The sequence below is a fragment of the Nocardioides aequoreus genome (genome assembly GCF_000720335.1).
In the GTDB taxonomy this organism is placed as follows: Bacteria; Actinomycetota; Actinomycetes; order Propionibacteriales; family Nocardioidaceae; genus Marmoricola; species Marmoricola aequoreus.
Genome location: NZ_JOJN01000006.1, coordinates 1 through 55,197 on the forward strand (window position 1 = coordinate 1; position 55,197 = coordinate 55,197).

Sequence of the window (55,197 nt, forward strand, 5' to 3'; positions counted from 1 at the left end):
CCGATCGCAGCCGAGGAACTTCACTACGCTGCAAGAAACGGGCTCCAGCCGACCGGCTGAGCCATCAAACCCAGCCTCCGGACTCGCCGGGGCGGTTCAAGCTCTCTCGTGCCTCGCCGACCCCGCCGTGCTGGACGCCGTCAGCCCTGAACCCGGCGAGGCGTTCGACCCGCGCGACTTCCTCACCCAGAACGGCACGCTCTACCTGCTCGCCACGGGAGCCGGCGCAGGTGCGTCGTGGCCCCTCGTCGCCGCCTTCATGGAAGACCTCACAGAAGTTGCCCGCCATCTCGCCGCCGCATCACCCGGATCACGCCTGGACCCTCCCGTCCTCATGGCGCTCGACGAGATCGGCAACCTCGCACCCCTCCCCTCGCTACCCGTCCTGATGGCGGAGGGAGGTGGAACCGGGATCACGACGATGCCAGTTCTGCAGTCGCTGGCCCAGGCGCGCAACAAGTGGGGAGACCATGCGGCCAGCACGATCTGGGACGCATCGATCGTAAAGGTCATCCTCGGCGGTGCGTCGGCCTCGAAGGACCTCCAGGAGTTATCGGTCCTCATCGGCGAACGCGACGAGCGCACCGACACAGTGAGCATCGGCGACTACGGACAGCGCTCGCTCCAGCGGTCGAACCGGCGGGTTGCGGTCATGCCGCCAGAGCGAATCCGAACCCTGCCTTTCGGCACAGGGCTTGTACTACTGCGAAGCGCCCCGCCGATCGTCACCAGCCTTCGCTCATGGGGCCATCGATAATCGGCTCCCCCATCGGTCGGCTCAGAAGATGCGGGCGCCCACCGGACACGGCACCCGCCTCACGTGTTGCCGCTTTCGCCGACGCTGGTGGCGGATCAGTGCCTTCGGTGGAACCCGGGCTGCGTCTCGAGGACGCCGTTCTTTAGCCACGGCAGAGACATTGGTGTCTCTCGTCCGCAGAACCGCCCCAGGTAGCTCTTGAGAAGGCCGGAATCGCGCATCACATCGACCTCGGTCGGCATGTGCATCGCAACCTCCTGCGTCGCCAAGACGATGACCTTCGCGCGGGCGCGCGACGCCATTACATTGAACCGGCGCAGGCCGTAGAGGAACTCGTCCTCGTCGGCAATCGAGTCGGGGTCGCCAAGCGCCATCGTCGCAATCATGACGTCACGTTGTTGACCCTGATACCGCTCAACGGTGTCGACCGCAGACCTGATTAGCTCGTCGGTGACGCCAGCAACGCCCTGGAACGCATCAATGAGCCGCGCGATGACCAGGCTCTGCTGGGCCCTATGAGGGGTGACCACGCCAACACCCTTGGTGAAGAACGTGTCGATTGGGTAGAGCGTTGTGCTCGGTGGAAGCGGCTGGGTCTTCCCGGGCGGGATGTCGTCGTCGAGCTGGTCAGCAAGGCGCCCGAACAGAAGTCGGACCAGGGCGGCGGTCGTCTGCGCCTCGAACTCGTTCCACTGGCTGGCGAGGCCTTCCGCGTAGACGAATGCGGTCGTGGGTTGGTCGACGTCGAGGAGCGCGGCGTACCCGGGGTCGTAGGGCAACGTCGTCGGCCAGCCGGGCGGAGCGGCCGCAGGGACGGGAGCGAGAAGGTTGAGGCGAAGATCGGGTGAGTGCGCGGTGAGATTGGCGTACCCGGAGCTCCGGACGAATTCGACAATCTCGCTGTTCGACCGGTAGTTCGTCTCAAGCGGTGACGGTGCAACCCTGCCAACCTCTGCGAGGTAGCCGTACACAGAGCCGACCATTGTCTCGAGGCCGAGCGGTGGCTCAGCAGCATGGATTGGTGGCATCTGAAGGTCGTCGCCGCACACAACAATTGCGGCGTGCATAGCGGCTGCGATCAGCGGCAGAGTCGCGTTGGCGACGTCAACCTGGCTGGCCTCGTCGATGATGACCAGGTCGAACAACTCCGCCCCGGGTTCGTCGCGACCGCCCGTGTGGATGTTCGCTGCTTCAGTCAGGCTGTACGCCTGCTGAGTCGTCGCCGACACGACCGTGATCCCGGTCGGCGCGGTCAACTCGTCGAGCAGGTCCTGGGCGGTCTGACTGAGGTTGCGCTTCGAGAGCGGCACGTCGGCGACGCCGAGCTCGGGTTGGTCGCTGCGGAATGAGGACCGGACGCGATGTATTCCAACGTTGACGCTCGGCATGACGTTGGCGATAGCGCCAGCGAGGCCGGTGCCGACGACTGTGTCGATCGCTGTGTACGTGCCTCCGGTGACGAGCACCCGCAGCGACTCACCCGCCGCATGTGCGGCGGCGCATGCGGCCGTGACGATCGTACGAAGCGTGTGACTCTTGCCCGTACCGGGCGGTCCCCAGATGAGGGTGAGGCGTCGCGTGAGGGCGTCCTGCCAGGCCTGCTGCTGACTCGGGTTCAGGCCGTTGCACGCCGCCAAGGCGGCTTGCGCGGCAGCCATGTCGCGCACGACCGGAAGTCCCGAGAGGCGTCCCGGTGACCAGAGCACTTCGGCGGCACTCGTCACTGGCGTGGGCCGCGCGCCCCTGGTGCGGCGGTTTTGCCCTGTCGCGCGAGCAGCCAGTGGCGATGCGGACGCCTGGGCCAGCGGAGGGTTGCCGATGAAATGCAGCGCTCCGGCGATCTTGCGAGTGACGAAGTCGGTCGGGACGCGGTCGAGGACAACGTCGGTGCTGAGGTTGTGCCCATTGTTCTCGAGGGCGGTTACGATCGCTGGGTTGCGCACGTCGACGACGATGAACCCGTTCGCGCGGTCGAACCTGACAACGCTGCATTCGGTGGCCTGGTCGAGGCGCCAGCGCAGTTGGTACTGCTGAAGATTCGGCATGCCCGGCAGATTCTGCATCGTGAACAAGCTGGTATCCAGGAACAGCGGATCTGCCGCTGGGGAAAGGCAGCGAGCCATGTCGCCGTCCTTCACCTTTGCCTCGCGACTCAGTGGCCCGAGTTCGTAGACGCGCCGTTCGCCGCTGATGAGCCGCTGGTCGGGGCCTCCCAAGTATGTGGCTGCCTGCTGCGGCGTGAGTCGCCGTGTGAGCCGGGCTGCCTCGAAGCGGGCCTCACGCTCCTCGACGCCCATCGCTCGGTTTGTGTACGCCTCAACCTTGTTCAGCTCGGCGTCGAGCTTCGCGTGCGCGAGCCATAGGTGCGAGTCTGCAGCGAGACCTGTCTGGTTCGCGAACGGGCCGACACCGATCCGGGGGGCCTGGCTTTTCAACTGGCCGCGAAGGTCCTCACCTAGCCGATCGATGACCAGTCGCAGGGCGCTGTGACGCAGTTGGACGTTGTTTCGCAGGTCGGCGATCACCTGCTGGTAGTCGCGCGATGTGCCGCCGCCCGGACGACTACGGGCACGCAGCCGACTCCAGATCTCGTGGGCCCGTTCGGACGGAACCTGGTCGGACAACGGATCGTGAAACAACGGGTGCGGGTTGATTGCGAAGGCCGGGTTCTGCCAGCTCGGTTGGTATTGGCCGGCGAGTTCGAGCAGCGAGTAGTAGTGCGGTATGGGGGCGCCGACGAGCGACTTCACGGCCTCTCGGACGATCGTGACGGGGCTCTGGCGGGTCGCGAGGCTTGGGTTTGGAGCGATCTCATCTGGCGGGAAAAGCCACGCAAGGTCCCGCACGCCACTGTTCGGATCGAGGATTCGGTCCAGATGCCGGCCGATGACACGGGTGAGGTGCTCGTACTGGGCCTGGTCCCAGACGTACACCTGGTAGGTCGCTTGCGCGGAGCTCGCCTGAACGGTGGTGAGGATCTGCTCAAGCGCGGTGAGGAATGCAAGCAACCTGTCGCATTCGTCGTTGAGGTCCTTGCGGTCGACGACGAAGATCTGGGTTCGCCAGGTGTTCGCCTGCGTGCCCAATCGGGGGTTTGCGGACTGGTAGGCGTCGATGCCGAACGCGATCGTGATCCCGGAACCGACGTCGAAGTACGTCGAGACGCGGATCTTCAAGTCGGCCCAGCCTGGCATCACAGCGCTAGTCCCGGCACCGGGCGCCGCCTGCGGAGGCGTGTTCGTTTGCAGCGTAGTGGCGCGCGCGCCGACGATTGTACGTCCGGCACGCAGGCCCTGGTGAGTGTTGAACGCGCCGTGCCCGGGCTGCAGGGTCGCTAGGGCATTGACGTCGTGAACATTCTGCGCGCGAAGGGCCTGGGCGGCGCCCTTGGTGAGGAAAGCGATCCGGGACAGATGGTTCGTTGCTGCAGCCTCCGGCATGCACTGGTCGTTGTGCCAACCTGGCTGTCCGTTGGGGAGCAACCACTGCTGGCCAACCCAGTCACAATTCTTACAGCTGTTGTCGACGTGCCACGTGAGGGTCTGCCACTGCGGCATCGCCGCGACGACGCGCGGGAGTGTCTCTGCGAAGAAGTCCCTGAGCCACAAGCTGAACACGACGAACGGCGCGGCTTCGAGGTCCGCCTCGAGCGCGACAAGGAGATCAGGCATCGTCACGACACTGCCGTTCGCGGCAGCGGTTTGCTGCGCAACGGTGACGGCGGCAGCGTCGTGTGACCCTGGCCAGACGGCCGCCTCGGTCATCACGAGGTAGTCCGAGTCGAGGTTGTTGTCCTTGAGCCACCCGGCGAGCGCGATGGAGTAGTAGACGACCTCTGCGAAGTATCCGGGCGACGGCTCCGCGGTTAGCTTGATGTCGATGATCCGGAGCCGGAGGCGGTGATCGGTCGCGTCGTACGCGGACGTCGTCCCGTCGGGCAGGACTTCATCGCCCTCGGGCCAGATGGCCGCGTCGCTGACCTGGATGATGTCAGGGCGAAGGTCGGAGAAGTCGAGCGTAGCCAACGCGCCGGCGTTGGCGCCGAACTCACGGCGGAACGTCCGCTCGATCGTGAATTGGCACTCAACGAGGAACTGTCCAGCGGCCGCGGTTGGCAGCGCGGTTGCAAGCTGCTGGACGGTGTAATGCGACAACACCTGCGTTCCGGCCTGGTTGGTCGTCATCACGGGATTGCCGATAACGGTTCCGGTCGGGAATGTCGCTTCGAGATCCTCGACCTTCTTCTGCTCCCAGTCGCGGCCGGCCTTCGTAATCAGTTGGATGCCCGGACGAACCCCCTGCTTAGGTGGCATGCCGAGCTGGTCAGGTTCGGTGACGCCTCCGGCGAGCGGGGCGGCGTCCGCGGCGAGGGACAGCGCGAGCTGCCGATCGCACCCAGAGGCTAGGTAGGCCCCAAGAGTGTGCTTGCTCAGCCTCGGCATCTCAGGCTCCTTGCACGTTCTGGATGGACGGTCCGACTGCTGCGGATGGGCCTATGTCGTCAAGGGCGTCGTGCAGCGACCGCCCGCCTTCGCTGACGCACCCGCTGACTGCAGTTTTCCTCGCTTGGCGCTCGGCGAGGGCGCCCGCGACGAGGTGCGCGCGCAGCAGGTTGATCCTGTCTGGCTCGCGGAATAGCCCCGGTAGCTTCTTCGCCAGCTCGCTGGCCCACCTCTCGGCTGCGGCGCGCGCCAAGGCCTCACCCTGCCGAGAGAGCGTGAGTGTCGGAAGTGCGACGTCATCGTCGAACGCAGCGGCCGGGCGTGCCTTGTCACAGGGTCGGAGGATGAGGATCGCGTCGAAGATGCTGCTCCCCTTGTGTGCGTGCAGTCCGAACCCGCCGTCACCCCGGAGGGGGATGACGTTGACCGGTACGAGCTCGGCGGTCGCCAGGGCCTGACCAAGCGAGTGCCAGCCGGTCGCCGACGCGTGCTGGTATGTGAAAACGACCCGGCCGTCGGCAGCGAGGACGCGTTCGGCCTGCCGGAAACACTTACCAAGACGGCGTGCGAACACGGCCGCGGCATCGGCACTCCGGTCTCCGGCCGCGAGGCTCGTCTCGCGGGCTTGACCTGCGGGAATGCCCCTCGTGATCTTCAGCATCCTCAGCCACGGAGCGAAGAAGTCCGACAACTCGCTATATGCGATGTTGTTCAGGTACGGCGGGTCGCTCAGCAGCAACGACACGGATCCGGCCTCTATCGCGGAGAGGTCCTCCGAGCTCTGACAGTAGATCCGCGCCTGCTTCTCCGGCGCGACGGCAGGGACCTGGGTGAATCCATCGACCGTCAGCTCCCGGGGGTCCTTCGCATAGGCGATCGCAGCGGCGACCTGCCGCAGCGCATTCGGAAACGTCCCCCGTCCGGTTCCGTCGAGCCACGGGTTCACCTCGACGGGCCGCGGGACGTGGCGATACGCGCGGATCGAGAACAGCGGGACGAGGCGGCGCCACCCAGCCGCGTACGACGTGAGCATGCAGGTCGTCGTGAGGTGGTTGGAGTACGCGAGCGCAGCGACCTCTCGCTGACCGTCGGGCAGCTCAAGGATCGCTTCGGCGAGTAGGGAAAGGTGCAGGAGTTGCCGAGGGTTGAACAGGTCACGGTAGCGCCGGTATCCGTACCGGATGAGTCGGTCGTCGACGCGGTCGGTCGGAATCCTCGTTGCTGGGATAAATCCCCTTTTGTGCGCCTCTCGCTCTGCGAGCGCGGCCGCGGCCCCGTCGACGAGGGCGCGGTCGGCGGAGGTCGCGGCGCGGAAGTGGCGCTGCCGCATGCTGCGGCGCCGTGGGCCGTCCGCGCTGATGACCTCAAGCGCAAACAGGTGCCACTGCGGCGGACGCTGGGTTCGGGCGGCGACATCGATGAGCCGCTCGGTGGTGGCGCAATGCGGACAGGTGATCGTGCCGCTCTTGACGTTCCCGTCAGCGATTACGGTCGTGCGAGCGCAGCGGCCGCACCGGACCTTGGACCTGTCCGCGGGTCGAGTAAGGATCTCGTTGCAATGCCTGCACAGCACGTGTTGATCGGCACTGCGAGATGGGATCCCCCCTTGAAGGGTTTTGCTCGGGGGCGTGTCGACTGCAATCTGCCACGTTGGATGAGCATGGATGGCCTCGTGGCAGGTCCGGCACTCGACGGTCTGGACCCAGAAGTGGTGTACGACCGTCTCGGCGGTGTGATCGGCGGCCCTGTGGTACTTCGCTAGTTTGTCGGCGACGGCGGCCTGGAGAGCTTGGAGAATATCCTCGGGGTCAGGCTGGTCAGCCGCGCTGAGCTCGAATCGGCTCACCGCGGCTGCGACGGGATCTACGTCTAAGCCGATGACGGTTGCGCCGAGGCGCTGCGCTTCGACGAGCGCGGTGCCGCCACCGACGAAGGTGTCTAGCACGGTGATTCCACGGAGATTCGCGGCGCCGTAGTAGCCGTCCCAAAAGTTGCCGTCAGCGTCGGTCGCGGCGGCAACGAGGAGACTCCGGAACGCGGTGCCCAGCCGACGGGCGAACCACTTGTGCGCGCCGTAGATCGGCCGGGGGCGTCGAGCCTCGCGATGTGCGAACCCGGACAGCTCAGCGACGGGCATCAGGCCCGCGTCGAGGAGCGACCAACTCGGGAGCCGGCCCGGCCCGTCCTCACTCGTGCGTCGCGCAGCGACAAGGAGCTCCTGAGTCGTTTCGGGCCTCAAGTGCTGCTGGATCGCCAGCAACCAACTCGGCTGGTGGCGGTCGGACGTCATGCTGCTGCTGTCTCCGTGCTTCGCGATCAATAGGGCTCGACTCATTCTGCCGGATGCCCTTGCCCCAGCCGACAGTTTCTGTCGAAGAGCGGGGACGGTAAGCAGGCCCACCGCCGCCCGTTGGGGCTGCGCCACTCGTCGACTGGCGCCGCGGGCACACCTAATCCCTGACATGGCCCTTTACAGGGCGCCGCCTGACGTCAGGAGAGAAAGTGTCCATCCCCACCCAGATGAGCCTGGTCGGCTTCGTTGCTTCAGCGCCGGAGCTTCACTTCACCAAGGCCGGCGACGAGTGCTGCCGCATGCGCATCGGCGTCGAGCAGTGGCGCAAGGAGGTCGACGGTAGCTTCACGAAGCTCGAACCGACCTTCCACGACATGGTCTCGTTCGAGAGCACCGCCCGCGAGACCTACGCCCGTTTTCGCAAGGGCGACTCGTTCGTCGCCAGCGGCTACGTCCACGAGTACGAAGTCGGGAGCCGGGGCGGCGCCAGCGTCATCAAGGAAGAGTTCGTCGCCAAGAAGGTCGGCCACAACGTCAACAAGACCGACTACGTCGTCCAGCGCGGTCGGCACGCCGCTGACGGGCCGCTGACCGCCGTCCCCCAGCCACCCGCCGTCGGCCTCTAGCCAGAGCACCGCGATGAGCCCGTTCCCGGAGGAGCCCGACGACGGTGACGCCTACCGCAGCGTGACCGACCTGCTCGAACGCCCACCGGCCCCGATCAACTGGAACCTCCTCGACGCTGAGCAGGCCGAGGTCGAGTGGCATGACCTCGACCACTGGGTGAAGTGGCTCAAGAGCACGTTCGGCCTCCCGCCGAACATCGTGCCGCCTTACTGGCACCGCCACGACGAGCTCGTCTGGGAACTCTCCGCTCTCCACTGCCACTGGCTGAACTGCTACCACGAGTCTGCGTCACCGTCGGCTCCGATCGCGTGGATGCGCGACTTCTCCGATGCTCGCTACCGCCTGCGGGACTGGGTCTCGATCTGCGGCACGCGCCTCGATCGCGACCGGCCCACGCGGCAGACGACTTGGCCGGGCGAGTCAGCGCCCCAGGTCGGCGCCGAGATCGAGATCCGGAATCGGGACGAAGATTTCGCGGAGTTCGTCCGAGGGGACGTCATGCGTCGGCGTCGGATCGCAGCGATCGCGGGCCAGCCGCTCATCGGGTGAGCCCAGGAAGTCGCCACGGCCAGCCCGTGCGCGGGCTCATCCACAGAAGTCAGAGCAGCGACAGCCAGACGACAACTTCCGGATCACCGTCGGCATCCGACCGACAGAAAGGAGGGACGATGCTTGTCCCCCACGCGCAGACGCTCGCTCAAGCGAGGTCCTACGTCGCGGCACTCGCTGACCGAGCGCTGACCCTAGATGCATCCTCGGCGTACGAGCGCGCTCTGCTCGAGCTCGATCGCGTCCATGGGGACGACTGCCCGGCTCTCGACAGCGAGGACCTGACCGACGACCGCAACATCCTGCTCGCCGCGAGCAGCGCGATCAGGGAACTCGAGAACTACGGCATCAACGCCCTGTCGGTCGAGCTGATCCTCGCGATGCTCGTCGACGCACACGACCTGGACATCGGCTGATGTACGGCGAGAACGGCGCCCAGATGCGCACAGAGCTGGCTGCGCTGCTGCGCCAGCACCGGATCATGCGCCGCCTCGCCGAAGACTCGTCCGCGGAGCGCGCCGCGGCGGGCCGACAGATCCTGCGATTCCGGCAGACCGTTCTCGTCTGGAGCGCGCAAGCCATAGGAGTGGCACGGCCGCTCACCTTTCCGAACGTTCCGCAGAAACCCGCTGACCCGTTCCGTGCGGCTAGCGACCACGGCGCCGCAGTGGCTGAGTTTGCTCGGGCCTTGGAGACGGCTCGCGATCAGGCGACGACGCGACCGGCGTCGAGCCAGGAGTTCACGACCCCCAGCGCGAACAGCGTCGTCGAGCACTGGCGTCTCGCAGCACGCGCTGCGGCTCTCACCGAGCACGACACGGCGCCCGATCAGGCGATCCACCTCACCGCTGCGCAGGCGCGAACGATCGCGGGCGACGTGGCGGCGATCAGTCAGGCCCTCGTCGTACTCGATCGCCGGTACCGCAACACCCCCGGCTGGGAGTCCATCGCCGGATGCGATCGTCTCGGCTGGGCGGCGTTGGCCACGGCCTTGGATGTCAGCCTCGGCCAGCCTGACTACAGCGTCGACCAGACCGGCTGGCGCCCGCGAACCAAGCCCATCGGAGGGCCAGCAAGGCCCGGTGTGCTCGGCGTCCTCCAAGCCGAGCACAACCTCCTCGTGAGGCTGGCATCCTTCGCCGATGCGATGAACCTACGATTGGTCGTCGACTCGCAGCGACTGCTAAGCGCTGGTCTCGTGCCATACGCCCAACGGATCGATCCCGGCCTCGCTGGGCAATGGGGTGCCCGAGCAGAGACCTACTCACGCATCCAGCGCGAACTACGCAACATCGGAGGACGGCTCGGCAACGGCACGGCCGCCGCGGGCGAGGCCGCCAACGCTGTCAGTCGCCTCAAGGCGCTGAGACCAGCCACCGTGATCGAGCCGAGGATGCTCGGCGGCTTCCAGGCGCTCTTCCGTCTGGTCGATGCACGCATCACCGACATCCTCGAATCCGGAGTCGAGCGAGGAGCGTTCGTCCAGCGCGTGACCGTCCCACGACTGGTCAGCGGCGACGGGCGCTTGGTCCACCCTGTCCGCGAACGCTTCGTACCCGTTGTCCGCGCGGCCGACCTTCAGGTCATTCGAACCGCGCGCGAGCACCTGCGACCTCCAGAAGAGCCGACCATCTCGTCGGCCAGCACGAGCCGGGACGAACTGCACGCCGCCCTCATTCACCGGCCGACCAAAGGGAGCGTCCCAGACGTTCCCGGCATGTGAGCCGACCCGCTTCGGCATCAGCCGCGACGGGGTAGGCCGCTACTCCATCTCGTCATCGCGTCGCCGGGGCGCCAGCGATTCGAGAATCTCCGCGGTCAGCGGATTCACGGTGCGGTCAGGTTCGATGTAGTGCTTCTTCGTGATCTCCGACGAGCTGTGGCCGAGCATCTCCGCAGCCAGCTCCGCTCCGCCGGCGCGATCGACGACGGTCGCGACCGTACGGCGGAAGGCGTGCGGCGTGACGCCCGTGATGCCAACGTCGCTCAGGACACTTCGCAGCCGACGTCGCACGTTGTTCGTCGTCAGAGGGGTGCGGTTGCGGCTGAAGAAGAGAAGGCGGTCTGGCGGTTCGTCAGCAAGAACGACGAGCCGCTCCCGCAGAACAGCCGCCGTGAAGCTCGGGACCGAGACGAGCCTGGTCGACGACGTCGTCTTCGGGTGCGGCTGGCGCACGGTCGGCCGTCCCTTCGGAGAGACGATGGTGCCGCAGATGAGGACCGTCGAAGGCGTGCGAGTGACGTCGACATCGCACTTCCGGATGGCGAGCACCTCACCGATGCGGGCGGACGTGCCCAGCATGACTTCGATGATCTGCTCGAGCTGACCATCAGGCGGTGGGCCCGGAACGCCTGGGCCACGACGCCAGGCCCTGGCCGCCGCCCGGATCGCATCGACCTGGTCGTGCGTGAGCGAGACCGCCTCAGACGGAGGCTTCTTCATCCGCTTCGCCTCTCGGACCGGGTTCTTCGGAATCGCCTCGTAACGGGCGGCCAGCCCGAGCGCGAGGTTCAAGACGGTCTTCGCTTGCTTCGCATAGCTGTAGCTCTTGTTGGCCGCCAGCGACTTGAGGAACGGCTCGATCCGGCCGATCGTGACCTCGCGGAGGGTGTAGTGCTCGAACGCCGGCATCACCAGTTGACGCATGTTGCGTTCGTAGAGAGCCCTGGTGCTCGGCGCCAATCCACCTTCGAGGTCCAGGTCGGCGAGCCAGACCTCCACGAGCTCCTTGAACGAGCTGTCGGGTGTCAGTTGACGACTGCCACCGACGTGCGTTGCCCTCTGCGCGAGCTTCTCCTTGAGCCGGTGCTCAGCGAGCTTCCTGCTCGACGCCGTCGCCTCCACGCGACGCACCTGGCCGTCGAAGTCGCGAACCCGGGTCCGCGCTCGTGACCGCCCGGCCGCGAGCGCCGTGAAGTCGATGTCGCCGAATGTTCCGATCGGCGTGCGCGGCCTAGCCATTGGTCACTTCCCAGATCCAGCCCGTCCCGGCACGCTCTCGCGCTGGCTCGCCAGCCATTCGCGAACATCCGAGATCGCGTACTTCAGGTGCCGACCGACACGGATCGCACAGGGACCGTGGCCCGTCAGGCGCCAGTCGTAGATCGTCTTGACGGGTACGCCGAGGTAGTCGGAGAGCTCGTCGATGCTGATGAGCTGGTCGAGACCGTCGAGGTGATGGGTGCTCATGCACTTCAGGTGCGCGTCCGGCGCCGCATGCATCGGAAGGGACCGGCAGCGGTCGGAACTGGCTCACCCGAACGAGGCGAGGAGCGACGTTTCCGCACTCAATGTGGAGGGTTCTTGGAGGGTGGATCAAATCAAAATGCTTTCAGGCGTGGGATCCGACCGGATCCCACGCCTGAACTTTGTAGCGGGGGCAGGATTTGAACCTGCGACCTCTGGGTTATGAGCCCAGCGAGCTACCGAGCTGCTCCACCCCGCGTCGGCACGCCTGACTTTACTCGTCGGCTCCGGCGACGCCAAATCGGCTGTGGCTACAGCAGCAGGGAGGCGGCGACGGCGCCGAGGAGGAGCAGCAGCAGGGCGGCGATGATGCCGAGCAGCATCGCCGTCACGGTGTCGGCGGTGTCGACGCCGACGCGCCTGAGCAGGCGACGGCGAGCCTCGTGGCGCTCGCGCTGCGGCGACCAGCGGACGACGACGCGCAGGTCGCCGGCGGGGCCGCCCGCCGTGCCGAGGTCGCCGCGACCGCGGAAGACCCAGGTGCCCTGCTCGCGCAGCTCGATGGTGCGGCCGGAGCCGAGCGGCACGGTGACGCGGTCGCCGGGCTGGTCGAGCAGGTAGACCTGCTCCACGTCGGCACCGCGGACGCCCGCGCTGCGGGCACGCTCCGCCCGGCGGCGGCGCTGCTCGCGCTCGGCGGCGGCGCGCGCCTCCGTCCTCATGCGCGTACGCCGCGCGGCGAGGTCGGCGTCGAAGGTCGCGCGGGCCTGCGGGTCGCCGAGCACGTCGTAGGCCCGCTGCACCTGCACGAAGCGAGAGATCGAGCCGCCGCGGTCGGGGTGGTGGGTCATGGCGAGACGCCGGTAGGCGCGCTTGACCTCGTCGTCGGCGGCGCCGGGCGAGAGCTCGAGCACGTCGTAATGGTCGGTCAGCTCATCGACTCGGTCCACTGGTGTTGCGCCTCCCCCCGGTGACGATCCGCATCCCCCACGCACGCGGTGCGCCAGAGGATGACACGGTGCGGCTGCGCCCCGACAGTCCGGAAGCCCGGCTGCGGAGAATCGCCGCGATTGGTCTAGTCACTACCCATCTGCGGCGTTGACTCAAACCCCTCCGCCATGATGTGCACCGTGCGAGCCCTCCCGACGTACGACGAGGCGGCCGGCCTGCCCGCCCCGCCGCGACGGCGCGTGTCGGCGGCGTACGGCGACAGCAACGGCCACATGAACGTGCGCCACTACCTCGGCACCTTCGACGACGCCGAGTGGGAGCTCTTCGGCCCGTACGGCCTCGACACCGAGGCGAGCCACGGCGGGGGGCTCTTCGCGCTGGAGCAGTACCTCACCTATCGCCGCGAGGTGCTCGTCGGCGCCGAGGTCTCGGTGCACCTGCGCGTCGTCGGGCGCGACGAGCGGATGCTCCACCTCGTCAGCTACCTGCTCGACCACGACGAGGGCCGGGTGGCGGCCAGCATGGAGGCGCTGGAGGCGTACGTCGACCACGGCACCCGGCGGCTCGCGCCCTTCCCCGCGCCGGCGGCGGCCGAGCTCGACCGGCTCGCTGCCGAGCACCGCGGGCTGCCGTGGCAGCCCGAGCTGAGCGGCGCCATGGCGCTGCGGGGAGCCCGATGAGCACGTCGCCGAGCGGGTCCCCGGGCGACGCCGCGGCGTACGGGTCGGTGCTGCTCGGTCCGGAGGAGCAGGGCAGCCGGCGGCTGCGGGTGCGGGTGCAGCTGCTGCTCACCGTGCTGCTCGTGGCGACCAACGTGATCGGCGCCGGGGTCGTCTTCGTGCTCTCCGCCCTGGTCATCCCCGGCCCGTCGGCCAACTCCGGCACGGTGCTCTCCCTCGCCATCGGCGTGCCGGTCTACGTCGCCGCCGCCCTGGCGGTGGGCGTCGTCTGGGGCACCGCCGGGGCGCTGCGCGCACTGCGCTGGGCCTACCGCGACGAGGTGCCGACCCGCGAGCAGCGCATCGGGGCGCTCGGGGTGCCGTGGTTCCTGACCAAGGTGCAGGCCACGCTGTGGGCCACCGCGACGGTGCTCTTCACCGGCCTGGCGGTCGTGGTGCAGCCCGAGCGCGCCCTGAGCACCGGGCTCACCGTCGGCATCGCCTCGGTCGTCGTGACGGCGATCGCCTACCTCTTCACCGAGTTCGCGCTGCGGCCGATCGCGGCGCGGGCGCTCGCCGGGGAGGAGCCGGTGCGCACCGGCCGCCTCGGCGTACGGCGCCGGATGGTGCTCTTCTGGGGCCTGGGCACCGGGGCCCCGGTCGTCGGGCTGATCGTGGTGTCGCTGCTCGCGCTCAGCGGGCTCGAGGACGACCTCGGCGCCACCCGGCTCGCGGTGATCATGCTCGTGCTGGGCAGCGTGGTGCTCGCCTTCGGCCTGCTCGTCACCTGGCTCAACGCGCGCGCGGTCGTGGCGCCGATCCTCGCGGTGCGCGACGCGATGCAGCGCGTCGAGCGCGGCGAGCTCGACCAGGCGGTGACGGTCTACGACGGCACCGAGCTGGGCCAGCTGCAGGTCGGCTTCAACCAGATGGTCAGCGGGCTGCGGGAGCGCGAGCACCTGCGCGACATGTTCGGCCGCCACGTCGGCAAGGAGGTCGCCGCGGCAGCGGCCCGGGGCGACGTCGAGCTCGGCGGTGAGACCCGCGTGGTCAGCGTCCTCTTCGTCGACATCGTCGGCTCCACCACGCTCGCCTCCGAGCGGGAGCCCGCGGAGGTCGTGGAGCTGCTCAACCGCTTCTTCTCCGTCGTGGTGGCCGAGGTGGCCGCGCGCGAGGGACTGGTCAACAAGTTCATCGGCGACGCCGCCCTCGCGGTCTTCGGCGCCCCGGTCGAGATGCCCGACCACGCCGCGCGCGCCCTGGCCACCGCCCGGGCGATGGCGGCCCGGCTGGCCGAGGAGGTGCCCGAGCTCGACGCCGGCATCGGCGTCGCCACCGGCGAGGCCGTCGCCGGCAACGTCGGCGAGGAGTCGCGCTTCGAGTACACCGTCATCGGCGACGCCGTGAACGCCGCGGCCCGGCTCACCGAGCTCGCCAAGGACGTCGAGGGCCGGGTGCTCGTCGCCACCGCGACCGTCGACGACGCCGGCAAGGACGAGGCGCGCCACTGGACGGCGTACGACGCGGTCACCCTGCGCGGACGTGCCACCGAGACGGCGTGCTCGGTGCTGGCGCGCGGCGGCGTACGCGCGGGGTGAGGGGCCACCTCGCCAGGAAGTCTCCCGCTTCGCCAAGGACACCACCATGGCGAAGCGGCGAAGTCACTGGTTGACCAGTGACTTCGCCGCCTGCTGAGCCGCCTGCTGAGCCGCCGCCTCGAGCCGCTACGGCGCCTGCGTGTTGAGGGCCCGCTCGACGAGGGCACGGGCCTCGTCGACGGCCTCGGAGTAGCCGGTCAGGTCGCCGTCCTGCAGCGCCTGGTCGGCCTCGGCGAACTTCTCGTCGGCCTGCTGCAGCAGCACCAGCGCCTCCTCGGGCAGCGGCTCGCCGCCGCCCGGGGCGGGCGTGGGCTCGGGGTCGGTGCCCTCGTCGCCCGAGTCGCCCTCGTCGGGCGGCGTGGTGGTGCTGCCGGAGGAGTCAAGGACGTCGTCGAGCGCCTCGGCCAGGTTGGTGCCGATGCCGACCTCGTCGCCGAAGGACGCCACGACGTAGCGCAGCAGCGGGTAGGCGCCGTCGCCGCCGGACCGGACGGTGTAGAGCGGCTGCACGTAGAGCAGGCCGCCGCCGACCGGCAGCGTCAGCAGGTTGCCGTAGACGACCTCGGCGTCGCTCTGGCGGAAGGGGCGCACCGCCTCCGCGACCTTCGGCTCGTTCTGGAACTGGTTGGCGATCTGCGCCGGCCCCGGCACCTGGGTGTTGCTCGGCAGCCGCAGGATCTCGAACTGCCCGTAGGTGTCCGGGTCGGAGGCGTCGGCCCCCACGGACATGAACGACGCGAGGTTCTGCCGGTTGTTGGGCGTGTAGGTCGAGGTGAGCGAGAAGGTCGGCTCCTCCTCGTTCTGGCGCGTGACCGAGAGCCGGTAGGGCGGCTGCTTGTTGGTCGAGCGCGCCTCCACCGGGTTGGACGGCACCTGCCAAGCGTCGCTGCCCTCGTAGAAGGTGCGGGGGTCGAGCACGTGGTAGCGGGCGAGGATCTCGCGCTGCACCTTGTAGAGGTCCTGCGGGTAGCGCATGTGCGAGAGCAGCGCCTCGGGGATCTCCGAGCGGGGCTCGACGACGCCCGGGAAGGCCTTGCTCCAGGTCTTGAGGACCGGGTCCTCCTCGTCCCACTCGTAGAGCGTGACGGTGCCGTCGTAGGCGTCGACCGTGGCCTTCACGGCGTTGCGCATGTAGTTGATCTGGTCGGTCGGCAGCGTCGCGAAGGTCGACCGCGGGTTGATCGCGTCGCTGGTCATGTCCTCCAGCGAGCGCTTCTCCGCCTGCGGGTACATGTCGCTGACGGTGTAGCCGTCGAGCAGCCACACCATCCGTCCGTCGACGACGGCGGGCAGCGCGTCGTTGTCGACCGTGAGCCACGGCGCGACCTTCTGCACCCGCTCGCGCGGGCTGCGGTCGTAGAGGATCTTGCTGTTCTCGTTGACACGCGAGGAGAGCACGATGTTGGCGTCGCCGAACTTCACGGCGTACAGCAACTTGTTGAAGATGTTGCCCACCCCGACGCCGTCGGCGCCGTCGTAGGTGTTGGTCGTGCCCTCGTCCTCGTCGGTGCCGCCGGTGGGGATGTCGAGCTCGATGTTGGCGTCAGAGCCGTCGGGCTGGCCCACGATGGAGTAGTCGGGGGAGTTCTCGCCGAAGTAGATCCGCGCCTGGTAGGTGCCGTCGGGCTGCCGGTCGCTGATCGCTCCGCGGGGTGGCAGGTCCTCCTCGGCCCAGACCGGGGCGCCGTCGGCGCTGTTGGTCTCGTCGGCCTTGGCGCTCTGGTTGCCGTAGGCGCCGATCAGGCCGTAGCCGTGGGTGTAGACCGTGCGGAGGTTGGACCAGGTCTGCTGGTTCTCCGGGAGGCCCGCCTGGTTGAGCTCGCGGGCCGCGACCACGACGTCGCGCTGCTGGCCGTCGATCTCGTAGCGGTCGACGTCGAGCACGTCGGGCACGCTGTAGTAGCCGCGCACCTGCTGCAGCTGCTGGAAGGTGTTGGTGACGACCTCGGGGTCGACGAGGCGGACGCCCTCGGTGGAGGCGGCGTTGTCGGCCAGCTCCTGCGCCTCGAGCTCGGTGCTGGCGGCGTACGACGTCGTCTCGGTCTCCTGGACCCCGAAGGCGTCACGGGTCGCCTGGATGTTGCGGGCGATGTACTGCGACTCGCGGTCGGGCTCGCTCGGGCGCACCTGGAAGCGCTGCATCAGGCCGGGCCAGACGGCGCCGAGCAGCAGCGCCGAGACCACGAAGAGGGCCACGCCGACGCTCGGCAGCAGCCAGGTGCGGCGCCACACGTTGACGAAGAAGAGGATCGCGCAGATGGCCACGACGTACATCAGGATCGTCTTGCCGGGCAGCACGGCGTTGTCGCGGGTGTAGGTCATGCCCGTGACGAGCGCGCCGGTCTGGGAGGTCAGGTCGAAGCGGTCGAGCCAGTAGTCGACGCCCTTGAGCAGCAGGAAGATGCCGGCGAGCGCGGAGAGGTGGGCGACCGCGGCGGGGGTGAAGCGGTCACCGGCGGCCTGCAGCCGGATGCCGCCGTAGAGGTAGTGCACGACGACGGCCAGCGCGATGGCGATGAAGAGCGCCGTCATCATGAAGTCGGTCAGGAAGTGCCACCACGGCAGGTCGAAGACGTAGAAGCCCAGGTCGCGCCGGAAGAAGGGGTCGTTGGTGCCGAACTCCTCGCCGTTGCGCCACAGCAGGTAGGTACGCCACGTGCCGGTGGCCGAGATGCCGGCGAAGACGCCGACGACCAGCGAGACGCCGATCAGCAGCCAGCGACGGATCGGCGTGACCACCTCGCGGTAGCGCTCCAGGTTGGCCTGCTCCGGGGAGGCGGGGCGGAAGAGCGGCCGGAAGCGGAACGCGATCCACAGGTTGACCCCGACCACGACGGCCATGAGCAGCCCGAAGACGGTGAAGAGACCGACCCGGGTCCAGATCAGCGTGCTGAAGACCGAGCCGAAGCCGATGCTGTTGAACCACAGCCGGTCGGTCCAGATGCCGGCGAAGAGCGAGAAGCCCACGACCAGCGCCGCGACCACGACGATCGTGAGCGCGAGCGGACCGGGACGGCGGGGGCCGCCGGGGGGTCGGGTGGCCGTCTGCCGACCGCCGCCCTCACCGCCCCCAGCGCCCGTGGGTCGATCGGAAAAGAAGTCACTCATGGTGGCTCTCCGTGGGGCCTTCCGGTTCGGTGTCCGCGTCGCCTGGGTCGGGGACGAAGGTGGCGTGAAGCAACTCTAGGAGGGTGGGCACGAGGTCCTCGCCGCCCAGCACCAGGGTGTCGTCGTCGTGCGCGCGCTGCCGGATGGCGCACCAGCTCTGGCCGGTGCGCAGCACGCCGGCGACCACGCGCGCCTCCGACGCGGCGGGCGCCTCGGCGCCGGGGGGCTCGGTGCTCGCCTCGAGCACCACGGCGCAGCCGGCGACCTCCGGCGGCCAGGCGATGGTGGGCAGCAGCTGCTCGAGGCTCTCGACCGCCGACTCCTGCTCCACCGGCGTCAGCCCCGCGGGCTCGGCCGCGTCGATGCCGAGCACCGAGGCGAGCTGCGGCTCGTGGCGCAGCAGGTCGGCGGTGTCGACCAGGGCGAAGACCTGCGCGGGGCGGTCCCAGCCCGCCGCCGCGGCGTGCGCCTCGACCTCGCGCACGGCCGTCCGCAGCGCGGCGGTGCGCTCGGCGTCGGGGTCGCCGAGCTCGGCGTCCGGCGCCACGTCGTCGCTCACGTCGTCGCTCATGGCCTGGCTCCTGCCGCGGAGGCGTCGGAGGTGCACCGGGGCAGCTCGGCGTCGGGGTCCTCGACCCAGGCCTGGACGTCGTCGACCGCCTCGGCGAGGGAGTCGGCCCGGACCAGGCGCATCTCCTCGGGGTCGAAGCTCGCCGTCAGCGCCTCGGCGCAGTTGTCGCCGGGCACCAGGAAGAGCTCGGCGCCGTCGTCCTGGGCGCCCACGAGCTTCTGCCGGATGCCGCCGATCGGCCCGACGTTGCCCTCGGCGTCGATCTCGCCGGTGCCGGCCACGACCTTGCCCTCGGTCAGCGAGCCGGGCGTGAGGACGTCGAAGATGCCGAGGGCGAACATCAGGCCGGCCGAGGGCCCGCCGATGTTGTCGCTGAGGTTGAGGGAGACCTCGAAGGGGAAGTCGTAGCAGCACTCTCCCACCCCGATGCGGACGGCGCTGCCGCGGCCGCCGTCGGGGGCCGCGACGGTGCGCACGCGCTCGGTGACGCGCTCGCCGTCGCGGCGTACGTCGAAGGTCACGGTGCTGCCCACGTCCTGGCCGCGCACCAGCGAGACCAGCCGGTCGACGGTGTCGACCCGGGTGCCGTCGACGCGGAGCACCTCGTCGCCGGGCTGCAGCCGGTCGGCGGCGGGGCCGTCGGGGTCGACCGACGCGACGCCGACGCCCACGTCGTAGTCGATGTCGAGAGCCGCCAGCGCGGCGGCCACGGCGTTGTCCTGCGAGGAGGTCATCTGGGCGGCCGACTGCTCGCGCACGCTGGAGCGGGTGTCCTCCGGCTGGTAGACCGAGGCGAAGGGCAGCACGTCGACCGCGGGGTCGCCCCACGCCCGCAGCAGCGAGAAGAGGTCGACCTTCTGCTCCGGGCCGCTCGGCACCACCGTCACCAGACGCAGGGCGCCGTCGTCGCGGAAGGACTCCTCGCCCTCGACCTCGATGATCGGCTCGTCGCCCGAGTCACCGAGCACGTTGACCGTGGGGCCCGGGGAGAAGGTCACGTAGGGCACCGGCTGCCGCAGCGCGAGCCACCCCGTGATCACGAGGAGGGTGAGCGCGAGCAGGACGGCCAGGGTCCCGCGCGACCGCCGCCGTTGGCCGCCGAACATGCCGTCACTCTCTCATCCGGCCACAACACGCAGCGGACCCACCACCCGCACCACGGGCCACACCACGGGCCAGACCGGGGCTCAGGCCGAGCGCTGCTCCCCGGTCTCCGTCGACTGGGGCCGCTGGCTGGGCCGCTGGCTGGGACGCACGGCGATGCCGGTGCTGCGCTCGTGGGGCCGCCCGGGGCCGCGGCGTACGCCGGAGGGGAGGTCGCGCTGGATCGCCGCGGCGAAGCGGGCCTGCGCGGCCTCGGAGCGGTCGGGCTCCTCGGAGCGGGCGCGGCCGAGCCAGCTCACCCACACCATCGCGCCCAGCGTCACGACGGCGGGCGGCAGCCACCACAGCATGATCTCCACCTCGCCATGGTGACCGCGCAGACGCGCCACCCCTCCCCCGACACGCCGGGTCGGCGCGGTTGGTCAGGGGGTACCGACCCACTCCTCGCGGCCGTCGGCGAAGACCTGGTGCTTCCAGACGGGCACCTGGGCCTTGAGCCGGTCGATGAGGGCGCGGGAGGCGTCGTAGGCCTGGCCGCGGTGCGCGGCGGAGGCGGCCACGAGCACGGCGGTGTCGCCGATGGCCAGGCGCCCGACCCGGTGCACGGCGGCGACGGCGACCAGCTCGAAGTCGGCGACCACGCCCTCCGCGACCTCGCGGAGCCGGTCGAGGGCCGTGGGGTGGGCCGAGTAGTCGAGGTGCGCGACGTGCTCGCCGCCGTCGTGGTCGCGCACGACGCCGACGAAGAGGTTGACGCCGCCCGCGTGCGGGTCGGCGACCGCCGCCAGCACCTCGGCCGGGTCGAGCGGCTGCTCCCGCAGGTCGAGCAGTCGCACCGCCGGGGAGTGGTCTCGAGGGCTCACACCTTGAGCCTAGACGGCTCAGGTCTCGTTCAGGGCAGGGCGTTACCGTGGAGCGCATGAGCAGCACTCCCGGCGGCCCCAGCGGCAACGGCGACGACCAGAACCCCTTCAAGGGCACGCCCTTCGAGCAGATCTTCTCCGCGTTCGGGGGCCAGGGCGGCCAGGGCGGCCAGGGCGGCGCCGGCATGCCCGACCTGTCGGCGCTTATGTCGCAGGTGCAGGCGATGATGGCGCCGTACGACGGCCCGGTGAACTGGTCGCTGGCCACCGACGTCGCGCGCCGCACCTGCGCCCAGGAGCCCGACCCGAGCCCCGACGCCTCCGACCGGGCCCGCGTGGCCGACGTGGTGCGGCTCGCCGACCACTGGCTCGACACGGCCACGGTCCTGCCCTCCGGGGTCACCACCGCGGTCGCCTGGAGCCGTGCGGAGTGGATCGAGAAGACCACCGACGTGTGGCGCCGGCTCGTCGAGCCCGTGGCCGAGCACGTCGTGGGGGCCATGGGCAACGCCATGCCCGAGGAGGCCCGCGCGATGGCCGGCCCGCTGCTCGGCATGCTCGGCAAGGCCGGGGGCGCGATGTTCGGCAGCCAGGTCGGCAGTGCGATCGGCGGCCTGGCCACCGAGGTGCTCAGCGCCAGCGACATCGGGCTGCCGCTCGGCCCGGAGGGCACCGCCGCGCTGCTCCCCCACAACGTCAAGGCCTTCGCCGAGGGCCTCGACGTGACCGAGGACGACGTGCTGCTCTACGTCGCGCTGCGCGAGGCCGCCCACCAGCGGCTCTTCGCCCACGTGCCGTGGCTGCGCGCGCACCTGCTGGCCACCGTCGAGGACTTCGGCCGCGGCGTCACCATCGACGTCTCCGGCATCGAGCAGGCGATGAGCCAGCTCGATCCGCAGAACCTCGAGGCGGTGCAGGAGGCACTGCAGGGCGGCCTCTTCGAGCCCGAGCAGACACCCCAGCAGAAGGCCGCGCTGGTGCGCCTGGAGACCATCCTCGCGCTCGTCGAGGGGTGGGTCGACGAGGTCGTCGGTCTCGCCACCTCCGAGCGGATGCCCGCGGCCGGCAAGATGCAGGAGGCGATCCGTCGGCGCCGTGCGGCCGGTGGCCCGGCCGAGGACACCTTCGCCGCGCTCGTCGGCCTGGAGCTGCGGCCCCGCCGGCTGCGCGACGCCTCCACGCTGTGGGGCTCGCTGCGCTCGCGCCAGGGCCAGGAGGCGCGCGACGCCGTCTGGGCCCACCCCGACCTGCTCCCCACGCCCGACGACCTCGACGACCCGCTGGGCTTCCGCGAGGACATCTCCGAGGTGCCCGAGCTCAGCGACGCCGACTTCGACCGCGAGCTCGGCAAGCTGCTCGGCGACGAGGGCGACAGCCAGGGCGGCGACGAGGACGGCGACCAGGGCGGCGACCAGGGCGGCGGCACCGGCAAGCCCGACGCGTGAGCCTCCACGCCGCGGCCTACGACGCCCTGACGCGCTGGCAGGCGCCGACCCCCGAGCAGGAGTCGCTGCGCGCGGCGTACGTCGACCACCTGCGGGCCCGTCCCGACGGGGTCTGGCGCGGCTGCTTCCCCGACCACCTGACGGCCAGCACGCTGGTGCTCTCGGACGACGGGGAGCGCGCGCTGCTGCAGCTGCACGCCAAGGCCGGCCGCTGGTTCCAGCTCGGTGGGCACCTCGAGCCGGGTGATGCCACCCTCGCGGCCGCCGCGCTGCGGGAGGCCACCGAGGAGTCGGGGCTGCCCGACCTGGTGCTCGACCCGGTGCCGGTGCAGCTGTCGCGGCACGAGGTCGCCTTCTGCGACCCGCGGGGACCGGTGGACCACCTCGACGTGCGCTTCGTCGCCCGGGCGGCGGCCGGAGCCGAGCCGGTGCTCAACCACGAGTCGCTGGCGCTGCGGTGGTGGCCGGTGACCGGGCTGCCGACCGAGGAGGCCGACCTGCACGAGCTGCTAGGCCTCGGTCTCGCCCGCGTCGGTGCCGTCGGCTGAGTCACCCGACTTCCCCGCGTCGCCCAGGGCCAGGCCCTCCAGGAAGCCCTTGGCCCGCTCGGCCCGCGGGTAGGCGTCGACCAGGGCCCAGAAGGCACGCGAGTGGTTGGGCTCGACCAGGTGCGCGAGCTCGTGCAGCAGCACGTAGTCGACGACCCAGGCCGGGGTGCGGCGCAGCCGGTCGGAGAGCCGGATCTCGCCGGTGGCGGCGGTGCACGACCCCCACCGGGTGGTCATGGTGCCGACCCAGCGCACCGAGGTCGCCCGCGTGCCCGGGGGCAGGTACTGCGCGGCCAGCTCGACCGCCCGCCGCTGCAGCTCGTCGTCGCCGCGGTGGCGCCGTCGCTCCGAGCGCTCGAGCCGTCCCAGCATCGTGGCGACCCACTCGGCCTCCTCCGCCCGGGTGAAGCGGTCGGGGATCAGCACGACCACCCGCCCCTCCTTGCGGTAGGCCGACACCGTGCGCGTGCGCCGCCGGGAGCGGCGTACCTCGACCTCGGGGGCGCTCACGACGCCTGCTTGGAGGCCGCCCACGCCAGCAGCCGCTCGCGTGGCCAGGTGTTGACCACCCGGTCGGGGTCGAGGCCGAGCTCCTCGGCACGGGCGCAGCCGTAGACCTGGAAGTCGAGCTGGCCGGGGGCGTGGGCGTCGCTGTCGATGGAGAAGAGGCAGCCCAGCTCGATCGCCTGCTGCAGCAGCCGGGTCGGGGGGTCGCGCCGCTCGGGGCGGGCGTTGATCTCGACCGCCGTGCCGGTCTCGGCGCACGCCCCGAAGACCTGCTCGGGGTCGAAGCGGGACTCCGCGCGGGTGCCGCGGTTGCCCGTCACCAGGCGGCCGGTGCAGTGGCCCAGCACGTTGGTGAAGGGGTGGTGCACCGCCGCGACCATGCGGCGGGTCATCGCGTCGGGCTCCATCGCCAGCTTGGAGTGCACCGAGGCCACCCGCACGTCGAGCCGCGCGAGCATCTCGTCGGTCTGGTCGAGCGAGCCGTCGTCGAGGATGTCGACCTCGATGCCGCGCAGCAGCCGGAAGTGGCGGTGCTCCGGGCTGCCCTCGAGGTGGTCGTTGACGGCGTCGACGACGTCGAGCTGTCGCGCGAGCCGGGCCGCGGAGAGCCCGTTGGCCACCCGCAGCCGGGGCGAGTGGTCGGTCAGCACGAGGTAGTCGTGGCCGAGCTCGACCGCGGTGAAGGCCATCTCCTCGATCGGCGAGCCGCCGTCGGACCAGTCGCTGTGGGAGTGCAGGTCGCCGCGCAGCGCCGCCCGCAGGGAGTCGCCGCCCTCGACGAGCGGGCCCCCCACCTCCCGCTCGAGCCTGGCCAGGCGCTCGGGCACCTCTCCGCGCACCGCGGCCTCGACCACCTCGGCGGTCGAGGCCCCGATGCCGGGGAGCTCGCGCAGCGTGCCGGCCCGGGCCCGCTCCTCGACCTCCTCGCCGAGCGGCAGCAGGGTCGCCGCGGCCGAGCGGAAGGCCTTGACCTTGTAGGTCTCGGCCCGGCTGCGCTCGAGCAGGAAGGCGATGCGGCGCAACGCGGCGACAGGACCCAGGACCACCCCGCCATTGTGCGCGAGCGCACCGACGGACGCGCCCGCGGTCCACAGGCCCTCGTGGCGAGGTCCACACCCGGGGCGGAGATGTCCCCAAGCCGTCCACAGGGTTATCCACAGGCGGTGCACAACCTGGCCCGGACGGTGGATTGACCAGCGCCGCGAGCGGCTCTAGGTTGGCGGCACCAGAGGCCCCCGACACCACCCGCCGCGTTCGCAAGGGGAAGGCAAGCGCGGTGGAGGCGTCGGGGGCCTCTCTGTCTCGTCGGTCGACTTCTCAGGTTCGCCCCCGCCCAGCGCTCCGGATTGGAAGACTGCAGACGCGCGACGTGTGACGAAACGCAGGAAGTGGAGACACGAGTGGCCAGCTCCGGGAGCGGTGCCTCACCGTTGGGCAAGGCACCGACGGGCATCATCGGCTTCGACGAGGTCACGCACGGCGGGCTGCCGCGGGGTCGGCCGACCCTGGTGGCCGGGGCCGCCGGCTCGGGCAAGACACTCTTCGGCATCGAGTTCCTGGTGCGCGGCGCCACCGAGCACGGCGAGCCCGGGGTGCTGCTGGCCTTCGAGGAGGCGGCCGGCGACCTGGCGACCAACGTCGCCTCGCTGGGCTTCGACCTGCCGCAGCTCGAGGCCGACGGGCTCATCGCGATCGACACCTTCCAGCTCGACCCTGCGGACTTCGTCGAGACGGGCCAGTTCGACCTCGAGGGACTCTTCATCCGGCTGCAGCTGGCCGTGGAGAGCGTGGGTGCCCGGCGCGTGGTGCTCGACACCATCGAGGTGCTCTTCTCCGCGCTCGGCAACACCGCCGTGGTGCGCAGCGAGCTCAACCGGCTGATCCGCTGGCTCAAGGAGCGCGGCCTGACCGTCGTGATCACCGGCGAGCGCGGCGTGGAGGGCGGCAACCTCACGCGCATGGGCATCGAGGAGTTCGTCTCCGACTGCGTGGTCGTGCTCGACCACCGGGTCACCGACGGGCTCTCGACCCGGCGCCTGCGCGTGGCCAAGTACCGCGGCTCCCTGCACGGCACCAACGAGTACCCCTTCCTCATCACCGCGCAGGGCTTCACCGTGGTGCCGCTCTCGTCGCTGGGACTGGAGTACGAGGCCTCGGAGGAGCGGATCGGCACCGGGGTCGCCAAGCTCGACGAGATGCTCGGCGGCGGGATCTTCCGCGGCAGCTCGGTGATGGTCAGCGGCACCTCGGGCACGGGCAAGACCAGCATCGGCGTGACGATGGCCGCCGCCTCCTGCGCCCGCGGGGAGCGCACGCTGCTGATGTCCTTCGAGGAGTCACCCGCCCAGCTGGTGCGCAACATGCGCTCCATCGGCCTCGACCTGCAGCCCTGGGTCGACCAGGGCCTGCTGCGGATCCACTCCGTCCGGGCGACCGCCCACGGCCTGGAGGAGCACCTCGCCGAGCTGCACCGGCTGGTCGACGAGGTGCAGCCGAGCCTCGCGGTCATCGACGCCGTGGTCAGCCTGCGGCGCGGCGGCGGGGCCCACGACACGGCCTCGGTCCTGACGCGCGACCTCGACCTGCTCAAGAGCCGCCACGTCACCGCGGTGCTCACCGCCCTCACCCACGGCCCCGACGCGGAGTCCAGCGACGTCCACATCTCCTCGCTGGTCGACACCTGGCTGCTGCTGCGCAACCACGAGAGCGACGGCGAGCGCAACCGGCTGATCTACGTCATCAAGAGCCGTGGCAGCGCGCACTCCAACCAGGTCCGCGAGTTCGTGCTCGGCGAGCACGGTGCCGACCTCGTCGACGTCTACGTCGGCGGCCACGGCGTGCTCACCGGCTCGGCCCGGGTCGAGCACGCCCGCCGCACGCGGGCCGCCGAGACTGCACGCGCCGAGGAAGCGCAGCGACGCCGACGCGCCCTGGAGCAGCGCGCCGCGGCGGTGGAGGCCCAGGTGGCCGCGCTGCGGGCCGACCTGGAGGCCGAGCGGGAGGCGCTCGAGCGGGTGCTGCGCGCCGAGGCCGAGAGTGCTGACGCCGATCGCGGCGACCGCTCCGCGCAGGTGGCGGTGCGCACCGGTGTCGGAGAGCCCTCGTGAGCGAGGGCTGGGAGGGCGCCGACGTCGGCGACTCGGGGGCGGAGTGGGAGCTGCGCCTCTACGTCGCCGGGCAGTCACCACGGTCGGTCCGCGCGATCGAGAACCTGCGACGGGTCTGCGACGAGCACCTCGCCGGGCGCTACCGGGTCGAGGTCATCGACCTCCTCGTCGACCCGACGCTGGCCCGCGGCGACGAGATCGTCGCGGTGCCCACGCTGGTGCGCAAGCTCCCCGACCCGGTGCGCAAGATCATCGGCGACCTGTCCGACACCGACAAGGTGCTCGTCGGCCTGCAGCTGCGGCCCCCGGGAGCGAGCTCGTGACCGGCGAGGACGACCCGCTCGACGCCGCGGCGCTCGACGACCTTCGCCAGCAGGTCACGGAGCTGCGCCGGGCGCTGGCCGAGATCGGCGGCGGCGGCGTCGACGCGCTCGTGGTCGGCGACCCGGCCGACCCGGCGATCTACACGCTCACGCCGGCCGAGCGGCCGTACCGCTTCATCGTGGAGCGCATGGGCGAGGGCGCGCTGACCGTCTCGGAGAACGGCGTCGTGCTCTACACCAACCCGCGGATGAGCGACTTCCTGGCCACCCCGGCCGACGCGATGGTCGGGCGCGACATCGTCGACTTCGTCCCCGTCGACCAGCTGCCCCAGCTGACCCGCCTGCTCGGCGACACCGGCGAGTCCACCCGCCGGGCCGAGCTGGAGCTGCCCGGCACCGACGGCGTCGGCGTGCCCTACCTCGTCACGGCCACCGACATCGTCGGCGACGACCTCCGGCTGCGCTGCCTGGTCTTCACCGACCTCACGATGCAGAAGCTGATCGAGCAGCAGGTCGCCCAGGAGGCGGCCCGCGCGGAGCGCCAGCAGGTGGCGATCGAGGTCAACGACACCATCGTGCAGGGGCTGGTGGCCGCCGAGATGGCACTCGACCTCGACCACCACGACCTGGCCCGCCGGGTCATCGCGCGCACCTCCGAGCACGCCCGACAGTGGATCGGGGCCCTGACCGGGGCCGAGAGCCTCCAGCCGGGCACCGCGGTGCGCTCCCACCCCGCACGCGCCGGGGAGGCGACGCCGTGACCGGTCCCCGTGCGGGCAGCGAGGCCGCTGGGCTGCACGTGCTCGTCGTCGACGACTCCGACGACCTGCGCGACCTCATCAGCATGGTGATCGCCCGCCACCCCGGCGGCTGGCAGGTCGTCGGCACCGCCACCGAGGGGCGGCAGGCGGTCGACGTGGCACGGGAGCAGCAGCCCGACCTGGTCCTCCTCGACATCGCGATGCCGGTCATGGACGGCATGGAGGCGCTCCCGCTGATCCGGGAGGCCGCCCCCGAAGCGACCGTGGTGATGCTCAGCGGCTTCCCCTTCGAGACCGCCGGGCCGGGTGCCCTGCAGGCCGGCGCCCACGGCTACCTGGAGAAGTCGGACCTGGTGCGCAGCCTGATCCCCCGTCTCGAGGAGATCCTGCAGGCCGGCTGAGCCTGGCGGCCGGCGCTCGGCCTACCGGCCCACGAACCTGGGGGTACGCCGCTCGCGCGAGGCGGCGATGCCCTCCTGCAGGTCCTGCGTGGCCAGCGTGACCGGCTGCGCCAGGGCTTCGTACTGGAGGCACGCCTCGAGGTCGCGGTGCTGCTGCCGCAGGGACAGCGTGGTGTAGCGGCTCGGGACCGGCGCCGTCGCAGCGATCTGCTCGGCGACCTGCTGCACCTGCGCCGCGAGGTCCTCGGCGGCGAAGACGCGGTTGACCAGGCCGAGGCGCTCGGCCTCGTCGGCCTCCACCAGCCGACCGGTCAGCAGCAGCTCGCGCGCCGCGGCGAGGCCGACCACCTCGGGCAGCAGGTGGGTCGCGGCCATGCCCGGATTCATCCCGAGGCGCACGAACGGTGCGCCGAGCCGGGCACCGGCGGCGGCGTACCGCAGGTCGCAGGCCAGCGCGAGGCACAGCCCCGCGCCGATGGCGGGACCGTTGACCGCCGCGATCGTCGGCACCTCGAGGCGCCGGATCGAGAGCCAGGCGCGGTAGAACGCCATCATCCGGGTGCGCAGCGCGTCGACCGGGGCGTCGGGCTCGCTCGCGATCCAGCTGATGTCGCCCCCGGAGCAGAAGGCGGCGCCCTCGCCGGTGACCACGACGACCCGCACGGACGGGTCGCCCTCGAGGGCGCTCACGGCGTCGACCCACGCCTCGGTCATCGGCGCCGACATCGCGTTGCGCTGCTCGGGGTTGTCGAGCACGAGCCGCACCACGCCCTCGGCCGGCCGCTCGACGCGGAGGTGGTCAGGGGTCACGGGGGCGCTCTGGTCGGCAGGCATGCAGCGGAGGCTATCGGCGCCCCGAGCCCCGACCCGACCTGCGGGGCGGACCTGGAGGACACGCTGGGCGCGGGCGAGCGAGCCGCTCGACGGCGTCGCTTGGACTAGCCTCGAACCCGACCCGGGGTCCACCGGGCCCCGGCGGGTCGTCCAGGCGCCCCCGCCGAGACGACCACAGACACAGAGGAGGCCGTCATGGCGGAGAGCTGGAGCGGCGAGTTCTACTGCGTGAAGTGCAAGGAGAAGCGCGAGGCCGAGGGCGAGGTCAAGGTGAACGACAAGGGCACCCGGATGGCCAAGGCCGTCTGCCCCGTGTGCGGCACCAACCTCAACCGCATCCTCGGCAAGGCCTGACCCCGAGCAGCCCCGAGCAGACGCGCGCAGCGGGCGGGACCCTCACGGGTCCCGCCCGCTGCTGTCGTCCCGGGGCTGTGGACGAGCCCGCGTGGCACCCGCGGGCGACCTACCCTCGCGGGATGTCCGAGCCGGCTGAGCAGACCGACCCGCCCCGGCTCGTCCTCGCGCCCGGGCTCCGCGTCGTACGCCGGGGGCGCGACCGGCTCCAGGTCGGCCTGACCCCGCCGCGCCGCGTGGTGCTGGAGCGCACCACGCCCGTGCGCGAGGTGCTCCACGCCCTCCAGCTCGGCCTGGAGCCCGCGCCCGGTCCCGAGGTCGGCTCGGTGCTGCGGCGGCTGGTCGCGCACGGCTGCGCCGTACCCCTCGAGGACGCGGCCCGCCCGGTGGTGGCGCTGCGCGGCCACGGCCCGGCGTGGCCGGTCGACGTGCCCCGGCTGCTGGGCGCCGCCGGGCTGCGCCACACCCGCTGGGCCCAGGAGGCGGCGGGGGTGCTGGTGCTGGCGCACGGTGAGCCCGCCCGCGAGCTGCTCGACCCGCTGCTGCGCCAGGGGGTGCCCCACCTGGTGGTCACCCTCGTCGACGGTGGCGCGCGCCTCGGACCGCTCGTGGAGCCCGGCGCGACCGCCTGCCTGCGCTGCCACGACGCCCACCTCGCCGAGACCGACCCGGAGCACCTGGCGGTGCTCGAGCGCTACGTCGAGGCAGGCGGCCGGCCACGTGGCGACGGCCTCGCCGACGCGCCCGACGCGGCTCTCGCCACGCTGGTCTCCGGCTGGGCCGTGCGCGACCTCGCGGCCCACCTGCGCGGCGAGCGCCCCGCCACGTGGTCGAGCACGCTGCGGTGGCACCCCGGGGCCGCCGAGCCGGTGACGCGCCGGTGGCTGCGACGTCCGGGATGCGGCTGCGGATGGGCCCCCGAGTAGGCGGCGTCGGGCACGATGGGCCCATGACCGAGCTGCCGCGCCGCGCGGCGCGCCGTACGGCCCGACTCGCCGCCCTCCCGATCGGCTACGCCGGCCGCCAGGCCCTCGGGCTCGGCAAGCGCCTCGGCGGCGCGCCCGCCGAGGCCGTCCTGAGCGAGGTCCAGCAGCGCACCGCCGAGCAGCTCTTCCGCACGCTCGGCGAGCTCAAGGGCGGCGCGATGAAGTTCGGCCAGGCGCTGTCGGTCTTCGAGGCCGCGCTCCCCGACGAGCTCGCCGGGCCCTACCGCGACCAGCTCACCCGGCTGCAGGACGCCGCCCCGCCCATGCCGACCATCACGGTGCGCGAGATCCTGGCGCGTGAGCTGGGCGGCGACTGGCGCGAGCGCCTGGTCGAGCTCGACCCGGTGCCGGCGGCCGCGGCGTCGATCGGTCAGGTGCACCGGGGCACGTGGGTCGACGGACGCCCGGTCGCCGTCAAGGTGCAGTACCCCGGCTCCGCCGAGGCGATGGCCGCCGACCTGCGCCAGCTGGCCCGGGTCGCTCGCGGCCTCGGCTCCCTCGCACCCGGCCTCGACGTACGGCGCCTGGTCGAGGAGGTGCGCGAGCGCGCCATGGAGGAGCTCGACTACGAGCTCGAGGCCGATGCCCAGTGCCGCTTCGCCACCGCCTTCGCGGGCGACGCCGACGTGGTGGTGCCCGACGTCGTCGCCACCTCCGGCACCGTGCTGGTCACCGAGTGGCTCGACAGCGAGGGCTCCCTGGCCCACGTGATCCGCGAGGGCACCCAGGAGCAGCGCGACCGCTACGGCGAGCTGCTGCTCCGCTTCGCCTTCGACGCCCCGCGGCGCACCGGCCTGCTGCACGCCGATCCCCACCCCGGCAACTTCCGGCTCGTCGACCCCGACGGCGCGGCGCGGCTGGGCGTGCTCGACTACGGCGCCGTCGCGCGGCTGCCCGAGGGCGGGCTGCCCACGGCGATCGGCGCGCTGATCCGGATCGGGCTGCTCGACGACTACGACCAGCTCGTGGCGGCGCTGCGCGAGGAGGGCTTCATCCGCGAGAAGGTGCGCGTCGACCCGCAGGCGCTGCGTGACTACCTCGGCCCCTTCCTGGAGCCGGCCGGGACGCCGGACTTCACCTTCTCCCGCGCGTGGATGCAGGAGCAGTTCCGCCGGGTCAACGACCCCCGCGGCGACGCCTACTCCACGATGCTGCGGCTCAACCTGCCCCCGTCGTACATGCTCGTGCACCGCACCTTCGCCGGCGTCGTCGGCGTGCTGAGCCAGCTGGGCGCCACGGTGCCCTTCCGCGAGGTGCTGGAGGAGTCGCTGCCCGGCTTCGCCGACTGAGGACGTCGCGCCTCACCACCACTCGGAGTCGAGCTTGCCCTCCATCGCCCGGAGGTGCTCGCGGGAGCACGTGGCGCAGAAGAGCCGCGGCCGGCCCGACTCGACGGCCGTGGTCCACGTGAGCGGCGGCGTCTCACCCGGCTCGACGGCGCCGCAGAAGTCGCAGGTGACCACGCGGCCAGGCTAGTCGCGCCGAAGAAGGCGGGCACAGACGACGGAGCCCGGGAGGACACGTGTCCTCCCGGGCTCCGGAGCTGCCGGCCGTGGCGCCGCGCGGCGGCGGTTCAGGCGCGGGCCAGGGCCAGGCGGGCGCGGGCAGCCGCCCGCTCGGCCCGGCGACCCAGGCGCTCGGCCCGGCGCTGCCACCGGGCCGCCCGGGCCGCGCGACGATGCTCGCGCGCGTGCTCGGCCTGGGCCAGCAGCTCGTGCTGGCGCTCGCGCGCCAGTGCGTGGCTGGTGTAGCTCATGGCTCTCCTCCGATCTCGGTGTGGTCGTGTGGTCGCTCATGCGGCGACGGTCCGGCGCTGCTCCTGCTGCGCGGCGTCCTTGCGCGGACGGCCCCGTGGCCGCTTGCGCGGGATCACCACGCCCTGCAGGAAGAGCTCGCCGCCCCAGACGCCCCACGGCTCCTTGCGGGCCAGAGCGCCGGCGAGGCACTCGGTCCGCACGGGGCAGGCCTGGCACAGCGACTTCGCGTGCTCGAGGTCGGCGGGCGACTCGGCGAAGTACAGCTCCGGGTCCTGCTCGTGGCAGGGCAGGGTCGCGCCCGGGTGGGGGGCGACCGGGTGGTGATGTGGCTCGGCGATGGTGGCGGTCATGTCGCCTGCTCCTGATCTGGCTCGAAGTATCGGTCTGACGGGAGGGACCCGGAATGCACGAAGGCCGCGGATCCCGGTCGGGTTCCGCGGCCTCGAGGCTGCCGATGCGAGCGCTAGCTCAGGTGATCGGAGGAGCCGAGGACGGGAGACCCGTGGTGGACGTGGCGGCGGTGCTGCCGTCGACGAGACGGCGACGCACCGGATCCGGGCACACTCCACCCATGCCGCGGGGAGCGGTGGGCACGAGGAAGCCGGACCGCATCGCGGTCCCGTAGATCGAGGACTCGAACTTCACATCGCACCTCCTTCGCTCGCAGGCAGAGGGTCTCCGCCTTGGTATGGACAGCACCGTAGACCCGCTCTCGCGGGGGCCGCAAACGAATTAACGCAGCAATCTTCCGACGCGCCCCGACGGGTGTCGGGCGTCGCCGCGAGCCGGCGGCCTCAGCCGAGCAGGCCGAGCAGGTCGTCTGCGTACTTGTCGAGCTTGGCCGGACCGATGCCGTTGATGCCGTGCAGCGCCGCCCGGCTCGTGGGGCGCACCTCGGCCAGCGCCTCGAGCGTGGCGTCGGAGAAGACGACGTACGCCGGCACCTGCTCGGCCTCCGCCCGCTCCTTGCGCCAGGTGCGCAGCGACTCGAAGAGCTCCTCGTCGTACGGCACCGGACAGTCCTCGCACCAGCCGCGGTTGCGCTCGCGGGCCGAGGTCAGCGGGCGCTGGCACTGCTTGCACGACGCGGCCTTGCGGCTGCGCTTGCGCTTGGCCGCGCCGCGAGCCGACGTCTCGGTGCGGTCGGTGGCCGAGGCGGGCCGGAGCCCGTCGAGGAAGCGCGAGGGCGAGCGGCGCGCCTGGCCGCCGGGGTTGCGCGCCAGCGACCAGGAGACCCACAGGTGCTCGCGGGCGCGGGTGAGGCCGACGTAGAGCAGCCGGCGCTCCTCCTCGACGGCCGTGGGGCCCTCGGCGTACACGATCGGCATGGTGCCCTCGTGGACGCCGCAGCAGAAGACGGCGTCCCACTCCAGGCCCTTGGCGGCGTGGAGCGTGGCCAGCGTGACGCCCTCGGCGACCGGGGCGTGCTGCTCGTGGGCCCGCCGGTCGAGCTCGGCGACGAAGCCGGGGAGGGTGGCGCCGCCCTCCTCGTCGGCCTGGTCGCGCGCGAAGGCCTCGGCCTGCGAGACCAGCGCCTGCAGCGACTCCCAGCGGTCGCGGGTCTGGCCGCGGCCGGTGGGCGCCTCCCGTGACCAGCCCGTGCCGGAGAGCACGCCGACCACCTGGTCGACGAGGCCCGCGGCAGAGGCCTCCCCGCCCCGGTCGGCGGCCCTGCCCTCGCCGCGCAGCAGCGCGATCGCCTGCTTGACCTCCTGGCGGTCGAAGAAGCGGGCGGCGCCGCGGACGACGTACGGCAGGCCGCGGGCGGCGAGCGCCTCCTCGAAGGCCTCGCTCTGGGCGTTGATGCGGAAGAGCACCGCCATCTCGCTCAGCGGCACGCCCTGGTCGCGCAGCGTCGCCACCCGCTCGGCGACGGCCTCGGCCTCGGCGACCTCGTCGGGCGCCTCGCGCCACGAGACCTCCGGGCCGGTGGGGCGCTGCGCCTCGAGGCGGACGCTGCGGGTGCCGCCGCCGGCCAGCACGCGGTTGGCGGTGTCGACGACCTGGGGCGTGGAGCGGTAGCTGCGGTAGAGCTCGACCGTGGCGGCCGCCGGGTGGCGCCGGGTGAAGTCGAGCAGGTAGTCGGCCCGGGCGCCGGCGAAGGAGTAGATGGTCTGGGCCGGGTCGCCCACGACGCAGAGCTCGTCGCGGCCGCCGAGCCACAGGTCGAGCAGGGCGCTCTGGATCGGGCTGAGGTCCTGGTACTCGTCGACGGTGAAGAAGCGGTACTGCCCGCGCACCTCCGCCGCGACGCGCTCGTCCTCGCTCAGCAGCGCGGCCGCGCAGAGCAGCACGTCCTCCATGTCCATGCGGCCCTGGTCGCGCTTGATGTCCTCGTAGGAGGTCATCACGCGCGCGACCGTGGCGGCGTCGACCCCCCCGACCTCGCGCCCGCGCTCCGGGGCGAGCCGGGGGTAGTCGTCGGCGCGGACGTTGCTGACCTTGGCCCACTCGACCTCGGAGGCCAGGTCGCGCAGCCTCGCCTGGTCGACGTCGAGCCGCTGCCGCCGGGCGGCCGCGGCGAGAAGCGGGATCTTGGAGTCGATCAGCTGCGGGGGCTCGCCGCCGTAGACCTTGGGCCAGAACCAGCGCACCTGGCGCAGCGCCGCGGAGTGGAAGGTGCGGGCCTGCACGCCCCCCGCCCCCATCGCCCGGAGCCGCCCCCGCATCTCGCCCGCCGCCCGGGTCGTGAAGGTGACCGCGAGCACGTGGCGCGGGTCGTAGACGCCCGTGGCCACGCCGTAGGCGATGCGATGGGTGACCGCCCGGGTCTTGCCGGTGCCGGCGCCGGCCAGCACCCGCACGGGTCCGCGCAGCGCGAGCGCCACCGCCCGCTGCTCGGGGTCGAGCGCGGCGAGCAGGTCGTCGGCTGAGGTGGGCTGGGTCATGGGGGAATGCGGCTCCGGGTGCGAGGGTTGGGCCAGGGGTCCGTCAGGGAGGTCGGTGCGACCTCCGCGAGCGCCGGACCCACAGAGCCTAGACACGAGGAGCGACAACGATGAGCGTGACCATGTACAGCACCCCGTGGTGCGGCTACTGCCACCGCCTGCGCGGGCAGATGGACCGCGAGGGCATCGCCTACGACGTGGTCGACATCGAGCAGGACCCCTCGGCCGCCGACGTCGTGATGCGCGTCAACAACGGCAACCAGACAGTGCCCACGCTGGTCTACAGCGACGGCTCCGCCCAGACCAACCCCTCCCTGGCCCAGGTCAAGGCCAAGCTCGCCGAGCTCTGACCCGCCGAGAGGGCACTGCCTGACCGCCGACAGGTCACTCCCTGACCGCCGACAGGTCACTCCCTGACCGCCGACAGGTCACTCCCTGACATCGGACGCCCCCCGGCCGTCAGGGAGTGACTCCTGGACGGTCAGGGAGTGACTCCTCGGCGGTCTGCGAGTGACTCCTGGGCGGTCAGGGAATGACCTCTCGGCGAGGGGGTCACCAGGTGCCGGGGAGGGGGGCGCCGTACCAGGACTCGATGAGGGAGCGGGAGATCGAGATGCCACTCGGGAGGGCCAGGGAGCCGGCCTCGGTCTCGCGACGCAGGTCGTCGCGGGTCAGCCAGCGGGCGTCCTCGATCTCGGCGCCGTCGACGACGATGCCGGTGTCGACCGCGCGGCCGGTGAAGCCGACCATGAGGCTGGCGGGCAGCGGCCAGGGCTGGCTGCCGAAGTAGTCGACCTCCCCCACGACGACGCCGGTCTCCTCCGCGACCTCGCGGCGTACGGCGTCCTCCATGGTCTCGCCGGGCTCGACGAAGCCCGCGAGGGTGGAGTAGCGGCCCGGGGGCCACTGCGGGTTGCGGCCGATCAGGCACCGCTCGTCGGGAGCGCCCGGCTCGCCGTCGGTGATCAGCATGATCACGGCGGGGTCGGAGCGGGGGAACTGGTCGCGCCCGCAGTCGGCGCACCGCAGCACGTGCCCGGCCTGGCGCGGGAGCAGCCGGCCACCGCAGCGCGGGCAGTGACGCGTGGACAGGTGCCACTCAGCCAGCCCGACGGCGTGCATCACCAGCGGTCCCTCCGAGAGCCCCGCCCGCTCACCCTGCTCGGCCAGCGTCATCACGACCGTGCGCAGCGGCACCCAGTCGTCGCGTACGCCGGGGGCCGCCTCGGGGTCGACCACCACGGCCACGTGCTGGACGCCGTCGCGCTCGCCCAGCAGCAGCCGCAGCCCGTCGGGCGCCTCCTGCGGCGAGACCCACGGCACCTGGCCGTCGACCAGCCGCAGCCGTGCGCCGCTGAGCACGAGCACGCGTGTCGCCGGGTCGGACCACGTGCGCGCCAGCCAGTCGTCGTCTCGGCGCAGCTCGCCGTGGCGGTCGTGGGCGTGCTGCGAGAGGGCCACGTGAGGGAGGGTCCGGCCAGGGGTGCTGTCCACGGAGCCGAGCCTAGGGCTGGTGACGTGAGCCGCCGGGAGCCCCCGTCACCCCGGGGCGAGCAGCGTCTCGAGCTCCTCGCGCCCCAGGAGGTCGCCGGGCTCGACGGTGCGGCCGGAGCGGACGTAGTGGAAGGCGGCGCGCACCTGCGCGAGCGGCACGCCCTCCAGCTCGGCCCACGCCAGCCGGTAGGTGGCCAGCTGGACCGGGTCCGCGGTCTCCTGCCGCTGGGTCTTCCAGTCGACCACGAGCCAGCTGCCGTCGGGCTCGCGGTAGACGGCGTCGATGCGGCCGCGCACCACCTGCCCGGCGAGCACCAGCGAGAAGGGCGCCTCGGTGGCGTGGGGAGCACGGTCGCCGAAGTCGCCCGCCTCGAAGCGGGCCGCCAGCAGGGCGAGGTCGGCGTCGTCGTCGATGCCGGCGTCGGCGCGGCCGGCGAGCTCGTCGGCGTCGAGCAGCGACTGCTGGCCGAAGCGCGCCTCGACCCACGCGTGGAAGCGGGTGCCGAAGCGCGCGGCCGGCGCAGGCGGCCGCGGCATCGGCCGGGCCAGCTCGCGGGCGAAGCCGGCCGGGTCGTCGCGCAGCCGGGCGATCGCCGTGGCCGAGAGGCTCGGGGGCAGCGCCACGCGCACCTCGTGGGCCCGCTCGGCGCGGGCCTCGGCGAGCAGCCGGTCGATCTCGGCGTCCCACTGCGCCACGGTGGCCGCCTGGACGACGTCGAGCCGCTCGTCGGTCTCGGGCGAGACCGGTGCCGCCGCCTGCACCACGGCCGCGGCCAGCCGGCGCAGCTCGGCCTCGCGGCCGAGGCCCGGCGCCGGCCACGGCGAGGTGCGGTCGACCTGGTCGTAGGGGTTGGCGGCCGCGCCGCGCTCCGGCTTGTCGAGCCAGTCGACCTGCTCGCCCCAGCCCTCCAGCCGCTCGCGCAGGCTGCGCTGGTAGTCGGAGGGACCGTACGGCGTGGCGCGGGTGGCCCACAGGTGCGAGGTCACCGAGAGCCGGTGGGCAGCCCGGGTCAGCGCGACGTAGCCGAGCCGGAGCTCCTCCTCCGCGCCGTGGGAGCGGGTCGCGGCGCGGTAGGCGTCGACCGCCTGCTTGTCGTGCCCGCGCAGCTGCGGCTGGTCGCGGGCGTCGCCCCGCAGCGGGGCCGGCAGCACGGCCGGCGAGGAGATCCACAGCGACCGGGAGCGGTTGGAGGGGAATCGGGTCTCGCAGACGCCCACGAGGAAGACGCTGTGCCACTCCAGGCCCTTCGACCGGTGCACCGTCAGCAGCTTGACGGAGTCGGCCTGGGTCGGCGTCGCGAGGTCGAGACCGTTGCCGGCGTCGTCCTCCGCGGTCAGGTAGGCCAGCAGCGCGGCCAGCGTGACGTCGCCGTCGAGCGACTGGAAGTCGCCCACGGCCTTGAGGAAGAGGTCGAGGTTGTCGCGCCGCGCGACGGCGGCGTCGCTCACGGCCGAGGCCAGCTCGACGTCGACCCCGGTCACGTCGACGATGCGCCGCACCACGTCGAGCAGCGGCTCCCCCACCGACGTGCGCAGGCTGCGCAGCTCGGCGGCCAGGAGCCCGAAGCGCTGCCGCGCCTGCGGTGAGTACGCCGCCTCGCCGGGGTCGGCGAGCGCGTCGGTCAGCGCCGCGGTCTCGGCGGGGTCGACGCCGTCGGCGATCGCGCTGAGCTCCTCGGTGACACCGGCCACCTCGCCCCGGCGACCGCGGCGCCCGGCGATCTCCTCGGCGCGCTCGGCCAGCAGCCGCAGGTCGCGCGGACCGATCGCCCAGCGCGGGCCGGTGAGCAGCGTGACCAGCGCCGAGCTGGCCGTGACGTCGTGGAGCAGCGTCAGGGTGGCCGCCACCTCGGCCACCTCGGGGAGGCGCAGCAGGCCGGAGAGGCCCACGATCTCGACGGGCACCCCCGCGGCCGTCAGCGAGTCGAAGACGGCCTCCGCGGTGGCGTTGTCGCGGGTGAGCACGCCGATGTCGGACCACGTGGCGGGCCCGTCGCTCTCGGCGTGGGCCTGCTGCACCGCCTCGGCCAGCCACGCGAGCTCCTCGTCGAGGGTCTCGAAGACGCGTGTGGTCACCGTGCCGTCGACGTCGCGCGCGGCGTCGAGCGGCGCGACGCTGGGCGTGGCGGCGTACAGCGGCTCGGCGAGGTGGTTGGCGACCTCGAGGATGCGCCGGTCGGAGCGACGGTTGACCGTGAGCGGCAGCACCGGCACCTCGCCCGTGACGGCCGGAAAGGTCTCGCCGAAGGTGAGGATGTTGGAGACCGAGGCGCCGCGCCAGCCGTAGATCGCCTGGTTGGGGTCGCCGACGGCGGTGACGGGGTGGCCGAGGCCGCTGCCGGGCGCGGGCCCGGAGTAGAGCCGGGCGAGCATCAGCGCCTGGGCGACCGAGGTGTCCTGGTACTCGTCGAGCAGCACCACCCGGTGGGTGGCGCGCTCGAGCTCGCCCACCTCGGGCTGCTCCGCAGCCAGCCGTGCGCCCAGCGCGATCTGGTCGGCGAAGTCCATCAACCCCAGGTCGGCCTTGAGCCGGCGGTAGGCGCGCACCAGCCCCATCAGGTCGCGCCGGCGGTCGATCGCGGAGATCGCCTTCGCCGGCGCCTCGCGGTAGGTGCTGCGGTTCTTGCCCGCCACCTCGGCCTCGAGCGCGGCCTCGAAGCGGACCCGCTCGGCGGCGTCGTGCTCGAGCACCTGCTCGGGGCTGACGAGGTGCTCGGTCATGGCGGAATCGAGCGCGAGGAGGTTCTGGATCACCGTGGGCGGGTGGTCGGAGAGCTCGTGGACGTCGCCGCGGTAGCGCTCCACCGCCCGGGCACCGAGCTGGTAGCGCGAGGCGTCGGTGATCACCCGGGTGTCGGGCTCGTGACCGATCCGCAGGCCGTGCTGGTCGAGCAGCTGGGCGGCGTAGGCGTTGTAGGTGACGACCGTCGGCTCGAGGGTGTCCTCGGGGTCCTCCCCCGCCGGCGTCGTGCGCGCGGTGTCGTCGAGCACGCCCGCGGTCACGAGCGCCGCGCGGATCCGGCTGCGCAGCTCGCTGGCGGCCTTCGTCGTGAAGGTGAGCCCGAGGACCTCGTCGGGACGGACCTGCCCGGTGACGACCAGGTAGACCACGCGTGCGGCCATCAGCGTGGTCTTGCCCGAGCCCGCGCCGGCGATGACGACCGCCGGCGCGAGGGGCGCCGAGATCGCCTGCCACTGCTGCGGGCTGACCTCGTAGTCCTCCTGCATCACCGCACGCAGGTCGGCGGGCGAGGCGATGGGGCGCAGCGCCCCGGTCACGACGTCGCTCACAGCGCCACCACCGAGCCCGCGCTCTTGGCCGGGCAGACCGAGAGGTAGGCGCAGTCGCGGCAGTGCTCGCCCGGTGCCGCGGGGAAGACCTCCTGGCGCAGCTGCGCGGCCGCCCGGCCCAGCTCCTCGCGGAGCACCGCGCGCTGCGGCGTCTCGTCGTCGTGGGCGGACTGGGGCTGCACCAGGGCCTCGGTGGAGTCGTCGGCCCGGCCCAGCTGCACCAGCTCGGCGCCCCCGCTGCGGCCGGGCCCGCCGAGCACCTCGTCGACGCCGCCGCGGTCGACGGCGTACTGGTAGAGCGCGAGCTGGCGGTGCCGCTCGACGGACTTGGTCGACGGCGGGTTGCGCGCCGACTTGAGGTCGACCACGACCACGGCGCCGTCGGCGTCGACCTCGACCCGGTCGGCGAAGCCCGCGATGCGCACCGGCGTGCCGTCGTCGAGCTCGACGTCGGCCACGAGCCGCGCCTCGGTGGCGAGCAGCCGGCGCGGGTTGGCCCGGTGCCAACGCAGGAACCTCGCCAGCGCCGCGCGCACCCGCTCGCGCTCGCGCGCCGAGGACCACGGGGTCCGGAAGGCGAGCCGTCCCCACACGGCGTCGACGTGCTCCATCAGGGAGTCGAGGTCGTCGGGGTCGTCGCTGAGCTCTCCCGTGGCCACCCGCTCGGCGAGGGCGTGGACGAGCTGGCCGAGGTTGGCCGACTGGTGCACCCGGTCGACGCCGCCGGCCTCGCGCTCCCAGAACCACCGCAGCGGGCACACCGCCATCGCCTCCAGCACGGTGGCCGAGACCGGCACGGGCTGGTCGGGGTCGCGCACGGGGCGCTCGCTGCGGCTCAGCGTGCGGGTGCCCCACCAGGTGGCGGGATCGGCGTGGGGCACCAGCGCGCGACCACCGGACTCCTCACGAGCCAGCCGGGCCAGGCGCGCCGCGGCCGCGTCGCGCATCTCGGGGTCGGTGGCGGGGTCGGTGACGGTACGCCGCAGCTCGGCGACCAGGCCCGCCAGCGACATCGGCCGCGCGGGCCGGCCGACCACGCGGCGCACGTCGAGGCCGAGCTCGTCGAGGAAGCGGCTGGGCTGCTCGCCGTCGTCGTCGGGCGAGGCCACGGCCGTGACCACGAGACGCTGCCGCGCCCGGGTGCAGGCGACGTAGAAGAGCCGGCGCTCCTCGACGAGCAGCTCGCGGCTCGTCGGCGGCGTGACCAGCCCGTCGCGGCCGATCCGGTCGGGCTGGAGCAGCGAGGAGCGGCGCCGCAGGTCGGGCCAGCCCTCGGCCTGCACGTGGGCGACGACCACCAGCCGCCACTCCAGCCCCTTGCTGCGGTGGGCGGTGAGCAGGCGTACGGCGGGGCCGCGCACGCCCTGCTCGGCGAGCGTGTCGGCGGGCAGCTCCTGGGCGCTCAGCGTGGCGAGGAAGCTGCTCACGCCCTGGTGGTCGCGCTGCTCCTCGGCCCGGGAGGCCGCGGCGAAGAGCGCGACCACCGAGTCGAGGTCGCGGTGGGCGCGCCGCGCCACGGCGCCGCCGAGGTCGACGCCGCGCCGGAGCCGGTCCGGCCAGCCGGTGCCGGTCCAGAGCGTCCAGAGGGCGTCCTCCGCCGTGGCGCGGGCGTCGACCTGCGCCCGGGTCGAGGCGAGCAGGACGTGGAGCGCCCGCAGCCGGGAGACCTCGGGACCGTCGAGGCCGTCGAGGAAGCCCGGTCGCAGCAGCGCCAGGCGCAGCAGCTCGCGCGAGGACCGGGGCGGGTGCAGCGGCTCCTCGTCACCCGCCTCGTCGAGCAGTTGCCTCTCGCGCTCGCGCAGCACCCGCGAGACGGTGCGGACCTCGCCGGCGTCGAGACCGCCCAGGGGTCCGGTGAGCAGCGACTCCACGCGGCCGTGGTCGAGGAATCCGGGGTCGTCGGGGTCGTCGTTGTCGAGGTTGAGCACCGCCCGCAGCGCGTCGAGGAGCGGGGCGACCGAGGGGTCGCGCACCAGCGGGATGTCGTCGCCCGCCACCTCCACGGGCACACCGGCCGCGCCGAGCGAGCGGCGCAGCGAGGGGATGGACCCGCGGCCCGAGCGCACCAGCACCGCCATGTCGTGCCACGGCACGCCGTCCTCGAGGTGGGCGCGACGCAGCAGGTCGGCGACGTGCTCGGCCTCGGCCCGCTCGGTGTCGAAGGTGACCACGTCGATGCGGCCCGGGTCGGCGGCCTCGGCACGGGGGGCGGTGAAGGCCTCGCGTGCCGCGGGCGGGAGGGCCCCCGCCAGCGGCAGCCGCTGCGCGACCCGCTGGGTGCCCGCGAGCAGCCGCGCGCCGAAGCGCCGGGTGGTGCCCAGCGCCACCACGGGCGCGCGCTCGCCGTCGGCGCGCAGGAACTCGCCGGGGAAGTCGAGGATCCCCCGCACGTCGGCACCGCGGAAGCCGTAGATCGACTGGTGCGGGTCGCCCACCACCACGAGGTCGCGGCCGTCGCCGGCCAGCGCCTGCAGCAGCGCGACCTGACCCGGGTCGGTGTCCTGGTACTCGTCGACGAAGACGTGGCGCACCTCGCGGCGGAGCTCCTCGCGGTGCACCTGCGCCTCGAGGGTCGCCCGCCGGATCAGGTCGGCGTAGTCGGTGGCGCCCAGGTCGTCGAGGATCGTGAGGTACTGCTCGAGGAAGTGGCCGGCGGCCACAAGCTCAGGCAGGTCGTGCGCGACGCCGAGCAGGCGCAGGGCGTCGCCGTCGAGACCCTTCTCGCGCGCCCGGCCGAGCACCGCGCCGACCTCGTGGGCGAAGCCGCGGGTCTGGCTGGCCCGCCGGAGGGCCTCGGGCCAGGCGACGGACTCGGGGCTGTCGACGAGCAGCTCGCGGAGCACGACGTCCTGCTCGGGCGCGCTCAGCAGGCGCAGGGAGCCGGCGTAGAGGTCGGGCGGGGAGTAGCGGCGGATCAGGCCGTAGGCGAAGGAGTGGAAGGTCGAGCACATCGTCGTGGCCGTGGTGCGGCCCAGGCGCGCGGTCACCCGGTCGCGCAGCTGCTCGGCGGCCTTGCGGCTGAAGGTGAGCGCCAGCACCGACGACGGGTCGGCGCCGCGGCGCTCGATGCGGTCGACGATGGCCTCGACCATGGTGGTGGTCTTGCCCGTGCCCGGGCCGGCGAGCACGAGCAGCGGACCACCCTCGTGGTCGACGACCGCGCGCTGGGCGTCGTCGAGCGGTGGCGGCTCGACCGCGCCGCCCGCCCCTGCGACGAGGCGGTAGCGCACCGCCGAAGCGTCCCCCGTGCTCATGCGACCCACCCTGGCACGGACCCCCGACACCTCACCGGGGCTGCCAGTACGCCGCCGGCATGTCGACGCGACCCGTCCCGCGCAGCGGCGTGCCCTCCTCCAGGTACGCCGCCCGCGCCTCGTCGCCGTGGCTGGGCGGCAGCGACCCGTCGGCACGCACCACCCGCCACCACGGCACGCCGCCACCGTGCAGCGACATCACCCGGCCCACCGTGCGCGGACCGCGCGGCAGCCCGAGCCCGGTGAGGTGCTCGGCGATCGCGCCGTACGTCGTCACGCGGCCGCGCGGCACCCGCTCGACCAGGGCCAGCACGGCTTCGGCGTACGCCTCCTGGTCCCACGGCACGGCCCCAAGACTGGCGCACCCAGGCTCCCCACGCACACGACGGTGGCGCCTCCCGGGAGGAGGCGCCACCATCGAGGGGAAGTGCGGGGTCAGAGAACGGGGTCGAAGGGCTCCGTGCCCGGCACCAGCTGCAGCCCGGCGATGCCGGAGTGCTGCTGGGCGAAGGCCAGCTCGCGGGCGAGGTCGCCGACGCCGTTGGAGGCGGGCAGCGGGGCGAGCGCGAGCGTCGACAGCGTGCCGACGGCCTGGCCGCCGGAGGAGAGGAAGCCCGAGCCGGAGTCGCCGGGGACGCCCGGGGTCACCGTGTAGACCGGGTGGGTCCAGCCACCGCCCTCGGTGCCGAGGCTGGCGCCGGTCTTGGGCGAGAGCACCTCGAGGCCGCCGCGCAGGCTGGAGTTGCCGAAGCTGAAGACCCGCTCGCCGGCGGTGGTGCCGTCGGTGTCGACGCCGGTCGGCCCGCCCCAGAAGGGCACCGAGGGGTTGACCTTGCCGGCGTCGGCGGCGTCGACCTTCACCAGGGCGAAGTCGTTGTAGGCGCAGGTGTCGGCGTCGGTGGTGCCGACGCGGCCCATCGCCTCCCACGAGGAGTAGGCCAGCGTGCCCGAGCCGACCTCGGTGCCCTCGCTGACCAGGCTGCCGCCCTCAGCGAAGGTCACCCGGGTCCCCAGGGGCGCCGAGTCGACCTGGCAGCCGTCGGTGTCGGTGGCCTCTCCCTCACCGGCGCAGTGCGCGGCGTAGCCCACGTAGACGTTGCTCGCGGCGTCGGTGAAGACGAAGTTGCCGGTGCACTGCGCGCCGTCGGTGTACATCTGCACGCCCGGGTGGATGTCGGCGCTGTCGGCCGGCGCCCACGAGGGGGCGGCCTGGGCGGGGCCGGGGGCGAGCAGCGCCGCGGCGACGGCGAGACCTGCGCTGGCGCTGGCGGCGAGCGGACGGAGGAGGCGCATGGACGTGCCTTTCGGGTGGCGTGGCCGGTGCAGTGGCGTGGATCACCTGGGGCAACGACTCCTCCCCGCCCTGGGTTACGCGCCGGTAGCCGCCGACGGCGCCAGCGAGGTCACGGCGTCGAGCACGAGGGCCAGCCCGACCTCGAACTCGGCGGCGAAGTCGTAGCCCGGCCGCGCGACCACCTCGGCGACGAAGCGCGCCAGGTGCGGGAGCTCGAGGTCCGGCTGCGACGCGACCATCGCGGCCGCGGTCTCGCCCGCCGTGGCGGGCTCGATGGGCAGCTGCTGCTCCTGGAGCACGAAGCCGTAGACGTAGGCGTCGAGCAGCGCGTAGGCGTGACCGACGGGCGCCGAGCCCCAGCCGGCGGCGTACAGGAAGCCGAGCACCGCGTCGTGGTGTTCCAGCGTCGCGGGCCCGGGGTGGCTGCGCGACTCCAGCAGCCCGAGCGCCCAGCGGTGGCGGTGCAGCACCGCCCGCTGGGAGACCGCACGACGGCGCAGGCCGTCGCGCAGCGGCTCCCCGGGCCGGGGGAGGTCGATCTCGGCGAAGACCGCGTCGACCATCGCGTCGAGCAGCGCCGGCTTGCCGCGCACGTGGTGGTAGAGCGACATCGCCTCCACGCCGAGCCGCTCCCCCAGCCGGCGCATGCTCAGCCGGTCGAGGCCGTCCTCGCCGGCGAGCGCGATCGCGGCGGCGACGACCGCGTCCCGGGTCAGTGGTGGTCTAGCCACGGAGCTCCTCCCGCTGGCGCAGCCTTACGACGTAAGACTACGGTCTCCTTACACCGTAAGGCGAGGAGCCACGCATGACCACCACCGTCCCCACCCGGATGAGCGCCGTCGTCCAGCACCGCTACGGCGACGACCTGGCGCCGCTGCTGCAGCACGTCGACGACGTCGCGACGCCGTCGCCCGGTCCGGGCCAGGTCCTGGTGCGGGTGGACGCCGCCGGCGTCGATCGCGGCACCTGGCACCTCGCCACCGGCAAGCCCTACCTCGCCCGGCTCGCCTTCGGCGTGCGGCGCCCCCGGCTCGCGGTGCCGGGCCACGACCTGGCCGGCACCGTGGTCGGGGTCGGCGAGGGCGTGACCGCGTGGCGACCCGGGGACGCCGTGCTCGGCACCGGCAGGGGCACCTACGCCGAGCTCGCCCTGGCCGACGCCGACGCCGTGGTGGCCCGGCCCGCTGGACTGCCCGCGGCGGAGGCGGCCGCCATGCCCGACTCCGGCAGCACGGCGTGGCAGGCGCTGCACCAGCACGCGCGCGTCGCGACCGGCGACCGGGTGCTCGTGATCGGCGCCTCCGGCGGGGTCGGGTCGTACGCCGTCGCGCTGGCGGCCGCCGTCGGCGCCGAGGTCACGGCGGTCTGCAGCGCCGCGAAGGCCGACCACGTGCGGCGGCTCGGCGCGACCGACGTGATCGACCGGCACGCCGAGGAGGTCGACGCCCGGGGCCGCCACGACGTCGTCCTCGACCTCGCCGGCAACCGGCCGCTGGGCGTGCTGCGGCGCGCGCTCACGCCGCGGGGCCGCCTGGTGATCGTGGGCGGCGAGGACGCCGGCCCGATGCTCTTCGGACTGCCCCGCCAGGGGTGGGCCGCGGCCGTCGGCCGCGTCACCGGCCAGCCGATGCGCGGCATGCTGTCGCGGCCGTCCCAGGAGACCCTCACCGCGCTGGTGGCCGCCCACGCCGCCGGACGGCTCGACGGCGTCGTGACGCGGCACCACCCGCTGGCGCAGGCCGGCGAGGCGCTCGACGACCTCGCGGCGGGCCGGATCACCGGCAAGGCGGTGCTGCTGCCGTGACGGCGTACCTCACACGAGGAACCTGCTCCTCCCACACGGTGCACCGCGTGTGAAGAGCCGGATCCCCAGGTGAACCTGGGGATCCGGCGGCTCACGCGGGGCTCAGTACGCCGGCTGCGAGGGGTCGATCTGGTTGACCCAGGCGACCACGCCGCCGCCCACGTGGACGGCGTCGTCGTAGCCCGCGCCCTGCACGATCGCCAGCGTCTCGGCCGAGCGGACGCCGGACTTGCAGTGCATGACGACCTGGGTGCCGGAGTCGACCGGGGGCAGCTGCTCGAGGGCGTTGCCGTTGAGGAACTCGCCCTTGGGGATCAGCACCGAGCCGGGGATCTGGTTGATCTCGTACTCGTTGGGCTCCCGCACGTCGACGAGCACGAAGTCGCGGCTCCCCTCCTCGCGCTCCTTGAGCATGTGCTCGAGCTGGGTGACCGAGATGGTCGACCCGGCGGCGGCGTCGGCGGCCTCCTCGGAGATCGCGCCGCAGAAGGCGTCGTAGTCGATCAGCTCGGTGACGTCGGCGTGCTCGCCGCAGAGCCGGCAGTTGGGGTCCTTGCGGACCTTGAGCTTGCGCCACTCCAGCTCGAGGGCGTCGTAGATGACCAGCTTGCCGACGGCGGGCTCACCAGCACCGGTGAGCAGCTTGATGGCCTCGTTGACCTGGATCGAGCCGATGCTCGCGCACAGCACGCCCAGGACGCCGCCCTCGGCGCAGCTCGGCACCATGCCGGGCGGCGGGGGCTCGGGGTAGAGGCAGCGGTAGCACGGCGCGTCCTCCACCTGCTTGGGCGCGAAGACCGAGGCCTGACCGTCGAAGCGGTAGATCGAGCCCCACACGTAGGGGATCCCGAGGAAGTACGCCGCGTCGTTGACCATGTAGCGCGTGGCGAAGTTGTCGGTGCCGTCGACGATGAGGTCGTAGCCCTCGAAGATCCGCATCACGTTGTCGTTGTCGAGGCGCTCGTCGTGCACGACGACCTCGACGAGCGGGTTGATCTCGGCGATGGAGTCGCGCGCGGAGAGCGCCTTGGGCCGGCCGATGTCGGACTGCCCGTGGATGACCTGGCGCTGCAGGTTGGACTCGTCGACCTCGTCGAACTCGGCGATGCCGAGCGTGCCGACGCCCGCGGCGGCCAGGTAGAGCAGCGCGGGGCTGCCGAGGCCGCCGGCGCCGATGACCAGCACCTTGGCGTTCTTCAGCCGCTTCTGCCCGGTCATGCCGACGTCGGGGATGATGAGGTGCCGGCTGTAGCGGCGTACCTCGTCGGTGGTGAGCTCCGCGGCGGGCTCGACCAGCGGGGGGAGCGACAGGCTCGGTGACACTTCTCGACATCTCCTCGGTGCGGTGACGGTGCGGGGGGAGAACAGCGACGACGGCGCGCGTGTTCCCGCTCCCCGTCCATCGTGACGGCCGCTGCCCACGGGCCGCGCGGTGCCCGACATGTGGACGTCGCCGCAGGTGGCGCGCGAGCCGCGACCCGCCGCGGCTTGTAGGGTTTCGGCCGTGAGCAGGACCGAGGAGAGCCGCGACGGTGCGCCAGCGCGCGGCGTACGACTGCCGCGCCGGGCGCGGCGGGCGCAGCTGCTGACGGCTGCCCGCGAGGTCTTCGTGGCGCAGGGCTACCACGCCGCCGCGATGGACGACATCGCCGAGCGCGCGGGCGTCTCCAAGCCGGTGCTCTACCAGCACTTCCCCGGCAAGCTCGACCTCTACCTCGCCCTGCTCGACGAGTCGTGCACCGCGATGATCAAGGCGGTCTCCGACGCGCTGGAGAACACCGACGACAACAAGCAGCGCGTGACGGCGACGATGGCGGCGTTCTACGCCTACGTCACCGCTCCCGACGGCGCCTTCCGGCTGGTCTTCGAGTCCGACCTCACCAACGAGCCCGCCGTGCGCGCCCAGGTCGACCGCGTCACCAACGAGTCGGCGCGGCTGATCGCCCACGTGATCTCCGACGACACCGGCCTCAGCGAGGAGCAGTCGCTGCTGCTCGCGGTCTCCCTGGTCGGCATGGGCCAGGTCTCCGCACGCTTCTGGTTGCAGGAGGCAGGCACGATGTCACAGGACGACGCCGCGGCCCTGGTCGCGTCGCTCGCCTGGCGCGGCATCGGCGGCTACCCCCGTCACGACGACCGCTGAGCCCACACGTTCTTCACTCTCTCTAGGAGGTCCCCATGGAGGTCCGCATCGGCGTCCAGCACGCCCAGCGCGAGCTCAGCATCGACGCCACCCTCGACGCCGACGGCATCGAGAAGGCCGTGGCCGCAGCCCTCGGGGGTGGCACGCTCACCCTCCAGGACGCCAAGGGCCGCCGCCTGGTGGTGCCCGGCGACAAGCTCGCCTACGTCGACGTCTCCACGAGCACCACCGGTCAGGTCGGCTTCCGCAGCTAGCCGCGCTGCTCCCGCGCGTCGTAGGCGGCGCGGGCGGCGACGATCTCGCCGATGTGGTCGCGCGCCCACCGGTGCAGCACGCCCAGCGGCGCGATCAGGTCGCGGCCCAGCTCGGTGAGCTCGTAGTCGACCCGCACGGGCACCTGCGCGTGCACCGTGCGGGTCACCAGGCCGTCGCGCTCGAGGTGGCGCAGCGTCTGCGTCAGCATCTTCTGGCTGACGCCCTCCACGGCCCGCGCGATGTCGCCGTAGCGGCGCGGGCCGCCCGCGAGCGTGCCGATCACGAGCACGGTCCACTTGTCGCCGACGCGGTCGAGCAGCTGCCGGCTGGGGCAGGCTGCGCTGTAGGGGTCGGCGGCGTAGGTTGTCATCGATACTCTCCCGTGGGTTGCCAGGGAACTCTGAGGTGCCTGCTCTCCAACGGGAAGCACGTCGCACTTCTTCCCGTTGGAGGTGCTGATTCCGTCCCTCAGCACCCCAGGAGCCCCTCATGTCCCTCGTCGTCACCGGAGCCACCGGTCAGCTCGGCCGTCACGTCGTGGAGTCGCTGCTCGCGCGCGGCGCCCAGCCCGGCGACGTGCTGGCCACCGGCCGTGACCCGCAGCGCCTCGCCGACCTCGCCGAGCGGGGCGTCGTCGTACGCCGCGCCGACTACTCCGACCCCGCCTCCCTGACCGAGGCGCTCGAGGGCGCCCACCGGGTGCTGCTCGTCTCGGGCAACGAGTTCGGCCAGCGCGTGGCCCAGCACACCGCCGTCGCGCGGGCCGCCGCCGACGCCGGGGTCGAGCTGCTCGCCTACACCAGCGCGCCGTACGCCGCCACCACCTCGCTGCTGCTGGCCGGCGAGCACGCCGCCACCGAGGCGGCGCTGCACGAGACCGGGCTGCCCCTGGCCCTGCTCCGCAACGCCTGGTACGTCGAGAACTACACCGCGCAGCTGCCCACCTACCGCGAGCACGGCATGGTCGGCGCCGCCGGCGAGGGCCGGGTCAGCGTCGCGCTCCGGCGTGAGTACGCCGCCGCGGCGGCCACGGTGCTGCTCGGCGGCGACCACGCGGGCGCGACCTACGAGCTCGGCGGGCCCGCGGTCACGCTGCCCGAGATCGCCGCCGCCCTCAGCGACGTGACCGGCGAGCAGATCGCCTACCACGACGTCCCGGTCGCCACCCTGGTCGAGATCCTCACCGGTGCGGGCCTGCCGGCCGACGCCGCGCAGGTCTACGCCGACGTCGACCGGGGCATCGCCGCGGGCGAGCTCGAGGTGCCGACCGACGACCTGGAGCGCCTGCTCGGTACCGCGCCGCTCCCGCTGCGCGACGCCGTCGCCGAGGCCCTCGGCCGCTGAGTCGCCGGGCCGCCCACGCCGGCTCTTCACCGAGCACCCGCCCGAGGCGCTACGCGACGACCTCGTCGCGGGCGTCCTCGGGCGCCTCGGTCTTGCGGATCGTGGTGCGGAGCTCGGCGTGGGGCATCGCGGCCACGGCGACCACCGTGGCCAGGGCGACCAGCCCCGCGATGAAGAAGACGTGCGCGGTGCTGTCGGCGTACGCCGTGCGCACCAGCTCGAGCGCGGCCGGGGGCAGGGCGGAGAGGTCGAGGCTGCCCGAGCTCCCGGACGCGCCGGCGGTGTCGAGCCGGTCGGTCACGCCGTTGGCGAGCACCGCGCCGAGCCCGGCCACGCCGACGGCGCCGCCCAGCGAGCGGAAGAAGGTGACCACGCCGCCCGCGGCGCCGACCTCGGTGACGTCGACGGTGTTCTGCACCACGAGCACGAGGTTCTGCATCAGCGCCCCGGTGCCGATGCCCATGACGACCATGTAGGCCGAGAGGTGCCACAGCGCGCTGGCGTGCGAGACGGTGCCCATCAGGAGCAGGCCCGCGGAGAGCAGCACCGCGCCGCCGAGCATGACCGGCTTCCAGCGGCCGGTGCGGGTGATGAAGAGCCCGGAGCCGGTCGCGCCGACCAGGTTGCCCACGACCAGCGGCAGCATCAGCAGCCCGGCCTCGGTGGGGGTGTGGCCGCGCGCCACCTGGAAGTACTGGCTCAGGAAGACCGACGCGCCGAACTGCGCCACGCCCACGGCGATGCTGCCCAGGATCGAGAGCCGCGTCATGGTGTCGGCCAGGATGTGCGGCGGCACCAGCGGGTCGCGGTGACGGCGCTCGACGACCACGGCAGCCGCCAGGGCGACGGCCGTGCCGGCCAGGAAGTACGCCGACTCGCGCGAGACCCACGCGAAGGAGTCGCCGGCGAAGGGGACCCAGAGCAGCGGCAGCGACGCGGCCACGGCGATGAAGACCATGCCGAACCAGTCGATGCGGACCTCGCGGCGGATCGTCTCGACGTGCAGGAACTTCTGCAGCATCCCCAGGCCCAGCAGCGCGAAGGGCACAGCGACCCAGAAGCACCAGCGCCAGCCCGCGGTGTCGACCAGCAGGCCACCGATGAGAGGGCCGGAGACCGTGGCGACCGCCATCACGCCGGCCATGTAGCCGCTGTAGCGGCCCCGCTGCCGCGGCGGGATGATCGCGCCGATGATCGACTGCGACAGCGCGATCAGGCCGCCCATCCCGAGGCCCTGCACCGCACGGGCGGCGAGCAGCTGCGGCACGTCCTGCACCGCGCCGGCCGCGAGCGAGCCGAGGATGAAGATGCCGATGGCCAGCTGGACGAGCAGCTTCTTGTTGTAGAGGTCGGAGAACTTCGCCCACACCGGGCTGGTCACCGTCATCGCGAGCAGCGAGGCGGTGACCACCCAGGTGTACTGCGTCTGCGAGCCGTCGAGGTCGCCGATGATCGTCGGCAGCGCGGTCGAGACGATCGTGGTGGAGAGGATCGCGACGAAGAGCGCGGAGAGCAGGCCGACCAGCACCTCGAGGATCTCGCGGTGGGTGGGCTCGTGCGGCTCGCGGTCGGGCTCGCGCCGGTCGGTGCGGGCGGCGCCCGGGTGGACGTCGGGGGTGGCGGTCATGCCGGGTCCTTCGTGGTCGTCGGGGAGGTGGGAGGTTCGAGGAGGCGCTGGACGAGGTCGTCGACGAGCTGCGTGGCGCGGCGTACGTCGTCGGCCGGCCAGCCGTCGAGCCGGTCGGCCAGGCGCCGGGAGAGCGCGTCGTGCACCTCGCCGAGGCGGGCGCGACCGGACGCGGTGATCGAGACCAGCTCGGCGCGGCCGTCGTGCGGGTCGCTCACCCGGTCGACCAGGTCGGACTCCGTCAGCGCGGCGAGCTGGCGACTGACCACCGACGGGCCGCAGCCGAGGCGGGCGGCGATGTGACCGGGGCGCATCGCGCCGTGCGCGTGCAGCATGCCGAGCACGACGACGTCGCCGCGGCGGAGGCCGCCGGCGAGGTCGGCCCACTCGGAGCCGTGCACCTTCAGCGCCCGGTGGAAGCGGAGCAGCGTCTCGACCAGCTCGCCGACGGCGTGCTCGCGCCCGACCTGCATCGTTGACATGAGTCAACGATCTCGTATTAGTTGCCTATGTGCAACTTATTTGGCAGTGGCGTGGCTCACGCGTCGAGACCCAGCTCGGCCATGCGTCGCGTGTGATTCTCGGTGAGCCGGGAGAACATCCGGGCGAGCGCGGCGAGGTCCATGCCGGGCCGGTCGACGCCGCCGGCGAGCAGCGCCGCCAGCGAGTCGCGCTCGGCGGCGACGCGCTGGGCCTGCGAGAGCGCCTCCCCCATCAGCCGGCGCCCCCAGAGCGCCAGTCGGCCACCCACCCGGGGGTCGTCGGCGATCGCGCGGCGTACCCGGTCGACGACGAAGTCGGCGTAGCCCGCGTGGGCCAGCGACGCGGTGATCAGCTCGCGGGTCTCGGCGTCGAGGAAGGCGGCGATCTCGACGTAGAAGTCGGCCGCGAGCCCGTCGCCGACGTAGGCCTTGACGAGGCCCTCGAGCCAGTCGGACGGCGCGGTGGAGGCGTGGAAGACGTCGAAGGGCGTGCGGAAGGGCGCCATCGCCTCGAGCGGGTCGGCGCCCAGCTCGGTGATGCGCTCGAGCATGGGCTGGATCAGGCCGAACTGCACCGTCGCCATCTTGGCCAGCGCCAGCTTGTCGGGCAGCGCCGGGGCCAGCCGCGCGTCGTCGGTGAGCCGGTCGAAGGCCGCGATCTCGCCGTAGGAGATGGCGCCGAGCAGGTCGACGACGGCGGCGCGGTAGTCGGGGTCCTCGAAGGCGACCGAGGTGACGCCGGAGGTGGGCCGGGAGGTGTCGGGAGCGCTCGCCGTGGCCGTGGGATCGGGCGACGGTTCGGTCATGCGCGCACCCTACCGATAGACTCACCAGGAGGTCGCCGGCTCGATGCCCTGTGGATCGGCCGCCCTGGACTCGCTCCCGGATGCTCGTCGGCGCTCGTTTCGAACGCACATGCTCGCCTGGCACGCCCGGGCGCCACACAGAACAGGCAGCATCCTGACCACCACATTCCGTGAGCTCGGGGTCATCCCCGACATCGCCGACGCCCTCGAGCGCGGCGGCATCGTCCATCCCTTCCCGATCCAGGAGATGACCCTCTCCATCGCGCTGATGGGCACCGACCTGATCGGCCAGGCGCGCACCGGCACGGGCAAGACCCTCGCCTTCGGCATCCCGGTGCTGCAGCGCAGCGTCGCCCCCCACGACCCCGACTACGCCGAGCTGGTCGCGCCCGGCAAGCCGCAGGCCCTCGTCGTCGCCCCGACGCGCGAGCTCGCGCTGCAGGTGAGCGCCGACCTGACGCTGGCCGGCTCCGACCGCGGCATCCGCGTGCTCACCGTCTATGGCGGCGTCCCCTACGAGGGTCAGCTCGACGCCCTCAAGGCGGGCGTCGACGTCGTCGTCGGCACCCCGGGCCGACTGATCGACCTGATGGACAAGCGCGCCCTCGACATCTCGCACGTGAAGTCCCTCGTGCTCGACGAGGCCGACGAGATGCTCGACCTGGGCTTCCTGCCCGACGTCGAGAAGCTGCTGCGCAACACCCCCGAGACCCGCCAGACGATGCTCTTCTCGGCCACGATGCCGGCCGCCATCGTGGGCCTCGCGCGGATGCACATGCGCCACCCGATGAACATCCGCGCCGAGTCCAGCGCCGACAACCAGACGGTGCCGGCGACCGCGCAGTTCATCTACCAGGCGCACGACCTCGACAAGCCCGAGATGATCGGGCGGCTGCTGCAGGCCGAGGGCGCCGACCTGATGATCGTCTTCACCCGCACCAAGCGGCAGGCGCAGCGGGTCGCCGACGACCTCACCGAGCGCGGCTTCAAGGCCAGCTCGCTGCACGGCGACATGACGCAGGTCGCCCGCGAGAAGGCGATGGCCAAGTTCCGCAACGACGAGCTGCAGGTGCTGGTCGCCACCGACGTCGCCGCGCGCGGCATCGACGTCACCGGCGTGACGCACGTCGTCAACTACACCTGCCCCGAGGACGACAAGACCTACGTCCACCGGATCGGCCGCACCGGCCGCGCCGGCGCCACCGGCATCGCGATCACCTTCGTCGACTGGGCCGACCTCCACCGCTGGAAGATGATCAACAAGGCGCTGGACCTGCCCTTCGACGAGCCGCTCGAGACCTACTCCAGCTCCGAGCACTTCCTGCACGACCAGGGCATCGTGCCCGGCACCAAGGGCCGCGTGATCCCTGAGGGCGAGATCGTCATCCCCCGGCGCGACACCGGCAAGGGCGGCCGCGGCGGCGGGCGCTCCTCCGAGCGCGGCGGCCAGGGCGGGCGCGACCGCTCCCGCGGTGGTCGCGGCGGCGGCTCGGGCAGCGGCTCCGCGTCGACGGAGCGGGCCACGGCCGGCTCCACGTCGGCGTCCGGCTCCGGCGAGGGCGGCTCCGGCGAGGGCGGCTCCGGCCGCTCGCGCAACCGCCGCCGTCGGCGGACCCGGGGCGGCAAGTCCTCGGGCGACACCCAGGGCTGAGCGACCCGCGGTTTCCCACGTTGGCTGGTGAAACTGGCACTTCCCCACCGAAGCTTCAGCGGGGAAGTGCCGGTTTCACCAGTTCACTGGTGAAACCGGCGACGCGCGCGTCAGACGCGGGCGAGCAGCCCCTTGGCGACCTCGCGGTAGGCCTGGGCGCCCTTGTTGGAGCGCGAGGTCCGCAGGATCGAGCGGCCGGCGGCGGGCGCCTCGGCGAAGCGGATCGACTTGGGGATCGGCGGCTCGATGACGTCGAGGTCGTAGGTCTCGGAGATCGTCTCGAGCACCGTGCGGGCGTGGTTGGTGCGGCCGTCGTAGAGCGTCGGCAGCACGCCCCACACCTCGAGGTCGCGGTTGGTGAAGCGCTTGACGTCGTGCACCGTGTCGAGCAGCTGCCCGACACCCCGGTGGCTCAGCGTCTCGCACTGCAGCGGCACCAGGACGCCGTCGGCCGCGGTCAGCGCGGCCACGGTCAGCACCCCGAGCGAGGGCGGGCAGTCGAGCAGCACCCAGTCGTAGTCGTCGGCGTCCTCGACGGCCGTGCGGATGACGTACTCACGGCCGGTGCGGGTGAGCAGGTCGGCCTCGGCGCGGGCCAGCTCGATGGTCGCCGGCAGCAGGTCGACGCCGTCCTCGGTCGCGATGATGACCTCGGCCGGGTCGAGGCCCTTGGTCAGCACGTGGTGCACCGAGGTCTCGAGGTCCTCGGGGTCGATCCCGAGGCTGAAGGTCAGGCACGCCTGGGGGTCGAGGTCGACGAGCAGCACCCGCTGACCCAGCTCGGCGAGGGCCGCGCCGAGCGAGGCGACCGTGGTGGTCTTGGCGACCCCACCCTTCTGGTTGGCCACAGCCACGACATGAGTGCTCATCGCCCGACATTGTGCCTCGCGACCCGCCCGGAGTGAACGCCCCCTCACCACGTGGGACGTGGACCGCCGAAGGGGATCTCCAGGGCCTCGGGCCCGAAGCCGGTCACGTCGGCCAGCAGCCACTCGTCGTGCAGCAGCAGCGCCGAGGACGCCGGCCTCATCACCAGCCACAGCCAGCGGCCCTCCGCCTCCCCGGCGAAGACGGCGCGCGCCAGCAGCTCCTGGTCGTCGGCGTGCTCGCCGTCGACCAGCCAGAGCGGTAC

Annotated in this window: 52 protein-coding genes and 1 tRNA gene (1 of these 53 only partly in view); 22 read left to right on the top strand and 31 right to left on the bottom strand. The window is 72.4% G+C overall.

The window, feature by feature from the left end:
* Positions 1–757, top strand: a 757-nt coding sequence (locus IG63_RS0112220; RefSeq protein ID WP_157210152.1) for a type IV secretory system conjugative DNA transfer family protein, incomplete at its 5' end; no start/stop codon positions are given.
* A gap of 95 nt (positions 758–852) precedes the next feature.
* Here IG63_RS0112220 and IG63_RS0112225 read toward each other — a convergent pair.
* Complete coding sequence (locus tag IG63_RS0112225; RefSeq protein WP_030484649.1) at positions 853–5,199, bottom strand: DEAD/DEAH box helicase; 4,347 nt, start codon at positions 5,197–5,199, stop codon at positions 853–855.
* A gap of 1 nt (position 5,200) precedes the next feature.
* Positions 5,201–7,336 carry a DNA methyltransferase gene (locus IG63_RS0112230; protein ID WP_157210153.1) on the bottom strand — a complete coding sequence of 712 codons (2,136 nt, stop codon included), beginning with the start codon at positions 7,334–7,336 and terminating at the stop codon, positions 5,201–5,203.
* A 365-nt stretch (positions 7,337–7,701) separates the two neighbouring features.
* Between IG63_RS0112230 and IG63_RS0112235 the strand changes: the two genes are divergently transcribed.
* From IG63_RS0112235 to IG63_RS0112250, 4 genes are read left to right on the top strand one after another with little or no spacing between them, the layout of a single operon-like run.
* Positions 7,702–8,118, top strand: a complete 417-nt coding sequence (locus IG63_RS0112235) for a single-stranded DNA-binding protein (RefSeq protein WP_030484651.1) — start codon at positions 7,702–7,704, stop codon at positions 8,116–8,118.
* Between the two features lie 13 nt (positions 8,119–8,131).
* Positions 8,132–8,668, top strand: a complete 537-nt coding sequence (locus IG63_RS0112240; protein WP_036195382.1) for a hypothetical protein — start codon at positions 8,132–8,134, stop codon at positions 8,666–8,668.
* Between the two features lie 26 nt (positions 8,669–8,694).
* A complete protein-coding gene (locus IG63_RS0112245; RefSeq protein WP_245604420.1) occupies positions 8,695–9,084 on the top strand; it encodes a hypothetical protein in 390 nt (129 codons plus the stop codon).
* A complete protein-coding gene (locus tag IG63_RS0112250; RefSeq protein ID WP_030484654.1) occupies positions 9,084–10,391 on the top strand; it encodes a hypothetical protein in 1,308 nt (435 codons plus the stop codon). The genes IG63_RS0112245 and IG63_RS0112250 overlap by 1 nt, the downstream gene beginning before the upstream one ends.
* Positions 10,392–10,430: 39 nt before the next feature.
* Here the strand turns inward: IG63_RS0112250 and IG63_RS0112255 are convergent, their stop codons facing one another.
* The 4 genes from IG63_RS0112255 to IG63_RS21555 form a co-directional block, all read right to left on the bottom strand.
* Positions 10,431–11,630, bottom strand: a complete 1,200-nt coding sequence (locus tag IG63_RS0112255) for a tyrosine-type recombinase/integrase (RefSeq protein WP_030484655.1) — start codon at positions 11,628–11,630, stop codon at positions 10,431–10,433.
* 3 nt (positions 11,631–11,633) lie between these two features.
* Positions 11,634–11,858 (bottom strand): helix-turn-helix transcriptional regulator, encoded by a 225-nt coding sequence (locus IG63_RS0112260; RefSeq protein WP_030484656.1) that lies wholly within the window; start codon positions 11,856–11,858, stop codon positions 11,634–11,636.
* Between the two features lie 182 nt (positions 11,859–12,040).
* Positions 12,041–12,114, bottom strand: a tRNA-Met gene (locus tag IG63_RS0112265).
* A gap of 52 nt (positions 12,115–12,166) precedes the next feature.
* On the bottom strand, positions 12,167–12,805 hold the full coding sequence (locus tag IG63_RS21555) for a J domain-containing protein (RefSeq protein WP_030484657.1): 639 nt from the start codon (positions 12,803–12,805) through the stop codon (positions 12,167–12,169).
* A 180-nt stretch (positions 12,806–12,985) separates the two neighbouring features.
* On the opposite strand from IG63_RS21555, the gene IG63_RS0112275 reads away from it, so the two are divergent.
* Both IG63_RS0112275 and IG63_RS0112280 read left to right on the top strand, forming a co-directional pair.
* Positions 12,986–13,486, top strand: a complete 501-nt coding sequence (locus IG63_RS0112275) for a thioesterase family protein (RefSeq protein WP_169741793.1) — start codon at positions 12,986–12,988, stop codon at positions 13,484–13,486.
* Positions 13,483–15,063: an adenylate/guanylate cyclase domain-containing protein gene (locus tag IG63_RS0112280; RefSeq protein WP_030484659.1), complete on the top strand. Its 1,581-nt coding sequence runs from the start codon at positions 13,483–13,485 to the stop codon at positions 15,061–15,063. Before IG63_RS0112275 ends, IG63_RS0112280 begins: the two co-directional genes overlap by 4 nt.
* A gap of 126 nt (positions 15,064–15,189) precedes the next feature.
* Here IG63_RS0112280 and IG63_RS0112285 read toward each other — a convergent pair whose 3' ends face one another.
* From IG63_RS0112285 to IG63_RS0112305, 5 genes are all read right to left on the bottom strand, one after another.
* Positions 15,190–18,171: a UPF0182 family membrane protein gene (locus IG63_RS0112285; protein ID WP_084597074.1), complete on the bottom strand. Its 2,982-nt coding sequence runs from the start codon at positions 18,169–18,171 to the stop codon at positions 15,190–15,192.
* Complete coding sequence (locus IG63_RS20710) at positions 18,164–18,742, bottom strand: PPA1309 family protein (protein ID WP_084597077.1); 579 nt, start codon at positions 18,740–18,742, stop codon at positions 18,164–18,166. The genes IG63_RS0112285 and IG63_RS20710 overlap by 8 nt, the downstream gene beginning before the upstream one ends.
* Positions 18,739–19,848: a YlbL family protein gene (locus tag IG63_RS0112295; RefSeq protein ID WP_030484662.1), complete on the bottom strand. Its 1,110-nt coding sequence runs from the start codon at positions 19,846–19,848 to the stop codon at positions 18,739–18,741. Before IG63_RS0112295 ends, IG63_RS20710 begins: the two co-directional genes overlap by 4 nt.
* Positions 19,849–19,929: 81 nt before the next feature.
* On the bottom strand, positions 19,930–20,196 hold the full coding sequence (locus IG63_RS0112300; protein WP_051706742.1) for a hypothetical protein: 267 nt from the start codon (positions 20,194–20,196) through the stop codon (positions 19,930–19,932).
* A gap of 72 nt (positions 20,197–20,268) precedes the next feature.
* The gene (locus IG63_RS0112305; protein ID WP_030484664.1) at positions 20,269–20,709 is read right to left on the bottom strand and encodes a molybdenum cofactor biosynthesis protein MoaE; all 441 of its coding nucleotides are present in this window, start codon (positions 20,707–20,709) and stop codon (positions 20,269–20,271) included.
* 56 nt (positions 20,710–20,765) lie between these two features.
* Between IG63_RS0112305 and IG63_RS0112310 the strand changes: the two genes are divergently transcribed.
* Positions 20,766–22,154 (top strand): zinc-dependent metalloprotease, encoded by a 1,389-nt coding sequence (locus IG63_RS0112310; RefSeq protein WP_084597079.1) that lies wholly within the window; start codon positions 20,766–20,768, stop codon positions 22,152–22,154.
* Complete coding sequence (locus tag IG63_RS0112315; RefSeq protein WP_030484666.1) at positions 22,151–22,702, top strand: NUDIX hydrolase; 552 nt, start codon at positions 22,151–22,153, stop codon at positions 22,700–22,702. The genes IG63_RS0112310 and IG63_RS0112315 overlap by 4 nt, the downstream gene beginning before the upstream one ends.
* On the opposite strand, the gene IG63_RS0112320 is transcribed toward IG63_RS0112315, so the two are convergent.
* Positions 22,664–23,212: a M48 metallopeptidase family protein gene (locus IG63_RS0112320; protein ID WP_030484667.1), complete on the bottom strand. Its 549-nt coding sequence runs from the start codon at positions 23,210–23,212 to the stop codon at positions 22,664–22,666. The genes IG63_RS0112315 and IG63_RS0112320 overlap by 39 nt on opposite strands.
* Positions 23,209–24,255, bottom strand: a complete 1,047-nt coding sequence (locus tag IG63_RS0112325) for a PHP domain-containing protein (RefSeq protein ID WP_342665960.1) — start codon at positions 24,253–24,255, stop codon at positions 23,209–23,211. The genes IG63_RS0112320 and IG63_RS0112325 overlap by 4 nt, the downstream gene beginning before the upstream one ends.
* Positions 24,256–24,609: 354 nt before the next feature.
* Between IG63_RS0112325 and kaiC the strand changes: the two genes are divergently transcribed.
* From kaiC to IG63_RS20715, 4 genes are read left to right on the top strand one after another with little or no spacing between them, the layout of a single operon-like run.
* Complete coding sequence (gene kaiC / locus IG63_RS0112330; protein ID WP_036195386.1) at positions 24,610–26,316, top strand: circadian clock protein KaiC; 1,707 nt, start codon at positions 24,610–24,612, stop codon at positions 26,314–26,316.
* The gene (locus IG63_RS0112335) at positions 26,313–26,639 is read left to right on the top strand and encodes a circadian clock KaiB family protein (RefSeq protein WP_030484670.1); all 327 of its coding nucleotides are present in this window, start codon (positions 26,313–26,315) and stop codon (positions 26,637–26,639) included. Before kaiC ends, IG63_RS0112335 begins: the two co-directional genes overlap by 4 nt.
* Entirely contained in the window at positions 26,636–27,400 is a 765-nt protein-coding gene (locus IG63_RS0112340) for a PAS domain-containing protein (protein ID WP_030484671.1), read from the top strand. The genes IG63_RS0112335 and IG63_RS0112340 overlap by 4 nt, the downstream gene beginning before the upstream one ends.
* Positions 27,397–27,801 carry a response regulator transcription factor gene (locus IG63_RS20715; protein WP_051706686.1) on the top strand — a complete coding sequence of 135 codons (405 nt, stop codon included), beginning with the start codon at positions 27,397–27,399 and terminating at the stop codon, positions 27,799–27,801. Before IG63_RS0112340 ends, IG63_RS20715 begins: the two co-directional genes overlap by 4 nt.
* A gap of 21 nt (positions 27,802–27,822) precedes the next feature.
* Here IG63_RS20715 and IG63_RS0112350 read toward each other — a convergent pair whose 3' ends face one another.
* Positions 27,823–28,635, bottom strand: a complete 813-nt coding sequence (locus IG63_RS0112350) for an enoyl-CoA hydratase/isomerase family protein (RefSeq protein WP_030484673.1) — start codon at positions 28,633–28,635, stop codon at positions 27,823–27,825.
* A 195-nt stretch (positions 28,636–28,830) separates the two neighbouring features.
* Here IG63_RS0112350 and IG63_RS23055 point away from each other — a divergent pair, with 195 nt between their 5' ends.
* The 3 genes from IG63_RS23055 (at position 28,831) to IG63_RS0112365 (ending at position 31,264) form a co-directional block, all read left to right on the top strand.
* A complete protein-coding gene (locus IG63_RS23055; protein ID WP_169741794.1) occupies positions 28,831–28,989 on the top strand; it encodes a DUF5679 domain-containing protein in 159 nt (52 codons plus the stop codon).
* Positions 28,990–29,111: 122 nt separating this feature from the next.
* Positions 29,112–29,915, top strand: coding sequence for a hypothetical protein (locus tag IG63_RS21560; RefSeq protein ID WP_157210154.1), 804 nt, complete (start codon positions 29,112–29,114; stop codon positions 29,913–29,915).
* A 23-nt stretch (positions 29,916–29,938) separates the two neighbouring features.
* Positions 29,939–31,264, top strand: a complete 1,326-nt coding sequence (locus IG63_RS0112365) for an ABC1 kinase family protein (protein ID WP_030484675.1) — start codon at positions 29,939–29,941, stop codon at positions 31,262–31,264.
* A gap of 12 nt (positions 31,265–31,276) precedes the next feature.
* Here the strand turns inward: IG63_RS0112365 and IG63_RS23060 are convergent, their stop codons facing one another.
* The 4 genes from IG63_RS23060 to IG63_RS0112390 all read right to left on the bottom strand — a co-directional run bounded on the left by IG63_RS23060 (position 31,277) and on the right by IG63_RS0112390 (position 34,620).
* On the bottom strand, positions 31,277–31,438 hold the full coding sequence (locus tag IG63_RS23060; protein ID WP_169741795.1) for a hypothetical protein: 162 nt from the start codon (positions 31,436–31,438) through the stop codon (positions 31,277–31,279).
* Between the two features lie 110 nt (positions 31,439–31,548).
* The gene (locus IG63_RS0112375) at positions 31,549–31,731 is read right to left on the bottom strand and encodes a hypothetical protein (RefSeq protein WP_030484676.1); all 183 of its coding nucleotides are present in this window, start codon (positions 31,729–31,731) and stop codon (positions 31,549–31,551) included.
* Between the two features lie 36 nt (positions 31,732–31,767).
* Positions 31,768–32,082: a WhiB family transcriptional regulator gene (locus IG63_RS0112380; RefSeq protein ID WP_051706687.1), complete on the bottom strand. Its 315-nt coding sequence runs from the start codon at positions 32,080–32,082 to the stop codon at positions 31,768–31,770.
* Between the two features lie 444 nt (positions 32,083–32,526).
* The gene (locus tag IG63_RS0112390; RefSeq protein ID WP_030484678.1) at positions 32,527–34,620 is read right to left on the bottom strand and encodes an ATP-dependent DNA helicase UvrD2; all 2,094 of its coding nucleotides are present in this window, start codon (positions 34,618–34,620) and stop codon (positions 32,527–32,529) included.
* 110 nt (positions 34,621–34,730) lie between these two features.
* Between IG63_RS0112390 and IG63_RS0112395 the strand changes: the two genes are divergently transcribed.
* Positions 34,731–34,970, top strand: coding sequence for a mycoredoxin (locus IG63_RS0112395; RefSeq protein WP_030484679.1), 240 nt, complete (start codon positions 34,731–34,733; stop codon positions 34,968–34,970).
* A gap of 202 nt (positions 34,971–35,172) precedes the next feature.
* Here the strand turns inward: IG63_RS0112395 and nudC are convergent, their stop codons facing one another.
* From nudC to IG63_RS0112425, 6 genes are all read right to left on the bottom strand, one after another.
* Positions 35,173–36,081 (bottom strand): NAD(+) diphosphatase, encoded by a 909-nt coding sequence (nudC, locus tag IG63_RS0112400; RefSeq protein ID WP_245604421.1) that lies wholly within the window; start codon positions 36,079–36,081, stop codon positions 35,173–35,175.
* A 78-nt stretch (positions 36,082–36,159) separates the two neighbouring features.
* Positions 36,160–39,405 (bottom strand): ATP-dependent helicase, encoded by a 3,246-nt coding sequence (locus IG63_RS0112405; RefSeq protein ID WP_245604422.1) that lies wholly within the window; start codon positions 39,403–39,405, stop codon positions 36,160–36,162.
* Positions 39,402–42,659, bottom strand: coding sequence for an ATP-dependent DNA helicase (locus tag IG63_RS20725; RefSeq protein WP_084597081.1), 3,258 nt, complete (start codon positions 42,657–42,659; stop codon positions 39,402–39,404). The genes IG63_RS0112405 and IG63_RS20725 overlap by 4 nt, the downstream gene beginning before the upstream one ends.
* Before the next feature lie 31 nt (positions 42,660–42,690).
* Entirely contained in the window at positions 42,691–43,005 is a 315-nt protein-coding gene (locus IG63_RS0112415; protein WP_030484681.1) for an MGMT family protein, read from the bottom strand.
* A gap of 89 nt (positions 43,006–43,094) precedes the next feature.
* Positions 43,095–43,952 (bottom strand): hypothetical protein, encoded by an 858-nt coding sequence (locus IG63_RS0112420; RefSeq protein ID WP_036195389.1) that lies wholly within the window; start codon positions 43,950–43,952, stop codon positions 43,095–43,097.
* A 75-nt stretch (positions 43,953–44,027) separates the two neighbouring features.
* On the bottom strand, positions 44,028–44,684 hold the full coding sequence (locus IG63_RS0112425; RefSeq protein ID WP_030484683.1) for a TetR/AcrR family transcriptional regulator: 657 nt from the start codon (positions 44,682–44,684) through the stop codon (positions 44,028–44,030).
* Between the two features lie 74 nt (positions 44,685–44,758).
* Here IG63_RS0112425 and IG63_RS0112430 point away from each other — a divergent pair, with 74 nt between their 5' ends.
* On the top strand, positions 44,759–45,757 hold the full coding sequence (locus tag IG63_RS0112430) for an NAD(P)-dependent alcohol dehydrogenase (protein ID WP_211249312.1): 999 nt from the start codon (positions 44,759–44,761) through the stop codon (positions 45,755–45,757).
* A gap of 102 nt (positions 45,758–45,859) precedes the next feature.
* Here the strand turns inward: IG63_RS0112430 and moeZ are convergent, their stop codons facing one another.
* Complete coding sequence (moeZ, locus tag IG63_RS0112435; protein WP_030484685.1) at positions 45,860–47,068, bottom strand: adenylyltransferase/sulfurtransferase MoeZ; 1,209 nt, start codon at positions 47,066–47,068, stop codon at positions 45,860–45,862.
* A 193-nt stretch (positions 47,069–47,261) separates the two neighbouring features.
* On the opposite strand from moeZ, the gene IG63_RS0112440 reads away from it, so the two are divergent.
* Positions 47,262–47,900, top strand: a complete 639-nt coding sequence (locus IG63_RS0112440) for a TetR/AcrR family transcriptional regulator (protein ID WP_030484686.1) — start codon at positions 47,262–47,264, stop codon at positions 47,898–47,900.
* Positions 47,901–47,935: 35 nt separating this feature from the next.
* On the top strand, positions 47,936–48,154 hold the full coding sequence (locus tag IG63_RS0112445; protein WP_030484687.1) for a DUF3107 domain-containing protein: 219 nt from the start codon (positions 47,936–47,938) through the stop codon (positions 48,152–48,154).
* On the opposite strand, the gene IG63_RS0112450 is transcribed toward IG63_RS0112445, so the two are convergent.
* Positions 48,151–48,525 carry a winged helix-turn-helix transcriptional regulator gene (locus tag IG63_RS0112450; protein ID WP_030484688.1) on the bottom strand — a complete coding sequence of 125 codons (375 nt, stop codon included), beginning with the start codon at positions 48,523–48,525 and terminating at the stop codon, positions 48,151–48,153. The genes IG63_RS0112445 and IG63_RS0112450 overlap by 4 nt on opposite strands.
* 119 nt (positions 48,526–48,644) lie before the next feature.
* Between IG63_RS0112450 and IG63_RS0112455 the strand changes: the two genes are divergently transcribed.
* Positions 48,645–49,499, top strand: a complete 855-nt coding sequence (locus tag IG63_RS0112455; RefSeq protein WP_030484689.1) for an SDR family oxidoreductase — start codon at positions 48,645–48,647, stop codon at positions 49,497–49,499.
* Between the two features lie 49 nt (positions 49,500–49,548).
* Here IG63_RS0112455 and IG63_RS0112460 read toward each other — a convergent pair whose 3' ends face one another.
* The 3 genes from IG63_RS0112460 to IG63_RS0112470 are packed head-to-tail and all read right to left on the bottom strand — an operon-like array spanning position 49,549 to position 52,414.
* On the bottom strand, positions 49,549–51,126 hold the full coding sequence (locus IG63_RS0112460) for an MDR family MFS transporter (RefSeq protein ID WP_051706689.1): 1,578 nt from the start codon (positions 51,124–51,126) through the stop codon (positions 49,549–49,551).
* Positions 51,123–51,608, bottom strand: coding sequence for a MarR family winged helix-turn-helix transcriptional regulator (locus tag IG63_RS21565; protein ID WP_084597085.1), 486 nt, complete (start codon positions 51,606–51,608; stop codon positions 51,123–51,125). Before IG63_RS21565 ends, IG63_RS0112460 begins: the two co-directional genes overlap by 4 nt.
* Before the next feature lie 56 nt (positions 51,609–51,664).
* Positions 51,665–52,414: a ferritin-like fold-containing protein gene (locus IG63_RS0112470; protein WP_030484692.1), complete on the bottom strand. Its 750-nt coding sequence runs from the start codon at positions 52,412–52,414 to the stop codon at positions 51,665–51,667.
* A gap of 109 nt (positions 52,415–52,523) precedes the next feature.
* Here IG63_RS0112470 and IG63_RS0112475 point away from each other — a divergent pair, with 109 nt between their 5' ends.
* Positions 52,524–54,065 (top strand): DEAD/DEAH box helicase, encoded by a 1,542-nt coding sequence (locus IG63_RS0112475; protein WP_084597087.1) that lies wholly within the window; start codon positions 52,524–52,526, stop codon positions 54,063–54,065.
* 110 nt (positions 54,066–54,175) lie between these two features.
* Here IG63_RS0112475 and IG63_RS0112480 read toward each other — a convergent pair whose 3' ends face one another.
* On the bottom strand, positions 54,176–54,934 hold the full coding sequence (locus IG63_RS0112480) for a ParA family protein (RefSeq protein WP_030484694.1): 759 nt from the start codon (positions 54,932–54,934) through the stop codon (positions 54,176–54,178).
* 44 nt (positions 54,935–54,978) lie between these two features.
* A protein-coding gene (locus IG63_RS0112485; protein WP_030484695.1) for a DUF6758 family protein crosses the window boundary here: on the bottom strand, positions 54,979–55,197 show its end. Its footprint extends 417 nt past the window's final position; 219 of the gene's 636 nt are visible here — the last part of the coding sequence; its start codon lies off the right edge, out of view; the stop codon is at positions 54,979–54,981.

What these genes read in the sequence shown, in the direction of transcription:
- IG63_RS0112225 (WP_030484649.1), bottom strand. Translation starts at nt 5,199, where the DNA reads ATGCCGAGGCTGAGCAAGCACACTCTTGGGGCCTACCTAGCCTCTGGG.
- IG63_RS0112230 (WP_157210153.1), bottom strand. Translation starts at nt 7,336, where the DNA reads ATGCCCGTCGCTGAGCTGTCCGGGTTCGCACATCGCGAGGCTCGACGC.
- IG63_RS0112240 (WP_036195382.1), top strand. Translation starts at nt 8,132, where the DNA reads ATGAGCCCGTTCCCGGAGGAGCCCGACGACGGTGACGCCTACCGCAGC.
- IG63_RS0112250 (WP_030484654.1), top strand. Translation starts at nt 9,084, where the DNA reads ATGTACGGCGAGAACGGCGCCCAGATGCGCACAGAGCTGGCTGCGCTG.
- IG63_RS0112255 (WP_030484655.1), bottom strand. Translation starts at nt 11,630, where the DNA reads ATGGCTAGGCCGCGCACGCCGATCGGAACATTCGGCGACATCGACTTC.
- IG63_RS0112260 (WP_030484656.1), bottom strand. Translation starts at nt 11,858, where the DNA reads ATGAGCACCCATCACCTCGACGGTCTCGACCAGCTCATCAGCATCGAC.
- IG63_RS0112280 (WP_030484659.1), top strand. Translation starts at nt 13,483, where the DNA reads ATGAGCACGTCGCCGAGCGGGTCCCCGGGCGACGCCGCGGCGTACGGG.
- IG63_RS0112285 (WP_084597074.1), bottom strand. Translation starts at nt 18,171, where the DNA reads ATGAGTGACTTCTTTTCCGATCGACCCACGGGCGCTGGGGGCGGTGAG.
- IG63_RS20710 (WP_084597077.1), bottom strand. Translation starts at nt 18,742, where the DNA reads ATGAGCGACGACGTGAGCGACGACGTGGCGCCGGACGCCGAGCTCGGC.
- IG63_RS0112295 (WP_030484662.1), bottom strand. Translation starts at nt 19,848, where the DNA reads ATGTTCGGCGGCCAACGGCGGCGGTCGCGCGGGACCCTGGCCGTCCTG.
- IG63_RS0112300 (WP_051706742.1), bottom strand. Translation starts at nt 20,196, where the DNA reads ATGCTGTGGTGGCTGCCGCCCGCCGTCGTGACGCTGGGCGCGATGGTG.
- IG63_RS0112310 (WP_084597079.1), top strand. Translation starts at nt 20,766, where the DNA reads ATGAGCAGCACTCCCGGCGGCCCCAGCGGCAACGGCGACGACCAGAAC.
- IG63_RS0112350 (WP_030484673.1), bottom strand. Translation starts at nt 28,635, where the DNA reads ATGCCTGCCGACCAGAGCGCCCCCGTGACCCCTGACCACCTCCGCGTC.
- IG63_RS23055 (WP_169741794.1), top strand. Translation starts at nt 28,831, where the DNA reads ATGGCGGAGAGCTGGAGCGGCGAGTTCTACTGCGTGAAGTGCAAGGAG.
- IG63_RS21560 (WP_157210154.1), top strand. Translation starts at nt 29,112, where the DNA reads ATGTCCGAGCCGGCTGAGCAGACCGACCCGCCCCGGCTCGTCCTCGCG.
- IG63_RS0112365 (WP_030484675.1), top strand. Translation starts at nt 29,939, where the DNA reads ATGACCGAGCTGCCGCGCCGCGCGGCGCGCCGTACGGCCCGACTCGCC.
- IG63_RS0112375 (WP_030484676.1), bottom strand. Translation starts at nt 31,731, where the DNA reads ATGAGCTACACCAGCCACGCACTGGCGCGCGAGCGCCAGCACGAGCTG.
- IG63_RS0112380 (WP_051706687.1), bottom strand. Translation starts at nt 32,082, where the DNA reads ATGACCGCCACCATCGCCGAGCCACATCACCACCCGGTCGCCCCCCAC.
- IG63_RS0112390 (WP_030484678.1), bottom strand. Translation starts at nt 34,620, where the DNA reads ATGACCCAGCCCACCTCAGCCGACGACCTGCTCGCCGCGCTCGACCCC.
- IG63_RS0112395 (WP_030484679.1), top strand. Translation starts at nt 34,731, where the DNA reads ATGAGCGTGACCATGTACAGCACCCCGTGGTGCGGCTACTGCCACCGC.
- IG63_RS20725 (WP_084597081.1), bottom strand. Translation starts at nt 42,659, where the DNA reads ATGAGCACGGGGGACGCTTCGGCGGTGCGCTACCGCCTCGTCGCAGGG.
- IG63_RS0112420 (WP_036195389.1), bottom strand. Translation starts at nt 43,952, where the DNA reads ATGCGCCTCCTCCGTCCGCTCGCCGCCAGCGCCAGCGCAGGTCTCGCC.
- IG63_RS0112430 (WP_211249312.1), top strand. Translation starts at nt 44,759, where the DNA reads ATGACCACCACCGTCCCCACCCGGATGAGCGCCGTCGTCCAGCACCGC.
- IG63_RS0112445 (WP_030484687.1), top strand. Translation starts at nt 47,936, where the DNA reads ATGGAGGTCCGCATCGGCGTCCAGCACGCCCAGCGCGAGCTCAGCATC.
- IG63_RS0112450 (WP_030484688.1), bottom strand. Translation starts at nt 48,525, where the DNA reads ATGACAACCTACGCCGCCGACCCCTACAGCGCAGCCTGCCCCAGCCGG.
- IG63_RS0112455 (WP_030484689.1), top strand. Translation starts at nt 48,645, where the DNA reads ATGTCCCTCGTCGTCACCGGAGCCACCGGTCAGCTCGGCCGTCACGTC.
- IG63_RS0112460 (WP_051706689.1), bottom strand. Translation starts at nt 51,126, where the DNA reads ATGACCGCCACCCCCGACGTCCACCCGGGCGCCGCCCGCACCGACCGG.
- IG63_RS21565 (WP_084597085.1), bottom strand. Translation starts at nt 51,608, where the DNA reads ATGTCAACGATGCAGGTCGGGCGCGAGCACGCCGTCGGCGAGCTGGTC.
- IG63_RS0112470 (WP_030484692.1), bottom strand. Translation starts at nt 52,414, where the DNA reads ATGACCGAACCGTCGCCCGATCCCACGGCCACGGCGAGCGCTCCCGAC.
- IG63_RS0112475 (WP_084597087.1), top strand. Translation starts at nt 52,524, where the DNA reads ATGCTCGCCTGGCACGCCCGGGCGCCACACAGAACAGGCAGCATCCTG.
- IG63_RS0112480 (WP_030484694.1), bottom strand. Translation starts at nt 54,934, where the DNA reads ATGAGCACTCATGTCGTGGCTGTGGCCAACCAGAAGGGTGGGGTCGCC.